Source organism: Natronorubrum halalkaliphilum, assembly GCF_009834785.1.
GTDB classification, from domain to species: domain Archaea; phylum Halobacteriota; class Halobacteria; order Halobacteriales; family Natrialbaceae; genus Natronorubrum; species Natronorubrum halalkaliphilum.
In genome coordinates, this window is the sequence record NZ_WUYX01000070.1 from 79,293 (window position 1) to 135,172 (window position 55,880).

56 protein-coding genes (2 of these 56 cut by a window edge) are annotated in these 55,880 nt (G+C 63.2%); 27 read left to right on the forward strand and 29 right to left on the reverse strand.

What is annotated here, in order from left to right; all coding sequences use genetic code 11:
- From GS429_RS19805 to GS429_RS19835, 7 genes are all read left to right on the forward strand, one after another.
- Positions 1-1,524, forward strand: the 3' portion of a protein-coding gene (locus GS429_RS19805) for a hypothetical protein (RefSeq protein ID WP_160067426.1). It extends 582 nt beyond the left edge of the window; 1,524 of the gene's 2,106 nt are visible here — the last part of the coding sequence; its start codon lies beyond the left edge, outside the window; it ends in the stop codon at positions 1,522-1,524.
- Between the two features lie 493 nt (positions 1,525-2,017).
- The gene (gene tbsP, locus GS429_RS19810) at positions 2,018-2,836 is read left to right on the forward strand and encodes a transcriptional regulator TbsP (protein ID WP_160067428.1); all 819 of its coding nucleotides are present in this window, start codon (positions 2,018-2,020) and stop codon (positions 2,834-2,836) included.
- Between the two features lie 230 nt (positions 2,837-3,066).
- Entirely contained in the window at positions 3,067-3,771 is a 705-nt protein-coding gene (locus GS429_RS19815; protein ID WP_160067430.1) for an RNase P subunit p30 family protein, read from the forward strand.
- Positions 3,755-4,456 (forward strand): class I SAM-dependent methyltransferase, encoded by a 702-nt coding sequence (locus GS429_RS19820; RefSeq protein ID WP_160067432.1) that lies wholly within the window; start codon positions 3,755-3,757, stop codon positions 4,454-4,456. Before GS429_RS19815 ends, GS429_RS19820 begins: the two co-directional genes overlap by 17 nt.
- On the forward strand, positions 4,453-4,938 hold the full coding sequence (locus GS429_RS19825; RefSeq protein ID WP_160067434.1) for an Rpp14/Pop5 family protein: 486 nt from the start codon (positions 4,453-4,455) through the stop codon (positions 4,936-4,938). The genes GS429_RS19820 and GS429_RS19825 overlap by 4 nt, the downstream gene beginning before the upstream one ends.
- Before the next feature lie 4 nt (positions 4,939-4,942).
- Positions 4,943-5,701, forward strand: coding sequence for an archaeal proteasome endopeptidase complex subunit alpha (psmA, locus tag GS429_RS19830; protein WP_160067436.1), 759 nt, complete (start codon positions 4,943-4,945; stop codon positions 5,699-5,701).
- Positions 5,702-5,899: 198 nt separating this feature from the next.
- Positions 5,900-6,625 (forward strand): ribosome assembly factor SBDS, encoded by a 726-nt coding sequence (locus tag GS429_RS19835; RefSeq protein WP_160067438.1) that lies wholly within the window; start codon positions 5,900-5,902, stop codon positions 6,623-6,625.
- Positions 6,626-6,687: 62 nt separating this feature from the next.
- On the opposite strand, the gene GS429_RS19840 is transcribed toward GS429_RS19835, so the two are convergent.
- Positions 6,688-6,996, reverse strand: a complete 309-nt coding sequence (locus tag GS429_RS19840; protein ID WP_160067440.1) for an FUN14 domain-containing protein — start codon at positions 6,994-6,996, stop codon at positions 6,688-6,690.
- Positions 6,997-7,381: 385 nt separating this feature from the next.
- Here GS429_RS19840 and hflX point away from each other — a divergent pair, with 385 nt between their 5' ends.
- The 3 genes from hflX to GS429_RS19855 all read left to right on the forward strand — a co-directional run bounded on the left by hflX (position 7,382) and on the right by GS429_RS19855 (position 10,300).
- The gene (hflX, locus tag GS429_RS19845) at positions 7,382-8,683 is read left to right on the forward strand and encodes a GTPase HflX (RefSeq protein ID WP_160067442.1); all 1,302 of its coding nucleotides are present in this window, start codon (positions 7,382-7,384) and stop codon (positions 8,681-8,683) included.
- A 103-nt stretch (positions 8,684-8,786) separates the two neighbouring features.
- Entirely contained in the window at positions 8,787-9,944 is a 1,158-nt protein-coding gene (locus GS429_RS19850) for a thiolase family protein (protein ID WP_160067444.1), read from the forward strand.
- Complete coding sequence (locus tag GS429_RS19855; RefSeq protein WP_160067446.1) at positions 9,941-10,300, forward strand: nucleic acid-binding protein; 360 nt, start codon at positions 9,941-9,943, stop codon at positions 10,298-10,300. Before GS429_RS19850 ends, GS429_RS19855 begins: the two co-directional genes overlap by 4 nt.
- 8 nt (positions 10,301-10,308) lie before the next feature.
- Here GS429_RS19855 and GS429_RS19860 read toward each other — a convergent pair whose 3' ends face one another.
- Positions 10,309-11,199, reverse strand: a complete 891-nt coding sequence (locus tag GS429_RS19860) for a DUF7547 family protein (RefSeq protein ID WP_160067448.1) — start codon at positions 11,197-11,199, stop codon at positions 10,309-10,311.
- A gap of 162 nt (positions 11,200-11,361) precedes the next feature.
- On the opposite strand from GS429_RS19860, the gene GS429_RS19865 reads away from it, so the two are divergent.
- Positions 11,362-12,114 (forward strand): ribonuclease H-like domain-containing protein, encoded by a 753-nt coding sequence (locus GS429_RS19865; protein ID WP_328821507.1) that lies wholly within the window; start codon positions 11,362-11,364, stop codon positions 12,112-12,114.
- 94 nt (positions 12,115-12,208) lie between these two features.
- Positions 12,209-12,613: an acyl-CoA thioesterase gene (locus GS429_RS19870; RefSeq protein ID WP_160067450.1), complete on the forward strand. Its 405-nt coding sequence runs from the start codon at positions 12,209-12,211 to the stop codon at positions 12,611-12,613.
- 147 nt (positions 12,614-12,760) lie between these two features.
- On the opposite strand, the gene ddfA is transcribed toward GS429_RS19870, so the two are convergent.
- Entirely contained in the window at positions 12,761-13,051 is a 291-nt protein-coding gene (ddfA, locus tag GS429_RS19875) for a DdfA family disk-determining factor (RefSeq protein WP_160067452.1), read from the reverse strand.
- Positions 13,052-13,513: 462 nt separating this feature from the next.
- Between ddfA and GS429_RS19880 the strand changes: the two genes are divergently transcribed.
- The gene (locus GS429_RS19880; protein WP_160067454.1) at positions 13,514-14,098 is read left to right on the forward strand and encodes a DUF7998 family protein; all 585 of its coding nucleotides are present in this window, start codon (positions 13,514-13,516) and stop codon (positions 14,096-14,098) included.
- 6 nt (positions 14,099-14,104) lie between these two features.
- A complete protein-coding gene (locus GS429_RS19885; RefSeq protein WP_160067456.1) occupies positions 14,105-15,316 on the forward strand; it encodes a hypothetical protein in 1,212 nt (403 codons plus the stop codon).
- 74 nt (positions 15,317-15,390) lie between these two features.
- On the opposite strand, the gene GS429_RS19890 is transcribed toward GS429_RS19885, so the two are convergent.
- Positions 15,391-16,773 carry a hypothetical protein gene (locus GS429_RS19890; protein WP_235920869.1) on the reverse strand — a complete coding sequence of 461 codons (1,383 nt, stop codon included), beginning with the start codon at positions 16,771-16,773 and terminating at the stop codon, positions 15,391-15,393.
- 87 nt (positions 16,774-16,860) lie between these two features.
- On the opposite strand from GS429_RS19890, the gene GS429_RS19895 reads away from it, so the two are divergent.
- The 4 genes from GS429_RS19895 to GS429_RS19910 all read left to right on the forward strand — a co-directional run bounded on the left by GS429_RS19895 (position 16,861) and on the right by GS429_RS19910 (position 19,472).
- Positions 16,861-17,262, forward strand: a complete 402-nt coding sequence (locus GS429_RS19895; protein ID WP_160067458.1) for a MoaD/ThiS family protein — start codon at positions 16,861-16,863, stop codon at positions 17,260-17,262.
- A gap of 90 nt (positions 17,263-17,352) precedes the next feature.
- On the forward strand, positions 17,353-17,754 hold the full coding sequence (locus GS429_RS19900; protein ID WP_160067460.1) for a ubiquitin family protein: 402 nt from the start codon (positions 17,353-17,355) through the stop codon (positions 17,752-17,754).
- Positions 17,755-17,837: 83 nt separating this feature from the next.
- Complete coding sequence (locus GS429_RS19905; protein ID WP_160067462.1) at positions 17,838-18,149, forward strand: CGCGG family putative rSAM-modified RiPP protein; 312 nt, start codon at positions 17,838-17,840, stop codon at positions 18,147-18,149.
- A gap of 195 nt (positions 18,150-18,344) precedes the next feature.
- Entirely contained in the window at positions 18,345-19,472 is a 1,128-nt protein-coding gene (locus GS429_RS19910) for a TIGR04053 family radical SAM/SPASM domain-containing protein (RefSeq protein ID WP_160067464.1), read from the forward strand.
- A 520-nt stretch (positions 19,473-19,992) separates the two neighbouring features.
- Here the strand turns inward: GS429_RS19910 and GS429_RS19915 are convergent.
- The 7 genes from GS429_RS19915 to GS429_RS19945 form a co-directional block, all read right to left on the reverse strand.
- Positions 19,993-21,828, reverse strand: a complete 1,836-nt coding sequence (locus tag GS429_RS19915) for an acetyl-CoA carboxylase biotin carboxylase subunit (protein WP_160067466.1) — start codon at positions 21,826-21,828, stop codon at positions 19,993-19,995.
- 538 nt (positions 21,829-22,366) lie between these two features.
- Positions 22,367-23,224: a carbon-nitrogen family hydrolase gene (locus GS429_RS19920; RefSeq protein WP_160067468.1), complete on the reverse strand. Its 858-nt coding sequence runs from the start codon at positions 23,222-23,224 to the stop codon at positions 22,367-22,369.
- Positions 23,225-23,227: 3 nt separating this feature from the next.
- A complete protein-coding gene (locus GS429_RS19925) occupies positions 23,228-23,674 on the reverse strand; it encodes an SRPBCC family protein (RefSeq protein ID WP_160067470.1) in 447 nt (148 codons plus the stop codon).
- Between the two features lie 85 nt (positions 23,675-23,759).
- Positions 23,760-23,984: a DUF7123 family protein gene (locus GS429_RS19930; RefSeq protein ID WP_160067472.1), complete on the reverse strand. Its 225-nt coding sequence runs from the start codon at positions 23,982-23,984 to the stop codon at positions 23,760-23,762.
- 96 nt (positions 23,985-24,080) lie between these two features.
- On the reverse strand, positions 24,081-24,269 hold the full coding sequence (locus GS429_RS19935) for a DUF7525 family protein (RefSeq protein ID WP_160067474.1): 189 nt from the start codon (positions 24,267-24,269) through the stop codon (positions 24,081-24,083).
- Between the two features lie 149 nt (positions 24,270-24,418).
- Complete coding sequence (locus GS429_RS19940; RefSeq protein WP_160067476.1) at positions 24,419-24,796, reverse strand: DUF8022 family protein; 378 nt, start codon at positions 24,794-24,796, stop codon at positions 24,419-24,421.
- Between the two features lie 9 nt (positions 24,797-24,805).
- Positions 24,806-26,350, reverse strand: a complete 1,545-nt coding sequence (locus GS429_RS19945; RefSeq protein WP_160067732.1) for an acyl-CoA carboxylase subunit beta — start codon at positions 26,348-26,350, stop codon at positions 24,806-24,808.
- Positions 26,351-26,662: 312 nt separating this feature from the next.
- On the opposite strand from GS429_RS19945, the gene GS429_RS19950 reads away from it, so the two are divergent.
- Positions 26,663-27,901, forward strand: coding sequence for an ABC transporter substrate-binding protein (locus GS429_RS19950; protein ID WP_160067478.1), 1,239 nt, complete (start codon positions 26,663-26,665; stop codon positions 27,899-27,901).
- A gap of 316 nt (positions 27,902-28,217) precedes the next feature.
- Here the strand turns inward: GS429_RS19950 and GS429_RS19955 are convergent, their stop codons facing one another.
- The 4 genes from GS429_RS19955 to GS429_RS19970 are packed head-to-tail and all read right to left on the reverse strand — an operon-like array spanning position 28,218 to position 32,386.
- A complete protein-coding gene (locus GS429_RS19955; RefSeq protein WP_160067480.1) occupies positions 28,218-28,922 on the reverse strand; it encodes an ABC transporter ATP-binding protein in 705 nt (234 codons plus the stop codon).
- The gene (locus tag GS429_RS19960) at positions 28,922-29,773 is read right to left on the reverse strand and encodes an ABC transporter ATP-binding protein (protein ID WP_160067482.1); all 852 of its coding nucleotides are present in this window, start codon (positions 29,771-29,773) and stop codon (positions 28,922-28,924) included. Before GS429_RS19960 ends, GS429_RS19955 begins: the two co-directional genes overlap by 1 nt.
- Positions 29,766-31,235 carry a branched-chain amino acid ABC transporter permease gene (locus tag GS429_RS19965; RefSeq protein ID WP_160067484.1) on the reverse strand — a complete coding sequence of 490 codons (1,470 nt, stop codon included), beginning with the start codon at positions 31,233-31,235 and terminating at the stop codon, positions 29,766-29,768. Before GS429_RS19965 ends, GS429_RS19960 begins: the two co-directional genes overlap by 8 nt.
- The gene (locus tag GS429_RS19970; protein ID WP_160067486.1) at positions 31,232-32,386 is read right to left on the reverse strand and encodes a branched-chain amino acid ABC transporter permease; all 1,155 of its coding nucleotides are present in this window, start codon (positions 32,384-32,386) and stop codon (positions 31,232-31,234) included. The genes GS429_RS19965 and GS429_RS19970 overlap by 4 nt, the downstream gene beginning before the upstream one ends.
- Before the next feature lie 313 nt (positions 32,387-32,699).
- Between GS429_RS19970 and GS429_RS19975 the strand changes: the two genes are divergently transcribed.
- Entirely contained in the window at positions 32,700-34,097 is a 1,398-nt protein-coding gene (locus GS429_RS19975) for a sodium-dependent transporter (protein ID WP_160067488.1), read from the forward strand.
- A 26-nt stretch (positions 34,098-34,123) separates the two neighbouring features.
- Here GS429_RS19975 and GS429_RS19980 read toward each other — a convergent pair whose 3' ends face one another.
- Together GS429_RS19980 and GS429_RS19985 are read right to left on the reverse strand one after the other, a co-directional pair.
- Positions 34,124-34,846 (reverse strand): SDR family oxidoreductase, encoded by a 723-nt coding sequence (locus GS429_RS19980; RefSeq protein WP_160067490.1) that lies wholly within the window; start codon positions 34,844-34,846, stop codon positions 34,124-34,126.
- Positions 34,847-34,962: 116 nt separating this feature from the next.
- On the reverse strand, positions 34,963-35,415 hold the full coding sequence (locus GS429_RS19985; RefSeq protein WP_160067492.1) for a response regulator: 453 nt from the start codon (positions 35,413-35,415) through the stop codon (positions 34,963-34,965).
- A gap of 294 nt (positions 35,416-35,709) precedes the next feature.
- On the opposite strand from GS429_RS19985, the gene GS429_RS19990 reads away from it, so the two are divergent.
- Positions 35,710-36,369 carry a glycerophosphodiester phosphodiesterase gene (locus GS429_RS19990; RefSeq protein WP_160067494.1) on the forward strand — a complete coding sequence of 220 codons (660 nt, stop codon included), beginning with the start codon at positions 35,710-35,712 and terminating at the stop codon, positions 36,367-36,369.
- Positions 36,370-36,397: 28 nt separating this feature from the next.
- Here the strand turns inward: GS429_RS19990 and GS429_RS19995 are convergent, their stop codons facing one another.
- The 7 genes from GS429_RS19995 to GS429_RS20025 all read right to left on the reverse strand — a co-directional run bounded on the left by GS429_RS19995 (position 36,398) and on the right by GS429_RS20025 (position 46,170).
- Positions 36,398-36,796: a secondary thiamine-phosphate synthase enzyme YjbQ gene (locus GS429_RS19995; RefSeq protein ID WP_160067734.1), complete on the reverse strand. Its 399-nt coding sequence runs from the start codon at positions 36,794-36,796 to the stop codon at positions 36,398-36,400.
- Positions 36,797-37,103: 307 nt separating this feature from the next.
- Positions 37,104-38,126: a HEAT repeat domain-containing protein gene (locus tag GS429_RS20000; RefSeq protein WP_160067496.1), complete on the reverse strand. Its 1,023-nt coding sequence runs from the start codon at positions 38,124-38,126 to the stop codon at positions 37,104-37,106.
- Between the two features lie 76 nt (positions 38,127-38,202).
- Entirely contained in the window at positions 38,203-40,239 is a 2,037-nt protein-coding gene (locus GS429_RS20005; protein WP_160067498.1) for a SpoVR family protein, read from the reverse strand.
- A 23-nt stretch (positions 40,240-40,262) separates the two neighbouring features.
- Positions 40,263-41,594 carry a DUF444 family protein gene (locus tag GS429_RS20010; RefSeq protein WP_160067500.1) on the reverse strand — a complete coding sequence of 444 codons (1,332 nt, stop codon included), beginning with the start codon at positions 41,592-41,594 and terminating at the stop codon, positions 40,263-40,265.
- A complete protein-coding gene (locus GS429_RS20015) occupies positions 41,585-43,870 on the reverse strand; it encodes a PrkA family serine protein kinase (protein ID WP_160067502.1) in 2,286 nt (761 codons plus the stop codon). Before GS429_RS20015 ends, GS429_RS20010 begins: the two co-directional genes overlap by 10 nt.
- Position 43,871: 1 nt before the next feature.
- A complete protein-coding gene (locus tag GS429_RS20020; protein ID WP_160067504.1) occupies positions 43,872-45,944 on the reverse strand; it encodes a PrkA family serine protein kinase in 2,073 nt (690 codons plus the stop codon).
- A gap of 4 nt (positions 45,945-45,948) precedes the next feature.
- The gene (locus GS429_RS20025; RefSeq protein ID WP_160067506.1) at positions 45,949-46,170 is read right to left on the reverse strand and encodes a hypothetical protein; all 222 of its coding nucleotides are present in this window, start codon (positions 46,168-46,170) and stop codon (positions 45,949-45,951) included.
- Between the two features lie 499 nt (positions 46,171-46,669).
- Here GS429_RS20025 and GS429_RS20030 point away from each other — a divergent pair, with 499 nt between their 5' ends.
- The 5 genes from GS429_RS20030 (at position 46,670) to GS429_RS20050 (ending at position 49,971) form a co-directional block, all read left to right on the forward strand.
- Positions 46,670-47,092: a DUF5820 family protein gene (locus GS429_RS20030; protein WP_160067508.1), complete on the forward strand. Its 423-nt coding sequence runs from the start codon at positions 46,670-46,672 to the stop codon at positions 47,090-47,092.
- 112 nt (positions 47,093-47,204) lie between these two features.
- On the forward strand, positions 47,205-47,651 hold the full coding sequence (locus GS429_RS20035) for a UPF0179 family protein (protein WP_160067510.1): 447 nt from the start codon (positions 47,205-47,207) through the stop codon (positions 47,649-47,651).
- An 84-nt stretch (positions 47,652-47,735) separates the two neighbouring features.
- On the forward strand, positions 47,736-48,422 hold the full coding sequence (locus tag GS429_RS20040; RefSeq protein ID WP_328821510.1) for a PHP domain-containing protein: 687 nt from the start codon (positions 47,736-47,738) through the stop codon (positions 48,420-48,422).
- The gene (locus tag GS429_RS20045) at positions 48,419-49,558 is read left to right on the forward strand and encodes an asparagine synthase C-terminal domain-containing protein (protein ID WP_160067512.1); all 1,140 of its coding nucleotides are present in this window, start codon (positions 48,419-48,421) and stop codon (positions 49,556-49,558) included. The genes GS429_RS20040 and GS429_RS20045 overlap by 4 nt, the downstream gene beginning before the upstream one ends.
- A gap of 155 nt (positions 49,559-49,713) precedes the next feature.
- Complete coding sequence (locus GS429_RS20050; RefSeq protein WP_160067514.1) at positions 49,714-49,971, forward strand: amphi-Trp domain-containing protein; 258 nt, start codon at positions 49,714-49,716, stop codon at positions 49,969-49,971.
- Positions 49,972-50,068: 97 nt separating this feature from the next.
- Here GS429_RS20050 and GS429_RS20055 read toward each other — a convergent pair whose 3' ends face one another.
- From GS429_RS20055 to GS429_RS20075, 5 genes are all read right to left on the reverse strand, one after another.
- Positions 50,069-51,163 (reverse strand): Mrp/NBP35 family ATP-binding protein, encoded by a 1,095-nt coding sequence (locus GS429_RS20055; protein ID WP_160067516.1) that lies wholly within the window; start codon positions 51,161-51,163, stop codon positions 50,069-50,071.
- Positions 51,164-51,301: 138 nt separating this feature from the next.
- Entirely contained in the window at positions 51,302-51,586 is a 285-nt protein-coding gene (locus tag GS429_RS20060; RefSeq protein WP_160067518.1) for a hypothetical protein, read from the reverse strand.
- A 183-nt stretch (positions 51,587-51,769) separates the two neighbouring features.
- Positions 51,770-52,120 (reverse strand): hypothetical protein, encoded by a 351-nt coding sequence (locus GS429_RS20065; protein WP_160067520.1) that lies wholly within the window; start codon positions 52,118-52,120, stop codon positions 51,770-51,772.
- Complete coding sequence (gene nrfD / locus GS429_RS20070; protein ID WP_160067522.1) at positions 52,117-53,499, reverse strand: NrfD/PsrC family molybdoenzyme membrane anchor subunit; 1,383 nt, start codon at positions 53,497-53,499, stop codon at positions 52,117-52,119. Before nrfD ends, GS429_RS20065 begins: the two co-directional genes overlap by 4 nt.
- 2 nt (positions 53,500-53,501) lie before the next feature.
- Complete coding sequence (locus tag GS429_RS20075; protein WP_160067524.1) at positions 53,502-55,358, reverse strand: 4Fe-4S ferredoxin N-terminal domain-containing protein; 1,857 nt, start codon at positions 55,356-55,358, stop codon at positions 53,502-53,504.
- A 252-nt stretch (positions 55,359-55,610) separates the two neighbouring features.
- Here GS429_RS20075 and GS429_RS20080 point away from each other — a divergent pair, with 252 nt between their 5' ends.
- Positions 55,611-55,880, forward strand: the 5' portion of a protein-coding gene (locus GS429_RS20080) for a hypothetical protein (protein ID WP_160067526.1). 63 nt of this gene lie beyond the right edge of the window; 270 of the gene's 333 nt are visible here — the first part of the coding sequence; its start codon is at positions 55,611-55,613; the stop codon falls past the right edge of the window.

The window sequence follows — 55,880 nt, forward strand, 5'->3', positions numbered from 1 at the left end:
ACCGCCGATACCGGCATCGAGGTGGTCGTCCCGCCGGACTACGAATCGCTGTTCGTCGCCGCGCCGCTTGCGTACTACCTGCAGGCGACGCTTCGGACCTGCGGACGCCGTCGAACCGGTCCCGATCGGCCGCAGCTTCGGCTCCCTGAACGCGGGGTCGAGGAACAGCTCTCGCCGATGCCCGAACTCGAACACGACGTCGAGCAGTTGTTGCGCAAAACGTACTTCCTCGACTGTCTCGTCCGCAACGTGGGCCCCCACGGGACGAACCTGGCCGAACTGAACGTGCTCGATGCGCTCGAACTCGACGCCGACGCCCTCTACGATGCCAGCCCCGAACGGCGTCTCGCGACCTATCTCGAGGTGCCGTACACGGCGATCGAACACCGACTCCCCGACTGGCATCTCTCGACGTACGTCGCGCCGGAGTACGAGAGCGTCGAGACCCTCCCGTTCCTGCTCGATCGGATGAGCATGATCTACATGCCCCGGACGTCCGAACTCGAGGGCAAGGAGCTGGTCGAGCGCTCTCTGGAGGACTTTTATCGCGGTGTGGGCGACGAAAACGGTGCCGCGAGCAGAGCCAGCGCCGGCCGGGTCGCCTCGGTGGATATCGTCAAACCCGAACTCCGAAACGGCCGAGTCCACGGCTGGCTCGCCGACGGCGTGCCGATCGACGTCTTCAAGTCCACGCCGGAGGCCTACCACAACCGACTCGACTATCTCGAACGCTCGAGCGATTCGACGTCGATCTGCGTCGTCCTGAACGACCCCGAGATGGCGGGCGAACACGACGACGTCGCCGAAATCTATCGTCAACGCTCCGAGGACCTCTCGATGGACGTGACAGTCGGCGAGTCACTCACGACGGCCGATCTGGCACGCGTTTTCGAAGGCGAGTACGACTTCGTCCACTACATCGGCCACTGTGAGACCGACGGACTCCGCTGTCCGGACGGCTACCTCTCGGCCGCAAACCTCGATCAGTGTAACAGCCAGACGTTCTTCCTCAACGCCTGTGGCTCCTACTACGAGGGGATGGGACTGATCGAAAAGGGGAGCGTCGCCGGCGCAGTGACGGTGACCAAGGTACTGAACGACCACGCCGTCAAGGTCGGCTCGACGTTCGCCAAACTCCTCGTCCACGGGTTCAGCCTCGAGCGGGCACTGGGGCTCGCACGGCGGCGTATCATGATGGGGAAAGACTACGCGGTCGTCGGCGACGGGACCCACTCGCTTACGCAGGGCGAACAGCGGTTTCCGATCACCATTACGCTCGAGGAACTCGAGGAGGGGCCGGGCGACTATCTGGTGGAGTTAGACTGTTATTCGACGCGTATGAACGGCTCGTACTATTTCCCCCACACGGAGGACAACGAGTACGCCTATCTCTGTGGCACCGAATCGAGTTTCACGCTTACAGAGTCCGGCCTCGTCACGCTGCTCGAGGAGGTCGAGGGCTCGGTTATCTACGACGGGGACCTCTACTGGTCGACGGGATTATCGCGGCAGTTTAAACGGTGAGACGGGGTCCCGACCTGCTGTCATGTTTCGTGAGGGTGCAGTACTTCATTTTCTGTGACAGTTAGTTGTGTTATTTCGGCTGATACTATACTGCAATACATTTAAATAAGATACCAATAGTGTGTTAGTGTATGTCCCTCATGATTGCGGCTGAGGCTGGCATTGCGCTTCAAGAGACACTCGTGTACACCGGCCAGACAGTGGCGAACATTTCACCTCAGGGAATCGTCGTCACGTACAGCGGTCCGTAGTCGAGAACGGCCGATACTTTTCGCCGACAGTTTCCGAATTAACGGATGGCGATGGCCCACATTTAATCCAACCGACACCGGTCCTACTATTGATTCAACTATGTCATATACTCTCGGATCGGTAGTGAAGAACCGACGAAGGAACCGACAAAAACTACCGCATACCCCGCCAGAGTTCAAGTTGTGGCCTGAAAACGGCCAACAAAATTAAGTGGTTTGCAATCGTTTACTTCTGTACAGAGATGACCTCGAATTTACTCAACCACCAGATTGACGATATCCTCGAATCCATTCTCGAGGATGCGAGCGGGGACGTCTACATGGTCAACCCATCGGCAGACGCCATCGAAGAGTTCGTGTCCGTTGCGACCGCGTTCGATGGCTCGCTCCCGTCGGTACACATGCTCGCCGACGAGCGAACGCTGAAAGACGTCATGGACGATTTCATCGTCGCCTCGAACGCCGCTGACCTCATCAGTCAGGACGCACTCGCGCTGCGAACGCTCGAGGAGGCACCCGAGAACTCGCTGCTGATCACCGAAGACCGCGTCATCGCCGTCGTCCACGCCGGCGACCGCGTCGGCGGCCTGGTCACCGACGACGAAAGCTTCGTCGACGACACCTACGACACCTACGAGGCGCGCTGGGCGGACTCCTCGCAGTTCAACCTTCGAACCCCGCCGATTACGGACGTCCGCGAGACGCTCGCCGACGAGATCAGTCCCGACGCCGAAGCGGACTTCACGGCGATCCTCAACTCGCTCGAGACCGCTCGCGGCGACGGAGACGGACTCGACGAGGTCACGATTTCGCTGCTCGTCGCGGCCAAGAACGAGGCCCTGCTGTACGACATCAGCAAGTGGGGCGAGGACGTCGGCATCGCCTCCAAGGCGACCTTTAGCCGAACCAAGACCAAGCTCGAAGACATGGGCCTGATCGACACCGAGAAGGTTCCGATCGACGTCGGTCGCCCGCGTCTGCGCCTGAAGATCGGCGACGAGCGACTCAGCGAGGCCGACAACGGCCAGCTCGCCACGGTGGCCCAGTCGATCCTCAACTAACGAAACGCACGCCGTCGTCTATCGCGGTCGTGAACGTCACACCGCGCCTGTCCCCGCCTCGATACGGTCCGATTGCGGCACCTCCTTCCGTCTTCTCACTCCGGAGCGACGCACAGCGCCGCTCGGCCGCTCGTTCAAAATGCCGCCGCCCACTCTCGACTGCCCGTCGTCCGGGCTCGGTCGCGTCCCATGGCACAAACCCCAAGTCACCGCCGCGAGACGATCCGAGTATGTACGAGGCCGTCCACGCCCATCCCGACGGAGACAGCACGGTCGCCAGACTCGCGAAAACGGCGGCCGACTGCGGCTACGAGGGCGTGGTCGTCAGGAACCACCACGACTCGCGGGCGGAGTACGACGCCGAACGGATCGGCGAGGAGTACGGCATCGACGTCGTCGAGGGCCTCGAGATTCGCGCCGCCGATCCGCAGGAAGCCGGCGGCTCGGTAGGTAACTACCGAACCTCGCAGACGATCCTCGGGGTTCACGGCGGCACGAACGCGATGAATCGCTTTGCCGTCGAAAACGATAAAGTCGACGTGCTCGCCCATCCGATGGCCGACCACGGCGACGTCAACCACGTCCTCGTCAAAGCCGCCGTCGAGAACGGCGTCCGCATCGAGTTCAACCTCTCGGGCGTCCTCAGAACGAGCGGCGGTCGCCGGGTTAGAGTCATCCAGTCGCTCCGCAAACTCGAGGAGATCGTCGACTACTTCGACGCCCCCTACGTGGTGAGTGCGGATCCGAACTCACATCTCGAGGTGCGCACGCCCCGAGAGTTGCGGGCGCTGGGCGAACAGATCGGGTTCTCGAAGGCCTTTATCGAGGCGGGGTTGACCGAGTGGGGGAGACTCGCCGAACGCAACCGACGCATCAACTCCGAGTCCTTCATTGAGCCGGGTGTCGAACGGGGCAGGTATGAAGAAGAATCTTGAGGACCACGCGTCCCGTTTCGACGAGAAAGCCAGCGAGTACGACGAATCCAAGTCCGACGAGTACCGCGCCTGTGCGAACCTGGTGATCGAGCACGCCGCACCCGATCACGAGGATATCGTGCTGGATCTCGCGACCGGAACGGGAGCGATCGCGCTCGCACTCGCACCCGACGCGGCGCGCGTCGTCGGTCGCGACATCAGCGACGGCATGATGGCGGAAGCCGAGCAGAAAGCCGACGAGGAAGGACTCGAGAATCTCGAGTTCGAATACGGGACCTTCCGCGAACCCGAGTATGAGGGCGAGGTCGATATCGTCACCTCGAACTTCGCGTTGCACCACCTCTCCGACGACGAAAAGCGCGAGGCGATCGACGTTATCGCCGGCCTCGAGCCACAGAAATTCGTCCTCGGAGACGTGATGTTCTTCGGCGAGCCGGATCCCGACGCGCCGTTCTACTCGCCCGAAGTCGACGATCCGGCGACCGTCGGCGTCCTCGCCGACGCCTTTACCGACGCAGGCTTTTCGCTGACCGCCGTCGAACGCGTCCATGACCAGGTCGGTGTTCTCGTGGCGGAGCGAACGCCGACCGAGACCGAAGCCGAAATTCCGGCCGGAGACGCGGCTGAGACGACCGGTGCGGCCGGCGCGGACGGCGCGGCTGGCTCGGACGAAACCGACGAATGAAACACCTCCCGAAACACCTCCAGCCGCGCTGGCGGTATCTCGCCGTCGGCATCGAGAGTTGGCCGGACGCGTCGATCGACCGGCGGGCGTTCCAGCGCGAGTGCTGGTATGCGGCCCAGAATCTGCTGGGCGATCCGGGCAGCGCCCGCGCCGATATGACGGTCGTCAGGTTCGATTTCGACGAGGGAATCGGCGAGGCGATGGTTCAGGTCCGCCACGGCGAAACGGATTCGGCACGGGCGGCACTGGCCTGTATCGACGAGATAGACGGCTCTCCGGTAGGAATTCGAGTCCGCGGTATCAGTGGCACGATCCGTGCCGGTGAAGAAAACTATTTAGGACGCCGCGGGCAAGATTCGGAAGAGAGAAACGTCGTGTTCGGGAACGAAGAGCGAGTCGCCGTCGTGTGCGATGGATCTGCAGACGTGCGACTCGATGAGGCGTTCACGGGTGCGACAGACCTCGATTACGATTTACCGTGATACTATGCAGGGACAACAACAACAGCAGGCATACGACCGAGGCATCACGATCTTCTCGCCCGACGGCCGACTCTATCAGGTCGAGTACGCACGCGAGGCGGTCAAGCGAGGCACAGCAAGCATCGGTATCCGAACGAACGACGGCGTCGTTCTCGCCGTCGACAAACGAGTCCCCTCCCCGCTGCTCGAGGACTCGAGCGTCGAGAAGATTCACAAGGCCGACAATCACGTCGGGATCGCCAGCGCCGGCCACGTCGCCGACGCTCGCCAGCTGATCGACTTCGCCCGCCGCCAGACGCAGGTCAACCAACTGCGCTACGGCGAGCCGATCGGCGTCGAGACCTTGACCAAGGAAGTCACCGACCACATCCAGCAGTACACCCAGGTCGGCGGCGCCCGTCCGTTCGGCGTCGCGCTGATCGTCGGCGGCGTCGAGAACGGCGAGCCGCGCCTGTTCGAAACCGATCCGTCCGGAACGCCCTACGAGTGGAAGGCCCTCGCCGTCGGCTCGGACCGCGGCGAACTCCAGGAGTACCTCGAGGAGAACTACGACGAGGAAGCCGATCTCGACGGCGGCATCGCGCTCGCACTCGACGCGCTCGCGTCGGTCAACGACGGCTCCTTGCTCCCCAACGAGGTCGGCCTCGCGACGGTCGACGTCGAGACCGAGTCCTTCGAACAGTTCGACCACGACACGATCGAGTCTCACCTCGAGGAGAACGACCTCCTCGACGAGGGTGAGGACGACGAAGACGACGAGTAATCGAGTTCCCCGCCGATCCGTTCGGCTGTCAGCCCATTGGTGTGCCAACGTGCCAACCCGGTACGTATCAGCGTGCCAATGTGCCAGCGCCGGCAGCGAATCGATCCGTTCGCAGCCGCCAGTCACCGTCAGCCGCGTCGGATCCGGTCGGATGCCGGCAGGAAAAGCTCTTTTAGGCGGCCGGGGGTACTCCCTGGTATGATATCGCTCGACGAGGCGGTGACGGCGCGACTCGAGTCACACGGGGCGCGCTTCGAAGTGCTCGTAGACCCGGATGCGGCGCTTGCGATCAAACGCGACGAGTTCGACGGCGATCTCGAGGAGGTTATCGCCGCCGAAGACGTTTTCGAGGACGCCTCTCGTGGGGATCGGCCCGCCGAGGACGACCTCGAGAAGGTGTTCGACACGACCGACCCTCTCGAGATCATCCCCGAAGTGATCAAGCAGGGAGAGATCCAGATCACGGCCGATCAGCGCCGCGAAATGCAAGAACAAAAGCGCAAGCAGCTGGTCGACACCATCACGCGAAACGCGGTTAACCCGCAGATGGACAACGCGCCCCACCCGCCCGAGCGTATCGAGAACGCGCTCGAGGAGGCCGGGTTCACGGTCGATCCGATGGAGCCGGTCGAACAGCAAGTCGACGACGCACTCGACGATCTGCGGCCGGTGATTCCGATCCGGTTCGAAGAGGTGACCATCGCGGTCCAGATCCCGGCGGAGTACGCCGGCAGCGCACAGGCGAAGGTGCGTTCGTTCGGCGACCTCGAACGCGAGGAGTGGCAGCCCGACGGCTCCTGGGTCGGCGTGTTGACGTTCCCGGCAGGGATGCAAAACGAGTTCTACGACGTGGTCAACGAACACTCGAGCGGGAAGGCGGAAACGGAGATTATCAAGGACAAAGACGACCTGAACACGCGGTAGCGAGCCGAGGCGACGCGGCCGCCAGCGGTCGATTGGTCCGGCGGTCGATCGACAGCCCGTGACTATCCTCTGTGGAACCCGATCAGGAAGCCGCTGGTAAACCCGGCTCCGACCGACAGCATCGAGAGCATCGACTCGAGCCAGTGGATCTCGTCGGCCCGCTCTTGAGTCTCGACGAGGCCCGCCGAAAGCCGGTTCCAGTCGACGATGAGGATTTCCTGTGACTCGAGGTAGCGAAAGGCCATGAGCTGGGTGCCGATGATGATCGCGACGAGTTTCGCGACCTGTTTGGTCGCGAATCCGAGCACCCCGCCGATGACCGCGCTGCCGCCGAACTCGAGAGCGAGCGTCGTCGGGTCCACGTCTAGCATTACGAGTTCGTATTCGAGTCACCGACAATGACTGTTGTGGTAGCGTGACTATCAGGTAACTCGAGAATTTGGAAGCGAGACCCTCGAGACGGACCCCTCGGCGCGAGACCGAACGTCGGGTTCCCAGCCAGAACCGACTCGACAGATCCCATCGTGCGCGGGATTCAAGGCGATCGGACACGTACGGAGAGGTATGCCTATCGTCCGCCTAACGGGGGTGTTTGACCGGCATCCGTAGCGTGGTCGGGCAACCGCCGCGTCCGTCGCGTCCGTCGCGTCGCCGGCGCGGCCAGTGCACACGAGCCGTCACTCGCGGAATCGACGAGCGCGTCGTCTCGAGTTTCCACGAGCAACCACGCCCGAGTTACACACAACTGTCATCCGCATGAGAGCAATCATCGCAAAGCGCGTCGATTCCGGAACGCCCGATACGAGTGAGATCCGCGACCTCGCCGAAGCGGCGGGATACACCGTCGTCGGAGAAATCACCCAGTCACGGCGAGCGGACCCCGCCCTCCAGCTGGGCGAGGGAAAAGCCGAAGTCCTCGCCGAGGAAGTCGTCGCAGCCGACGCGACGACCGTCATTTTCGACAATCGGCTCGGTCCCTACCAGACGTACAACCTCGGCCAGCTACTGCCCGAGGGCGTCGAGGTCATCGACCGATTCACGCTGATCCTCGAAATTTTCGGCCAGCGCGCCCAGACCCGCAAAGCGCAACTGCAGGTCGAACTGGCGGAACTCCGGTACGAACTCCCCCGTGCCGAGGCCAAGACCAGCCTGGCCAAACGCGACGAACACCCCGGGTTCATGGGGCTCGGCGAGTACGACGAGAGCCGCGAACAGGACATTAAAAATCAGATCAGCCGGATCAGAGACGAACTCGAGCGGATCGAGCAGACGGAGGAACACCGTCGAGAGCGCCGGCGAGACTCCGGATTCGATCTGGTTGCGCTGGCGGGGTATACGAACGCCGGCAAGTCGACGCTGCTGCGCCAACTCGCTGACGATCTCACCGTCGAGGAGAACGAGGACCTTCATCCGGATCTCGACGCCACGGCCGAGTCACAGGATAAGCTGTTTACGACGCTGGGGACGACGACCCGACGTGCGGACATCGAGCCGCGAGACGTGCTGGTAACGGACACCGTCGGCTTCATCAGCGATCTCCCCCACTGGCTGGTCGAATCGTTCAAGTCGACGCTGGATTCGGTCTACCGGGCCGACCTCGTCCTCCTCGTCGTCGACGTCAGCGAACCGATCGAAGAGATCCACGAGAAACTCGTCACCAGTCACGACACCCTCTATGAACGCAACGAGGCGCCGATCGTGACGGTGTTGAACAAGATCGACAAGGTCGACGACGAGGAACTCGCGGAGAAACGCGACGCGCTCTCGGCGCTCGCGCCGAACCCGGTCACCGTCAGCGGCAGGGAGGGGACGAACGTCGAGTCCCTGCTCGATCGGATCGATCGAGAGCTGCCCGAATGGGAAGAAGAACGGCTGCTGCTCCCGATGACTGAAAATACGATGAGCGTGGTCTCGTGGATTCACGACAACGCAAACGTCGACGACGTCACCTACGGCGACGAGGACGTCACCGTCTCCTTCGAGGCCCGGCCGGCGGTCATCGAACAGGCCCGCTCGCGCGCGAGCGAGTTGCGGACGGCGGCGGAATCCGCGTCGTAGCGATCCGGGCAAACACCGATATCACCGGTCGTGGCGGTTGTAAAACATGACGAAGACTGCCACGACCCCACGTTATAAATCATTGACCCGAGTCCAGTAGGTCATGGAACGTGTTGCAATCATCGGCGCATCCATGACCCAGTTCGGGAAACGCGAGGGCTGGATTCAGGACCTCCTGGCGGAGGCCGGGATCGAGTGTCTCGAGGATGCAGGCGTCGACGCATCGGCTGTCGAACACCTGTACGTCTCGAACATGGCCAGCGGCGAGTTCGAGGGACAGACCGGCGTACCGAACGCGCTCGCACACGACCTCGACGCCGTGCCGGCGTACACACAGCGTGTCGATCAGACGAGTTCCAGCGGTGGCGCGGGAATCTACGCCGCCTGGCAGTCGATCGCCAGCGGCACAAGCGACATGACGCTGCTCGTCGGCGGCGAGAAGATGACCCATCGGACGACCGGCGAGGCGACCGACGTCATCGCGTCGCTGACCCACCCCGCCGAGTACAAGACCGGCGTGACGTTGCCCTCCTTTGCGGGGCTGACCGCACGACACTACTTAGACCGGTTCGACGCACCGCGGGAGAGCCTCGGCAAAGTGGCGGTCAAGAACCACAAGAACGGCCTCGACAACCCGAAGGCCCAGTTCCGGAAGGAAGTCGACCTCGAGACCGTCCTCGAGTCGCCGATCGTCGCCGACCCGCTGCGACTGTACGACTTCTGTCCGATCACGGACGGATCGGCGGCGCTGCTGTTCTGTCCCGAGGAGGTCGCAAAGGAGTACACGGACGAGTACGCCGTAATCGCCGGCGTCGACGGCGCGACGGACACCCACGTCGTACACGAACGCGAGGATCCGACCGTGATGGGCGGCGTCGTCGAGAGCGGCAAGGGAGCCTACGAGATGAGCGGCTACGGGCCCGAGGATATCGACGTCGCCGAACTCCACGATATGTTCACCATCCTCGAGTTCCTCCAGATGGAGGGGCTCGGCTTTGCCGAACAGGGCGAGGCCTGGAAGCTCGTCGAGGAGGGGTATACGGAGCGTGACACCGGAGAGCTACCGGTCAACACCTCCGGCGGCCTCAAATCCAAAGGCCATCCGCTCGGCGCCAGCGGCGTCGCTCAGGGCGTCGAAATCTACGAGCAACTCGTCGGCGAGGCCGGTCCGCGACAGGTCGATGCGGACGTCGGTCTCACCTGTAACGTCGGCGGCTTCGGCAACTGCGTCATCACCACCATCATGGAGGCAGCACAATGACCATGGAAGCGTACAAGTACGAGGACGGATCGATCAGCTACCCGGGCCATCCGCGGGGTCCCGGCGGAACGGAACCGGTCGATACGGTCGATCTGAGCGAGTACACCGCCGAGGTAATCACGTGGACGACGAGTATGGCGACGCCGCCCGGCGTCCGCGAGCCGAACTCGCTCGCGATCGTCGAGTTCGACGTTGAGGGCGAAACGGTCCGCGCGATCGGACAGCTCACAACCGACGAGGTCGACATCGGCGACGCGGTGGAACCGGTCTACGTTGAGGAATTGCGCGAACCCGGAGCCGGCATCCGCGAACCCGAGAGTCAGGACTGGGACGGCTACCGGTTCGAACCGGTTTAGCTCCCGGTTCAGCCGGAATCGGATCCGTTTTTCTGATCGGTGGGGTCGTCGGAATCGTCAGCACCGCTTGCACCGTCAGAGCCGTCTGCGTCGTCTGCGTCGGCTGTGTCGACGGACTCGGCCGTCTCCTCACCATCGCCGTCGGCATCGTCCCCCTCAAACTCGCCGCTCCCGGCGTCGGTCTCGAGACCGTCGCGCTCGTTCGAGGATCCGTCGTCCTCCTTGTCGTCGCTGTACTGGTCTTTCAGCGTCTCGAGTTCGGCATCGACGTCGACGGCCGGGTTGGGATCGGTGCGATCGGCACCGCGACCATCGCCGTCGTCGCCGCGCTGTGAGTCGTCGAGACCGCCGTCCTGAATGTCGATTCGTACTGCCCCCGAGTCCGAGTCTCCATCCGGTGACGCGGCCGTCTCGCCCTCGAGATCGCTGTCGACGTCCCGAAGCCGACTGTCCACGTCGTCGCGAAGTTCGCGCGCCTCGGAGAGGAGGTCGGTCGCGCGATCGTCCGCAGGCAGCGTTCCGTCGGCCGTCGCCTGCTGGAGTTGGGACAGGACGGTATCGAGTCGGGAAAGCGTCGACTGACGGAGGTCGGTCGCCCGCTTGCTCACGGCGCTTGCGGTCTCGGTCGTCTGCTCGCGGACCTCTCGCTCGGTTCGAGCGAGTTTGAGCGCCCGCTGGAATCCCTCGAGTGCGCGCACGCTCGTCTCGAGGACGGCGATCGTGGCGGGAACGGCGATTTCGTCGGCGAATCGAAAGAACTCCTCGGGCGTCGGCGGTCGCGGAGCCGGCAGCCGACGGCCGGACCGGCGGTGAGACGACTCGAGTTCCTGCCGGAGGGCGTCGATCGTCCGCGTGAGCTCGTGGACCGCCTCGGCGAGGTCGTCGTCGGAATCGGCCATACGGGGGCTACGGGGTCCGGTATGAAAAGCCGGACGGTCGGGGTCAGGGTCATGGTCGGTGTCGGATCCGGTGCGCCCGTCCCGCTCGGAGCCACAGCAGTCAACGCGCTCGTGTCGGAGCGATCCAATCGCTTTTAGTTCGCTCGGCTCCCTTCGACTGGTGTGCGAATCGAGAACAGCTTCATTCCCGTCCGCGGGGTTGGGGAAACCACCGAACGTCGCCTCTGGGAGAACGGCATCACCCACTGGGACGAGTTCGACGGCAGCGTCGTCGGCGACACCCTGGCCGACCGCATCGAGTCGTTCATTGAGGAGGGACGCTCCCACCTCGAACGCGGCGACATCTCGGTCTTCGCCGAGGCGTTGCCGGCATCGAGCCGCTGGCGGTGCTACGAAAACGTCCGCGAGAACACCTGCTTTTTAGACATCGAGACGACCGGACTCGACGCCAGTTGCAACGACGTGACGACCGTCAGCGTCCACCGCGGCGGCGAGACCGAAACGTTCGTTCGGGGTCGAGATCTCACGAGCCAGCGGCTCGCGACCGAACTCGAGGACTCTTCGCTGCTGGTGACGTTCAACGGGCAGCGCTTCGACGTCCCCTTCCTCGAGACCTGTTACGACATCGACGTCACGGTGCCACACGTCGATCTCATGTACCCCTGTAAGAAAATCGGACTCGACGGCGGTCTGAAGGCGATCGAGCGGGATCTCGGTATCGACCGCGACATGCCGGACCTCAGCGGGCGCGACGCCGTCCGACTCTGGCACGAGTACGAACGGGGCGACGAGGCGGCACTCGAGACGCTCGTCGAGTACAACCGCGCGGACACGCGAAACATGGAGCCGCTCATGGAGATCGTCGCGGATCGGCTCCACGAGACGGTGTTCGAAGCGGCGTGTCCGACCGACTGATCGAAAGCGGAACTGACGACCACGCGGCGGGAACACGATCGGAGACCAGCGCGGACCGTACCTATACGGCGATCGCCTTCGTTGTGCGACGGTAATGACCGACGACAGCTACGACTGTACGGTGGCGACTACCGTCCGGCTGCGGGATATCGACTTTATGGGCCACGTCAACAACGCGGTGTACGCAACCTTCCTCGAGGAGGCTCGAGAGACGTACTTCAGGGACGTACTGGGCGTCTCGCTGGTCGACGTCGGAACCGTGCTCGCGAATCTGGAAATCGACTACGTCCGGCCGATCGACGCCGATGCGGACGTCACCGTCGGCGTTCGCGTCCCGGAACTCGGCACCTCGAGTCTGCCGATGGAGTACGAGATCCGGGCCGACGGGGACCGCGCGGCGACGGCCCGAACCGTGCAGGTGCTCGTCGACCGAGAGACCGGAGAGTCCCGACCGATTCCGGAGGAGTGGCGAAGACGGATCGACGCCGCCGGCAACTGAGACGGACTGCCGTACCGAGTTACTGTCCCGGCTATCGACGGCCCGCGGTTGCACCGCTACCGACCGACGGGAGACCGTATCGGTCCGCGGCCGGTCGGCGTGCGCTGTCTCTCACCGCATACCGAACACTCGGTTCGGTGACCGGGACTATCGAGTATCAGTCTGGTCGAACGCTTCGACCTCACCGTCTCCGGTCACGACGATCTGGTAGCCACTGAAGGTGAATTCGACGCGGCCGTTCGACCGGCTCGATCCGTTCTCTCGCGGGGCAAAGAGCGCGTCGAGCGCTTCCGGGTTGATGGCGTTGTAGAGGGCCTCGTACTCCGGCGGCTCGATATCTATCGGGTCCACGCCTTCCTGTTCGGCGACCGCGGCGATAATGTCAAAGCTTACTGAATTAGCAGCTGGAGTATCCGATTGATCGACTGAGAGTAGCATTGGCCGGACTCTTACAGTGATCCATTATAAATCCTCTGCCCTCAACGCATGATTGCTGTATTCATGTATCCTATATTGTACATACCTGTCGTCTAATGTATACTATCCTCTTAAAATCCCATATAATATTATTTTATTCATTGGATTCTAAACTGTTCAGGGAGTAATATTCACCGCGCAGGGAACCATTGTGAGCGCCTCGAGTACGGTAATCGAACCAAGAACGATGTTCGGACGGAGAGAATACCCCGGTTTGAACGGTTTCGTGTACAGTTCGGATACAACCCGTCCTTGGGACCGCCCGAGTCGCGGGAATCCGTCGGGATAACCGCTCCGCTCACGCGGGGAGCCACGCCCCGCTGTGGATCCGTTATCGAACTCGATCGACACGCGGCGAAGCGAGACCGAGGGAACGTGTTCGGGACATCGTTCTGGTCGGTGGGGAACGTTTCTCCACCCGAAATGAATCCATTCGCTCGCGGTCGATCCGAGACAACCGAGACCGGAGACGGCTCCGACGGGTTCGACGAGTGGGACGCGTTCGTCGCCGAGCACGTGCCCGATGTCGGCCCGTTTCTCGAGGGCCAGAACGTACTCACGGGCGACGATCACGCTGCGTTTCACCGACTGACCCGCGAGGTGTTCGAGGAACGCGGCGTGTACGACGCGACGTTCGGCTACAACCTCGCGCGACTCAACCTCGACCGGCGCCATCCCGAAGCGGGCTTTCGCTACGCCGTCGAGACCGACGACCCGTCCGTCCTGCGAGCCGAGTTCACTCCCACGACCGAGTTCTGTCCGCAGGCGGATGTCCTGATCAAGGGCGCGTTCCGGGCCTGGAACGGACTCGCGGATCGCCACGAGTACGACCACGTCCGGGTTCGCGTCCACCCGTCGCACCATCAGGCGGACGCGCTCGACGCCTCGCTCGAGCGACTCGAGGCGGAGCTCCAGGAGACCGGGTCCGTCCCGGGGGACCCGATTGACCAGCGGTCGACCGATCGGGACGACGAGCGGACGGGGACGACCGAACGGTCGCCGTTCTGACGAGCGATGGGTTCGCGGACCAGGAACGCGACCGCAACCGTTACGCGGTGGTCGCGCGCGTTCGTCGGGGTTGGTATCGGCTTCTTCGTCGCGTGGCAACTCGCCGTGGCGACGGGCCTACCGCGAGCGGCGACGGTTCCGCTCGGCGTGTTCGGATTCGTCCTCCACGTCGTCTTCGGGAAGGCCTACACGCTGATTCCGTCCTACTTCGCCCGCGAACTGGCCGTTCCGCGCGCACCGGCGATACATCTCCCCTTCGCGCTTGTCGGAACGATCGGCGCGTTCGCGGCCGGTATCGGAATCGGTCCACCGACCGTCGCGGTCGTCGGAGCGGCGAGTTGGTTCGTCGGCTGTCTCGTTTTCGTGATCGCGCTCGGCGTGACCGTACGGGACAATCCGACGGGCCGCGAAACCGGGACCGGGGCAACCGAAACTCACCGTAAGCGCGTCGATCGGCTCGCGAACGCCGCCGTTCCCGTCGTGTTCGCGTACCTGCTCGTCGGCTCCGCGCTCCCGCTAGCGGCCGAGTTCGGGATCGAGACACCGGTCTCCGCGATCGGCCCTGCCACGACGCACCTGGTAGCTGCTGGAACCGCGGCACTGCTCGTGTTTGCGATCGGATTTCGGCTGTTGCCGCGGCTGCTCGTCGCCTCGACGAGTCCGACGCTCGCCGGCATCGTCTTAGGAACCGGAATCGTCGGCCCCGCGCTGCTCGCAGTCGGTTTCCGCGAGGGACCGGTCTTTCACATTGGTGCCGGACTCCAGTCAGTTGCACTCGTCGGCTTCGCCGTTGGGTACGCCGATCTCTACCGGCGAAGCGAGCGCCGACGGGTCGGTGGACGGGCCGTCCTCGCCGGGGCTTGCTACGGTATCCTGGTCGCGGTGCTGGGGCTCGCGTTCGCGATCCTCTCCGCTACGAGCGTGCCGGCGACCGCGTTCGATGCCCACTATCGCCTCGCGATCGGCGGCTTCGTCGGACTGACGATCGTCGGTGTTACCTTCCACTTCTATCCGCCGGCCGTCGCCTCCACCCCCGGAATCGGAACCCGAACTGCGAGCGCGTCGGTCGCGGCACTGGTTGGAGGTCTCGGTCTCGAGGTTGTCGGGCTGCTCGCCCCCGCTTCGACGCTCGTCGGGTTCGGTCGCTGGCTCGCGGTGGTCGGTGCGGTCCTTTACGCCGCCGTGCTCTACTCAATTTTTGTCGAGCGATCGCGGTGAGACGGCCGGTAACGAACGATCCGTTCGAAGAGACCGCCCTCCCAAATTCGAACCGGAATCGGCCGGGCCGACGACTACGGATTCGAGCCGCCGACGCTGATCTCTTCGGCTCCGCTGACGTCGTCTCTCGAACGTTCCGTGTTGAACACGCCCGTAATCACCCCGCGGATACCGTCGGGGCCGTGTCGGTGGATCGTCAGGAGCATGTTCAGCACGAAGAGACAGAACCCGAGCGTCGCGAGCGCGGCGCTCGTGACCGTCACCGCGGTCGGCAGATCGAACAGCGGCCCGGCGCTCATGCCGACGAACCCGACGACGGTCAGCCCGAAATCGACCCGCTCGAGCCGATCGTCGTACAGATCGTCGATCATCGGCACCTGCTCGAAGCCGAGTCGGTCGCTGTAGCGCTCCATCCAGATGATGAACGGAACGATGTGATAGAGCGAACCGACGACGACGAAACCGAAGACGCCGAAGACGAGCACGTTGCTGGCATCCGGATGACCGAACAGCGTCTCGTACCCGACCGGCTCGAGCCACCAGGCGGAGGCGGTGAGGGCGATCCAGGCCCACAGCGACGCGGCGACGACCCAGTACCGCCGAGTCATCGGCGACCGATCGACCGTCGACCGCGCGAGGAGGCGCGCGACGACGACGGTGAACGCGGCGAGCCCGACGAGGACGGCGACCGCACCGACCCGAGCGATCGGCTCCGATCCCAGTCCGCGGCCCGCAGCGAAGACGAGCAGTCCGGCCGGGAAACACAGTTGCTCGAGCCCCAGTAGCCGGTCGTCGAACGGCGTTCGATCGGCCTGTGCGAACATCGTCGTGAGCTGGACGAGCGCGCCGACGATCGTCGCGAGGATAGCCCCGAAAAGCGCGAGGGTCGCGTGGACGTACAGGATATCACCTCTCGTCAGCGTCGTGGCCTCGAACACCGAGGTCGTGAAGTCGAGCGCGAGGAGGAAGCCGAGCGGTGCGACGAGCGCGAAACAGCCGAGCGCGAACGCGAAGTGGCGCTCCGTGAAATCGAGCGGTCGCGCTCGAAGGAGCGTTCGACCGACGTTGTAGACGAACACCACCATTCCAAGCAGTATCGCCGCGCCCGCGAGGGGGAGCCACGCCAGTGCAGTCGCGAGCAGTCCGGCCACGAAACCGATCAGTCCGACGGTGACGAGCACCAACTGGACGACCGCGAGCCGTCGCGAGTGAATCGTCACGCCCGACCAGACGGGGACGAACTGCGTCATCGCCCCCATGATCGTGATCGCAATCCACCCGATCAACAGCAGGTGGATGTGTGCGATACTCGAGAGACCCGGGACCGTCGTGACCGCCATGACGGTCCCGCCGACGACGCCCGCGACGAGAAACGCGAGTCCGAGAACGAAGTGTCCCAGCGGAATCGCCATCGGGGGTTGCTGGTCGGTTCGGAGACCGCCCGGAATGTGGTTCATACTCGCAGTTGGGGTTCGATCGCCGTCCCGTTGTGTCCGAACACGTTCGGAACCGCGCTTTCACTCGTCGCGAGCGTACACTCGAGTATGACAGCCGAACAAACCCAGCAGGGTCGACAAGCCCGACGACGGACGACGGTCACCGTTCGCTGTACCGGCCACGTCCGCGACGCCGTCGGGACTCACGAACTCGAGTTTACCTTCGACGGCCGTCGGCTCCGGGAGTTTCTCGAGGCGTTCTTCGACGAGTATCCGATCGAGGACATGCTCATCGCCGAAACCGAAGCCGATGCGACCGCTCGCGGCTGGGCGCCGGTCCCCGACGAACTACCGGGAACCTGGCGCAAGAATCCCGAGGGCGACCAGACCCGACCCTACGCTCGCGTCTGTATCAACGGCCGGTTCAACGAGCACTACGACGGGTTTGAGACGACGCTCGAGGACGGCGACCGGGTGGCCCTTATCCACCCCTTCATGTTCTGTTGTTGAGCGCGTTCTCGTGTGAGTGCGCTCCGCTCCGTCGATCCGAACGGGTTCGGGTAATCCTATTGGTCACTCCGGGTTCGAGTTCGGGATGCGATGTCAGCCAGAGGGGTATCCGAACGGACGGCGGTCACGACGACGGTCGAGGTTCGCTGTACCGGTCGGGTTCGCGACGTCGTCGGCACCCACGAACTCGAGTTTTTCTTCGAGGGACGACAACTCCGCGACTTCCTCGAGGCGTTCGTCGCCGAGTACACGATGGAAGACATGCTCAGTATCGATACCGAACGGGAACTCGCCACGACGGCCCGGGTCTGGGCTCGGCCGCCCGGTGAGCTTCCGGGGTGGCGTCCGGACGGCGAGGGCCAGTCCAGACCGTACGGCCGCATCTGTATCAACGGCCGGTTCAGCGATAATCTGGACGGACTCGAGACGAGACTCGAGGACGGCGATCGAATCGCCCTGCTGTACCCGTTCCTGTTTGCACCCCGGTCGTGACCGACCCCGAGCGACGACACGTTCTACGGGCACCCGAACGGATTCGTCTCAGCTCTTACGGCCGTTGGCGCTCGAGTGAGACCATGAGCAACAGCACGGATCCCGCCGTCGAACCCGTTACCCGGCGCGAGCACGACGTCTCGTGGTCGGCGAACCTCGAGCAACCCCGACACGCGGCCGACCGCGATCTCGTTGTCGAGGAGGCCATCGACGCGATCGAAGCGACGGCGAGCGGGACCCACGTCAACCTCGTGACCCACGGCGATCACGGTCGTCCTGAACCGTATCTCTGGGACGTCCTCGAGTCGACGGTCGAGGGGATCGAACTCGAGTACGTCGACCGGTGTGGCTGTGGCGGCCACGTGACGCGCGTGTACGTCGACGGCGGGTCGTGAGCGCGAGCGCGAACGTCAGCGGTTCGGTGGGCGCAAAATCGAGGACGAACCGAAGACGACACTGAAAGCGCAAACGTAATCACACCTCAGTCCGCACGCGGACCCTCCATCCTTTCGCCGAACCGGTTCGCCGGCCTTCCCAGCCGGTAGGAACAACGACCGGCTTTTCGTCCGGTCGTCGCCGACAAACGACCCATGCACCCCGGCACTCTCGATACGGCAGACAGACCGCTCGTGCTGATCTGGGAACTCACCCAGGCCTGCGGGCTCGCGTGCGATCACTGCCGGGCCGACGCCCAACTCGATCGCCACCCCGATGAGCTCTCGACCACCGATGGGAAACGGCTTCTCGAGGATGCTGCGGCGTTCGGCGAGGGGCAACTGGTCGTCCTCTCGGGCGGCGACCCGCTCGTCCGCGACGACGTCGAGGAGTTGATCGCCTACGGCGACGAACTGGGCTTGCGAATGACGATCACGCCGAGTGGCACCCAGTCGTTGACCGCGGATCGGATCCGCGGGCTGGCCGACGCCGGACTCAAGCGGATGGCCGTCAGCCTCGACGGCGCGTCGCCCGAGACACACGACGCGTTCCGCGGCGAAGACGGCAGTTTCGCGGAGACGATTCGCGCCGTCGAGGACGCCAAAGCGGCGGGGCTTCCGGTACAGGTCAACACCACCGTCTGCCGGCAGACCGTCGGCGAACTCCCCGACATACGGTCTCTCCTGCGGGAGATCGGCGCGGTCATGTGGAGCGTCTTCTTCCTCGTTCCCGTCGGTCGCGGCGCGATCTTAGAGCCGATCGATCCCGACGAGGCCGACGCGGTGATGGCCTGGCTCGACGAGGTCAGCGACGAGGAGCCGTTCGGTCTCAAGACGACGGAGGCCCCCCAGTATCGGCGCGTCTCGATGCAGCGCCAGCGGCGAGAACGGGACCGGCAGCGGGATGGCGACGACTCGAGACCGAACGACGGCGTTCGGCGACGCACGGGGATCATCGCGGGCGACGGCTTCGCGTTCGTCAGTCACACGGGTGAAGTCTTCCCATCAGGGTTTCTACCGAAATCGGCCGGAAACGTGCTCGAGACGCCGGTGACCGAGATCTACCGGGAGTCGTCGCTGTTCGAGTCGTTGCGCGACCGCGACCAGCTAACGGGCAAGTGCGGAGCCTGTCAGTACCGCACCGTCTGTGGCGGGAGCCGATCGCGTGCGTTCGCCCACGCCGGCGATCCGCGCGCGAGCGATCCGCTCTGTCCGTTCGTTCCCGACGGGTACGACGGGCCGCTTCCGTGGAATACCTCGGAGACCGTCTCGACCGGTGACTGATACGGATTGCTGTAACTATGTACCGCCGATCACCAGGGACGGGGTCAGTGATCGACGGTCATTGACTACAGTAAACCGTATGACTACCGATAGCTCTCCCCTGTAAACGCTAGCCCAAGAAACGAGACGGGCGGGAACCGGAGCGCGAATGGCTGACCAGGCACCACCAGTGCGGGCTCTCCCGACCGATGTGGCTCCGTCCCGGCCCGATCGCTCGAGACGAGATCGTCCCGGCGAACTGATCGTCCGACGGTCGATCTCCCACGAGGCCCGTCACGGTATCGAACCGCACTCGTTCGGGCCGCGTGCACTCGGCGTTTCGCGCGGCTCGGCTTCAGGATTGACCCGCACATATTCACTGCTGTTATTCGGCGAGTTCCGGCGCTGGCCTCGAGAGCCACCACCGGTTGCCCGTGATCTCGAGGGTCGAAACGGCGCCTGAAGCGAGAATAAAAACTCGATCGAAAACCCCGAATCCGCTGGTGGATCTGGGTCCTTCCCACTCGCTACTCCTTGCTCCCTACTCGAGGATGACCAGCACGTCGCCCATATCGACGCTCTGGTCTTCTTCGACGGCGATTTCGGTCACCGTGCCGCCCTTGGAGGCGACGATGTCGTTCTCCATCTTCATCGCCTCGAGGACGACGAGCACGTCGCCCGCGGCGACCTCGTCACCCTCTTCGACCTCGATGTCGAGGATCGTTCCCTGCATCTCGGCGTCGACGGTCTCGCCCTCGCCTTCGAGTTCGGTCTCGGCGCTCGAGCCGCCCGCAGGCTCCGGTGGGCTGGCCTGACCGCCCGCTTCGACGTCCCCGGTCGGGATCGCGGGCGCGCCGTGTTCCTCGAGTTCGACCTCGAAGCGCTTGCCGTTGACCTCGACGGTGAACTCGCGCTCGACGGACTCCTCGTCGTCGCCGCTCGCACCGTCGCCGGTGTCGCCGCCCCACTGCTCCTGGGCGTCCTCGATGCGGCTCTCGTTGATCTCCTCGTCTAAGTACTTCGTCGTGTGCGTGCTGGCGACGAACTCCTCGTCGGTCAGCATCAGCCGGTGGAACGGGATGATCGTCGGAATGCCCGCGATCTCGTACTCCCGCAGGGCCCGCAGCGAGCGTTCGAGACACTCCTCGCGATCCTCGCCCCAGACGATCAGCTTCGCGATCATCGAGTCGTAGTCGGTGACGAGGTCGTCGCCCTGACGGAGTGCGTCGTCCATGCGGACGCCGATCCCGCCCGGCGGATCGTACGTCTCGAGCGTACCGCCGGTCGCGGGTGCGAAGTCGTTGGCCGCGTTCTCGGCGTTGATCCGGAACTCGATCGCGTGGCCATCGATCTCGACGTCGTCCTGTTCGAAGTCGATCTCCTCGCCCGCGGCGATCCGAATCTGGCGCTTGACGATGTCGATACCCGTGATCTCCTCGGTGACGGTGTGTTCGACCTGAATTCGCGTGTTGACCTCGAGGAAGTAGAAGTTCGCGTCCGGACCGAGCGGTTCGTCGGGGCCGCGTCCGGGCTCTTCCTCGACGAGGAACTCGACGGTCCCGGCGTTGGTGTAGTCCGCCGCGGAGACGCCCCGGCGGGCGGCTTCGCCGATCTTCTCGCGCAGTTCGTCGGTCAGCGCTGCCGATGGACCCTCTTCGATGACCTTCTGGTGACGCCGCTGGAGCGAACAGTCGCGCTCGCCCAGGTGGCGGACGTTGCCGTGCTGGTCGGCGACGATCTGGACCTCGATGTGACGGGGCTGTTCCAAGTAGCGCTCGAGGTAGACCGAGTCGTTGTCGAAGTAGGCCTCGCCCTCCCGCTTTGCGCTCTCGAGTTGGTCCTCGACCTCGCTTTCGTCCCAGACGACCTTCATGCCGCGGCCGCCGCCGCCGCCTTCGGCCTTGATGGCGATCGGGTAGCCGTGTTCCTCGCCGAACTGTTTGACCGCCTCGGGTTCGGTGACGGGATCGGTCGTCCCCGGAACGATCGGGACGTCGGCCTCGGTCATGATCTTGCGGGCCTTGGTCTTTTCGCCCAGCGATTCCATCGCGTCGCTCGAGGGGCCGATCCAGGTGATTCCGTCGGCGTCCTGGACCTTGCCCGCGAACTCGGCGTTCTCCGCGAGGAAGCCGTAGCCGGGGTGGATGGCGTCGGCGTTCGCCTGGCGGGCCGCGTCGATGACGGCCTCGTGATCGAGGTACGAATCGGCCGCGCGGGCCGGGCCGACGTTGTACGCCTCGTCGGCGAAACGGACGTGTCCCGAGTCCTTGTCGGCCTCGGAGTAGATCGCGACGGTTCCGATGTTCAACTCCTCACACGCTCGCATCACGCGGACGGCGATCTCTCCGCGGTTCGCCACGAGAACCTTCCTGAACATTCCTGGCAAAACACACGTGAACCCACTACCTTACTTTTTCGCAACGGGTCGCTTGCAGACGGATAGTCGGCGGATATCGATCGGGTGTGAGCGGTTTTGCGGGCGCTTCGCTGCGCGGTGCTGGTTGAACTGTGAGATACTGATTGAGCTACGCGGTGCTGGGTAGGAGTTGGTACACTGTCAGATGCTGTATTTCGGCACGCAGCGGGCCGACGGACACGAAAGGGCGTGGGCGGAGTGGAGATGAAGACGAGGTGGCGGGTGCGAGCAGCTCGTTCCCGGGAAACGAGCAGGCGACGGGCCGGAGCGACGCGCAGTGCCGGTCGTGACGTGAAAAGCGCCGTAAACCGGCACTCGTATTATTGCACCACGGAATAAAAAGTCAGCGGTCGGCCGCTTCCGTTTTCATACTGTCGAACGGAACGACGTGACGATCGGTCGCTCTACTGCGGCCGTCTCCGACGGCAACGGCCGCGAATTCGCGATCGACTTCGTATTGACTGCTGTCCGACAGTATCAGCACAGCCGTCAGTTGTCGCTACAGTCGCCGATCCCGAAGCGCCGGAAACTCCGTTCGTACCCGATCGACCGCACCGATATCGAGCTCGGACATCACCAGCGTCGGCTCGTCGCCGCTCGAGGCCAGCGTGGTCCCCCACGGATCGTAGACGGTCGATCGACCGAGCAGCGTCGCGTCCGCGTCCGGGAACTGGCCGGAGCCGTTGATCGTCGCGACGAAGCACTGATTCTCGATCGCACGGGCTCGAGAGAGCGTCTGCCAGTGTTCGATTCGGGGGTAGGGCCACGCGCTGGGGACGAGCACCAGCTCCGCGCCGGCGTCGATCAGTTGTCGGTACAGTTCCGGAAACCGCAGATCGTAGCAGGTCGTCGCGGCCACGGTTACGCCGCCGATTTCCGCCGTCTCGATGCGCTCGCCCGGGACGAGCAGCTCCGACTCGGCCGACTGGTAGCCGAAGAGGTGGTGCTTGCGGTAGACCAGTCGGCGGTCGCCGGCTGCGTCGAACAGGACGGCAGTGTTGGCGAGTCCCTCGTCGGCCGGCGTCGCGACCGACTCGGTGGCTGCCAGATCCTCGACGATACTCCCCGCGAGGACGGCGATACCGTGCTCGGCCGCCGCGTCCCGCAGCCGACCAAGCGTCTCCCCTTCGAGGGGTTCGGCGTAGCGCCGGTAGCTGTCGAACGCGAAATAGCCGACGGTGAACAGTTCGGGGAGAGCGACCAGATCGGCCCCGCGCTCGGCGGCTCGGGACACCGCCTCGAGCGCCCGGTCGACGTTCGCCTCGACCGCCGTCGCCTCGATTCGAAGCTGTGCGAGCGCGAGCTGTACCGCGTCGCCGGTCTCGTCAGTCGCGGTTGCGTCTTCTTGGACGGGCATGCGTCACGTCTCCTCGGACTGGGTCCGCTGTAAATCCCGTTCGAGCGCGCGCCGGAGGTTCTCGAGTTCGCCGTCGAGGTTCCGCTTGAAGAACTTCTCGACGCCCGGCAGCTTGCCGTCGACCACGAAGTGGTTCTCGAGGCGCGCGCCGTCGTCGGTCTCGACGATCTCGTGTTCGCCGGTGACCTGCATCACCTTCGATTTCCCGACGAATTCGACGTATCTCGGCGGGTCGAGCGTGATGTCTTCGGTTTTGACGGACACCGTTCGGCGCACGAGCGGGATCGGAAGTTCGACGTGCCAGGTGACTCGTCGCCCGTCGGGATCGTCGACGGTGTACTCCTGGACGACGCTGATCGCTTCGGCTCGGTTCCCGGGATCCGAAATGAACTCCCAGACGCGTTCGGGTGACGCCGACAGCTCGAACGAGCGGTCGACCTGTACAGTCATGTCTCTAACTGCGGGCGTCTGCAGTAAAAAGACCGCGGCCCGCGCTCGGAGTAACGTCCCAATCGGCGCGTCGCGTGGCTGTCAGTTAGCTAACTGTAACTCTCCACGTGGTCGAGCGAGCACGGCCCCATTTTTCGATATCGACGTCGTCCGATTTCTCTGCAAGGTGGGGGAGCCGGGCGCCGACCTGTTTCGACGAGAGTCCGATTGCGTCCGCGATGTTCTTCGCCCGGAAGTACTGTTCACCTCGGGTGGCACTCTCTCGGAGGTACGAGAGAATTCGCTGCTCTTCGTCGGAGTAGTCGGTCATCGTCCGTAGGTATCGATAGGGCGCCGTTGCTCTTAACTGTTAACGGAGAAATCAGCTCGAATCACGTGACGAAGTGGCGAGGACGAGTCGAATCCGTCACTCCCAGTAGAGGTGAATGCCGACGACCGCCAGTGCGCTGAAGATCATCGCCGCGGCGAATCCCCAGGCAGCCGTGATATCCGGTGCGCCGGTAAACATCAACAACGCACCGATGGTCGCAACCGCGCTGAGCGCGAGCGCCAGTCCAACACCCATGTCCGTCGTCGTCTCGGATTCCGTGGCCATGCTCGAGGGTTGTGGGTGTGGTCTCTTAATAGCATTCATTGTCCGTCATAACAGGGAACACACGGGTGAGAGCGACGAAGGGAGCGAGAGCGGCCACCGGCAGTCGCTCCAGAAGAGAGAAATCCGTACGGGCCGTCGGGTCGCTGCCGTCAGAACCGGTCCGTTCGCCCCGCAGCGGACCAGGCGTTCGTCGGGGCGTCTCGAGGGACGCGAACCCGCCGTTGTTGTTGTTGTGCCCGGACCCGACCGCCGAACGACCAGCGCTTGCCGTCCCACGTCTCCTCCTCGATCGCGGCCGCTGCAGCCGCTGCGAGCGCGTGATCGTGGAGATGAGCGCCGATCGCGGCCACGATCGCGGCGGCCTCCTCGTCGTCCGCGGTGTCGGGAACGTCGAGTTCGACCCCCGACAGGAGAGCGGCCGCCGACTCGGTCCGCGTACCGTTTCCGTCTCCTGCCGCCGGCCGAGTCGCTGTGTCTTCGGCCCGAGCGTCATCGGTTCCGGGATCCGACTGGTGTTGAGAGGTCATCTGGGGAGCTTAGAGCGGGATGTTTCCGTGTTTCTTGTCCGGGTTCTGCTCGCGTTTCGTCTCGAGCATCTCGAGGTCGTCGATCAGCCGCGGACGGGTTTCGGTGGGAACGATGACGTCGTCGAGGAAGCCCTTGTCCGTCGCGGTGTAGGGGTTGGCGAACTCCTCGCGGTACTCCTCGATGAGTTCGTCCCGGAGTTCGTCGGGGTTGTCGGACTCCGCGAGTTCCTGCCGGTAGAGGATGTTGACCGCTCCCTGTGGGCCCATGACGGCGATTTCGGCCGTCGGCCAGGCGTAGTTGACGTCTGCGCCGAGGTTCTTCGAGGCCATGACGCAGTAGGCGCCGCCGTAGGCCTTCCGCGTGATGACCGTCAGGAGGGGAACGGTCGCTTCGGCGTACGCGTAGAGCAGTTTCGCACCGTGGCGGATGATCCCCCGGTGTTCCTGATCGGTCCCGGGCATGTAGCCGGGGACATCCACAAAGGTGACGATGGGGATGTTAAAGGAGTCACAGAAGCGGACGAATCGCGACCCCTTCATCGAGGCGTCGACGGTGAGCGTTCCGGCGTTGACTCGCGGCTGGTTCGCAACGAGACCGACCGACCGGCCGTCCAGACGGCCGAAGCCGACGACGATGTTCTGTGCGAAGTTGTCCGCGACCTCGAAGAACGAGCCCTCGTCGACGACGCTATCGATGACGTCGGTCATGTCGTAGGGTTTCTGCGGACTCGGCGGGACGATGCTCTTGAGTTCCTCGTCGCGGCGGTCCCGATCGTCCCATGGCTCGACTCGGGGCGGGTCCTCGACGTTGTTCTGGGGGAGATAGGAGAGGAGCCGCTTGATGTCGTCGAGGGCCTGTTCTTCGCTCTCGCAGGCAAACTGAGCGACCCCCGTTTTGTTGGCGTGGGTCATCGCGCCGCCCAGTTCCTCGTGGGTGACCTCCTCGCCGGTGACGGTCTTGGTGACGCCGGGACCGGTGATGTACATGTGGCTCGTGTCTTTCACCATGAAGATGAAGTCGGTGATCGACGGCGAGTAGACGGCACCGCCAGCACAGGGGCCCATGATCCCCGAAATCTGCGGGATGACGCCGCTCGCTTCCTGATTTCGACGGAAGATTTCGGTAAAGCCGGCGAGGCTCTTGACCCCTTCCTGAATGCGAGCGCCGGCGGAGTCGTTGAGTCCGACGACGGGGGCTCCGACCTCCATCGCCATATCCATGACTTTACAAATTTTTTCGGCGAAGACCTCGCCGAGCGAACCGCCGAAGACAGTGAAGTCGTGGGCGAAGACGAAGACGGTGCGGCCGTTGACCTCCCCGTAACCCGTCACGACGCCGTCGCCGGGAACCTTCTTCTCTTCCATCCCGAACTGGCTCGTCTGGTGGGTCCGAAGCTGATCGAATTCGGTGAACGTCCCCTCGTCGAGGAAGTAATCGATCCGCTCGCGGGCGGTCATCTTCCCCTTGTCGTGTTGCTTCTCGATTCGCTCCTCGCCCCCGCCGAGGCGAGCCTCCTCGCGTCGCTGCTCGAGTTCGTCTATCCGGTCTTCCATTGTCATGATCGATCGCTCCAGATAGCGTTCATTGGGCGGAGAAACGATGACGCAAATGAAAAACGTTCTGCAATTCGAGCCGGCACGTGGATTTCGACTCTCCCGGTCGTGATCGAGTCGTTAACAGTCATTCGATCGTATATTCGTGCCTGCCGATATATAGTACAGTAACGGCGTAATTTCTACCGTACGGCGATACTCAACGATCGTCTCCCGAGAGAGATGGTCGTCCGCAGAATCACCTTTTCAACAGCCATTATTTATCGGGTTACTCACATAAATCCTTTATACTGATACTCACTACTGAGTAGTATGGTGCGTACTGTTAACAGGAGGCAGGTAGTTGCTGGGATTGGTGCAACGGGAACACTCTCTCTTGCAGGGTGTCTGGACGCGCTTGGTGCAGGAGACAACGGCGAAGACGCCGACGCGAGAATCGGCGTTCTTCAGCCCGAATCCGGAGACCTCGGCGACCTGGGGACGCCGATCGCGGACGGTGCCGAACTCCCGACCATCCAACTCGAGAACGAGGGCGTCGATTTCAGTATCGACCTCCGACGGGAGGATACCGAAACGACTCCGGACGTCGGTGTAAATCGGGCCGAAGCGCTGCTCGATGCCGGTTATCCGGCAGTTACCGGTGCAGCGGCGTCCGACGTGACGATCACCTGCGCGGAGGACGTCTGGATCCCGAACGAGGTCGTCGCGATTTCGCCGGCGAGTACCTCTCCCGATATCACCGACATGGACGGAAACTGGCTGCTGCGGACGGCCCCGAGTGACGCCTGGCAGGGCGACGCGATGGCCGAGATCGCCGTCGAGCAGGAAGGCGCCGAAGAGATCGCCACGTTGTACCTGAACAACGACTACGGACAGGGGCTCAACGACGAATTCGTCGCCGGCTGTGAGGACCGCGGTGCCGAAGTCCTCGAGGAGGTGCCGTTCGAACCCGAGCAACCCTCCTACGACTCCGAACTCGAGAGCACGATCGGCGAGGAGCCGGACCTGCTGATGGTCGTCGGCTACCCGGAAAGCGGTCAGGTTATCTTCCGGGATTTCTACTCCGACTTCGACGACGGAACGACGATCCTCGTGCCCGACGGCCTCATCGACCCGTCCCTGCCCGGGCAGGTCGATAACCCGATGGAGAACGTGATGGGAACCGCCCCATCCGCCCGCGGGCCGGGAAGAGACGCATTCACCGATATGTACGAAGACGAGTTCGGTCGCGAGCCCGGCGTGTTCAACGGCCAGGCGTACGACGCGACCGCCGTGCTCATCCTCGCGACGCTGGCCGGCGGTGAAATCGACGGAGCGACGATTTCCGAGCACGTCCGCGAGGTCGCCAACCCTGGCGGCGAAGAGATCGGGCCGAGCAACCTCGACGAGGGACTCGAGATGGCGGCAAACGGCGACGAAATTCAATACCTCGGTGCCTCCGGATCCGTCGATTTCGACGATAACGGAGACCAGGTTGCCGTTACCTACGACATCGGTCGCTACCACGAGGACGGCTACGACGTCGAAGATACGATCGAGTACGAGTCCTGAAACGGCTCTCGGACGACGGACACGGGCGGCGAACCGCCAACCGCCAACGACAAACACCGACCCATTTTTTGGCGACCCGTCGCACAGCCCCGGCTCCCGAGTACGGAGACCAGTTACCGGGCCACGAAACCGGCGGGCTAGCGACGATTGCTACGGTCAACAGGCAGAGCAGGCCGAGTGCCTCGGGCCTTGACCCCGAGGCGGTTCACTGTACGCATTATTGGACACGACCGCTCGAGGCGCGTCACTCGAGCGGGGAGAGAGGCCGCGAAAAGACCGATATCGTCCACCGCCCCGATTCCCGACCGACGCGATCTCAGCCGCCTAGGAAGTCCTGACGGACCTGCTCGTCCGCGAGCAACGCGTCGCCCTCGTCGACGTATCTGTTCTGCCCCTGGACCAGCACGTAACCCCGGCTGCACCGCCGAAGTGCCTCTTTCGCGTTCTGCTCGACCAGCAGAATACTGGTCCCGGCCTCGTTGATCTGGTCGATCCGATCGAACATGTCATCGACGAGGTCCGGAGCAAGCCCGGCGCTCGGTTCGTCGAGTAACAGGAGATCCGGATCGAGCATCAGCGCTCGCCCCATGGCGAGCATCTGTTGTTGGCCTCCGCTCAGGTCCCCGGCGGTCTGACCGCGCCGCTCGTCGAGGATCGGGAACCGGTTGAAGATCCGGTCGAGACGGTCCTGTGGGACCTCGTCCAGAATGTACGCTCCCATCTCGAGGTTTTCCATGACCGACATCGACGGGAAGATGTTGCCGTTCTGCGGGACGTAGCCGATGCCGGTCGTGATGATGTCTTCCGGGCGGTAGCCGCTGATCTCCTCGTCCGAGAACGTAATCGAGCCGCCCATGTGAGTCGTCAGGCCGAAGATCGATTTCATCACCGTCGACTTGCCCGCCCCGTTGGGACCGACAATCGTCACGTACTCGCCGGCGTCGACCGCCAGGTCGACGTTCTCGACGATCTGGAGGTCGCCGTAGCCGGCGTCGAGCCCGTCGACATCGAGCAGCGCCATCAGATTTCACCTCCAAGGTAGGCCTCGATAACCTGTTCGTTGTCCTTGATCTCCGCCGGTGTCCCCTCGTCGAGGACGGCACCCTGATGCATGACGATGACGCGTTCGCAGTTGTTCATAATAACGTCCATATCGTGCTCGACGATGAGGAAGGTGTACCCCTGTTCGCGCAGTTCGTGGATGTGTTCCAGCAACTTGTGTTCCAGCGTCGGATTGACGCCGGCCATCGGCTCGTCGAGCATGAGCATCTCCGGCTCCGTCTGGAGCGCCCGAGCGAGTTCGAGCAGCTTCCGCTGGCCCCCGGAGAGGTTCTCGGCGTACTCTTCGGCCAGGTGGTCGATCTCGAAGAACTCGAGCATCTCCCAGGCTTGTTCGCGGAGTTGCTCTTCCTGTTCGACCATCTCGCCGCGGAAGTGCGGGAGCACCGATCGCCACAGCGACTCGCCGATCTGGTTTTTCGGCGCGAGCATCATGTTCTCGAGGACGGTCATCTCGGGCAGTTCGCGGGCGATCTGGAACGTCCGGACCAGTCCGCGGTTGGCGATCTGGTGGGGTTGCTGGCCGGTGATCTCGTCGCCGTCGAAAACGACCCGGCCTTCGTTGGGCGTGTGAACGCCCGTTATGCAGTTGAACGTCGTCGACTTACCGGCTCCGTTCGGACCGATCAACCCGGTGATCGATCCCCGTTCGACGCTAAAGCTTGCGCCGTCAACCGCGACGATACCGCCGAAGCGTTTCTCCAGATTCTCGACGGCCAGTATCGGAGAGTCGACGGCGTGACTCGCTGTTTCCGTGTCGTTTTCGGAGTCTTCGGACGCTACCTCGGTGACGTCCGTTTCAACGTCACTCATGGTCCTTGCCTCCGTTCTCCGCGGTCGTTGTATCTGGATCGTTCGTTTCCATCTGACTGTCGTTGTCGTCTCCAGTGTTCGATTGGCGATCGTCTGCAGCGGCTGCGTCGGTGTCTCCGCCGACAGCCGGTCGCCCTCCGTCGGCGACCGCACCTCGCCGAGTCAGGTCGACTCCCGCCGAAATCTCCTTCCGGTGGCCGAGTAGGCCGTCGGGGCGCTTGATCATGATCACGATGAGCACGACGCCGAGGAGGATGTACCTGACCTCGTCGGCTTGCTGGTACAGTACGTACCCGATCATCGCCGTCGGATCGCCGCCGCCGAGTTCCGCGAACGCGCCGTAGGCGGTTCGCGGGAAGTCGGTGCCGAGGTTTTCCCGAACGATCGTTCGGACGAATCGCGGCCCCTCGAAGATGAAGGCGGCGAACGCGAAGCCGCCGATGACGCTGCCAGTGTTCGATCCCGACCCGCCGACGATCAGCGCCACGAAGACGTAGAACGTGATCAGCGGCATGAAGCTGTCCGGGCTGATGTGGGTTCGACTCCCCATCCAGAGCGTGCCGACAAGTCCCATCAGCGCACAGCCGACCGCGAACGCCACGATCTTCGCCCGGTCGGTCCGCTTGCCCAGCGATTTGGCGGCGAGTTCGTCGTCCCGAATGGCCTTCAACACGCGACCAAACGGCGAGTAGGCGATCCGCGTCAGGAGAATGTAGAACGCGATAACGAACAGGATCAGGACGCCGGTGTACATCCCGCGCATGAGCACCGATGATGCGATGCCGATGGCCGCACCGATCTCGAGGAAGACATTACCGACGTCCCCGATAACCGGTTGGTCGAACAGCCACGGGATGACGCTGTCGACGGGCGTCGCCCTGATACCCTGACCGCCGCCGGTGCCGTACTCGGTGTCGCCGATCCGCCGCAAGCTCCTCGACTGGACCGACAGCCTGACGATTTCGGAGAACCCGAGCGTAACGATCGCGAAGTAGTCGGCCCGCACCCGCAACGTCGGGATCACGAGAACGAGGCCGGCGATGCCGGCGGCGATCATCCCGAGGATGATTCCTACCGGAATCGGCAAGCCGAACCCGGCCGGCGAACCGTCCGGCGAGGCGATCGCGATAGACATCGTGTAGGCGCCGATCGCCATGAAGCCGGCAACGCCGATGTTGAACATGCCGGTGTACCCCCAGTGGAGGTTGAGCGCGAGCGCACCGAGCGCAAAGAGCGCGGCCCAGAACGTGATCGACTGGAGCGTCCCGACCGTCGAGTTGATTCCGGCACCGGAAAGGATGCCTACGACGAAGAAGCCGACGTACGTCGCGAGAACGATCTTCGCGATCAGGAGGAGGTCCTCCCGCCACTTCGGTCGGATCATCGCGGACGAATCGTCCGCGCTATCGGGTCCGTCCGTCGTTTCCGTCTCGGGATCGCCGTCAGGATCGGTTTCGCTCATGCTGTTTCAACACCCCCGAGTAACCCGTCGGGCTTGATAATCAAGATCAGGATCATCAGTGTGAACGCCGCGATTTCGTTCATATCGGCCGGAATCCACACGAGCGAGACGTTGATCGTGAGGCCGATCACGAGTGAGCCGACCAGGGCCCCGTAGATGGAGCCGATACCGCCGAGGATCACCGCGGCGAAGATCAACAGCAGCAGGAACCAGCCGATGTTGATCGAGAACTGGCCCCGATCGAGGACGATGAGGTAGCCCGCGACGCCCGCGAGACCCGCACCGATCGTCCAGGTCGCGAAGATAACTCGTTCGGTCGGGATCCCGGTAATCAACGCGAGATCCTTGTTATCGGCCATCGCACGCATCGCCTTCCCCAGTTTCGTGTACTGGAGGAGGAGGTGGAGTCCGATGATCAGACCGACCGCGATTAACACGAGCGTCAGTTCGTGCAGGTTAACCCGGTCGAACGGAACCCACCACATCCAGTCGGGGAAGTCCTCAATGATCGGCGCGCTCGCCGTGGCCGAATGTGACTCGACGGTCCAGAACACGCCGATGATGTATCGCAACGCGAGCGCGACCCCGACGCTCGCGATCAGCAACGGGATACCACCCGTGTCGCGCATGCGTTTATACACGAGCCGATCGATGGCGAGTGCGACCCCGATCGTCAACAGCGCGGCCGCGACGAGTCCGACCAGGATCGCGACGGGCGAAGCCAACACGTCCATGCCGAGTTCGCCGCCCGTCGGCCCCGCTGGCGTCGGACTGAACAGTACGAGTTCGCCGATACCGTACATTCCCCAGCCGCCGATCACCCACGCGACCGCCCACCCGGAGAACGCGCCGGTCGTGACCAGGTCGCCGTGCGAGAAATTAGCGAATCTGAGGATACTGTACGTCATCGAGAGCCCGATTGCGGCCAGCGCGATGTACAGTGAGTCGACCAGCCCGTTCCACGTGTATCGCCAGAGTCGCCCCAGTGCGAGCTCGCCCATCGTCAGCCGACGAACGAGATCGATAAGGAGAATAGCGATTCCAAGGAGGAGGAGCAGTGCGAAGAGTTCCTGTCCCGATAGTGACGAGAGCCGGTCTCTCGTATCGTCGATGAGGTTCGAAACGTTGTCCCCTGTGTTACCAACACCCATGTTACGTGCAAGGTTACGGTCCTAGTTGAAATACTTCACGCTACCAATCACCAATGTGCGTATGAATTCGCCCGCCGGATTTATACCGAACGCCGTACGTCAATTCGTGACAGTTCAGACAATGATGGGGTCGTCACGGGACAACTGGTGAGAGTGGACTGACAGGAGGGACCGGATGCGTGACGTTCCACCGTGCGTTTCGCGATGGCAGATAAACCAGTCCAGCTTCGGCAAATCGAGGGACGTGACAACGATAGTAACTTAATTGCAGCATCTAGTAAGATATTTAGAATAGGGGGAATTTTTCCAAGCCATGGTACAACGTGAAACATGGGCTACGAGGACAGGGTTCATCCTGGCTGCAGTGGGGAGCGCAGTCGGGCTTGGCAATATCTGGCGATTTCCGTTCGTCACGGGCGAAGGCGGGGGAGCGGCATTTCTCCTCGTCTATCTGCTGTTCGTCGCACTGATCGGGTTTCCGGCAATTCTGGTCGAGTTCGTCGTCGGTCGCAGAACTGAACGAAACCCCGTCGGTGCGCTGCTCGAGTTGGGTGGTGACGCATGGAAGTACGTCGGTGCGATCTTCATCGTCACCGGATTCGTCATCCTCTCGTTCTACAGCGTCGTCGCGGGCTGGTTCATTCGCTACTTCCTCGAGGGCTTTCGCGGAAGCTACGCGAGCCACCTCGCGGGTTACGAGGACATCGCAGCCGAGGCCGGGGAGCCGACGGCAGCCATCATGTTCGGTGAATTGTCGACCGGTCTCGATGCGTTCTTCTTCCACACGCTCTTTATGGTGTTGACGATCGGCGTCGTCGCACTCGGCATCCGACGCGGGATCGAACTCGCGGTGAAAGTGATGGTCCCGGCGATCATCGTCCTGCTCGTCGGCATGGCCGTCTGGGCGTTTACGCTCCCCGACGCCGGAGCCGGCTACTCGTACTATCTCTCGCCGGAGTTCGGCGTCATCGTCGACAACTGGGCGGAACTGCTTCCCGCGGCCGCCGGACAGGCGTTCTTCACACTGTCGCTCGGGATGGGTGTGATGATCACCTACGCCTCCTACCTCGGCGAAGACCGTAATCTGACCAAAGACGGCGTCACGATCATCGGCTTCGACACTGGAATCGCGTTCCTGACCGGGCTCGTCGTCTTCCCGGTATTCTTCTCGGCGGGTATCACCGAACCGGGCGACGGTGGTGCCGGTGCAATCTTCATCTCGATGACCGACGCGTTCGCGACCATCGGGGGCGGCCATCTGCTCGGTCTCCTCTTCTTCGGCACCGTCGCCATCGCCGCGCTCTCGAGTGCGATTTCGCTGCTCGAGGTCGTGACGGCCTACGTCATTGACGAGAAGGGAGTCGAACGATGGAAGGCCGCACTCGGCATGGGCGGCATCATCTACCTGCTCGGCGTCCCGGTCACCTACGACCTGATCTTCCTCGACCTGCTCGACGGCTTCGCGGATGGCGTCTTGCTGATTCTCGGTGCACTCCTGCTGGTGATCCTCGTCGGCTGGATCACGCCGAAGCTCGCCGTCCAGGAACTCGAGAAGGGGATCGGCGATCTCGGCGGTCTCGGCGCGGCCTGGATCTGGGCGATTCGCGTTCCGGTCCTCCTCGTGCTCGTCGTTTCCCTGTACCTGGGCGTCGTCGACTACGTCGAGTTCCTGACCGACGACTTCGCGGGCTGGATCGACGAAAACCTGTAACCGCCGACGTTTGCTTTTCGCGGTTCCTACGCCTCGCCGTAGACCGGCACGGCAGCGCCGCTCGTTACCGCCGCGCCGTCGCTACAGAGAAAGGTCATCACGTCCGCGATCTCGGCGGGGTCGACCCACGAGTCGTGATCCGAGTCGGGCATCAGCTCTCGGTTCATCGGCGTGTCGATCACGCTCGGCATCACGCAGTTCGCGCGGACGGTCCCCCGGTTTTCCTCGGCGAGCGTCTCCGTCAGCAGTCGGATCCCCGCCTTCGTGATCCGGTAGGGGCCGTCACCCTCGCCGCCCTCGAGCGACGAGCGAGCGCTCACGCTGACGATCGCGCCCTCGGTTTCCCGTAAGTGCGACAGCGCGTGTTTCGAGGCCAGAAACGCCGTCTTCAAGTTAATATCCATCAGGAGCTCGAACTCCGCGAGGTCGGTCTCCTCGACGGGATCGCCGCCGCGCCAGGTGCCGGCGACGTTACACAAGTGGTCGATCCGACCGTGGTCGTCGACGATCGAAGAGACGAGCCGCTCGACGTCGGCTTCGTCCGTCAGATCTGCCTCGTAGAAGTGGGTGTCCGAATCGGGCTCGAGCAAGCTGTCTTCGTCGTCGGGGGCGACGACGTCGACGGCACAGACGGTCGCACCGGCGGCCCTGAATCGATCGACCGCGGCGCTCCCGAGCGCGCCGCTTGCGCCGGTGATTACGGTGACGGCTCCATCGAAGTCGACGTCGAACTCGGTCGGCGGTGACATACCGTACGCTGGGACGGCCTGACGCATCAAGTTCGGGGTGGCAATGGCCGTCGCCGTCAGTGTCAACGGTACCGTCAGTGCCAGCGTCGCACAGCTCCGTCAACAGAGCCTCTGACTCACGACGGCATCGGCGGCAGTGCGGCCCGCTGGAACCAGAAGTCCGCGACCGCTTCGACCATCGACGCGTACTCGTCGGGGTCGGTCGGCTTGGTAAGGTAGGCGTTCGCCGCGAGCTCGTAGCTCTCGAGAACGTCCTCTATAGCGTTGGAACTCGTCAACACGAGGACCGGCATGCGTGTGAGTTTCGGATCGTCCTGGATCGTGTCGAGAAACTCGAGGCCGCCCATTCGAGGGAGATTCAGATCCAGGAGTACGAGATCAGGAAGGGAAGCGGAAGCGTCGTCGCTGCGCTTCCCTGAAAGGAACTCCAGCGCCTCGTCGCCGTCGGTGGCGACGTGGATCGTCGTCTCCGAGGGGAGTTCCTTGAACGCTTCTTCCGTGAGCCGAACGTCGCCCGGGTTATCTTCCACCAGGAGAATTTCGATCGGCTCCTCGAGTCGGGAAGTCATGAATGGTCACCACGTACGACTGAAAAGTCGTGCTTGGAAGAGAGACATTGGATACTGTAATCATGTTCGTCTATATCCGGTAGCTGTTTAACGGTACTTGCTAAGTGCTTTGGAACTCCCCGTTCGTTTGCTTGCCAAACCGCGTGACTGCGGATCGTTCCGTGAAGATATTCGGTTCGATTCGGCGAGCTTGACAGACGGCTCTTCCTGACTGTCTCGCCGCCACGACGGTCCCGCCTCGCTCGCCGAGTCCCGGCGTATCACTAAAGCCACTCGACGCCCTTGTACGACCGAATGCGTTTGATCGCCCATCGAGGCTTCGCCGCGACGGCTCCGGAAAACACGATCGCGGCCGTTCGATCCGCAGCCGACTACGCAGACGCCGTCGAATTCGACGTTCGTCGCTGCGGGTCGGGAGAACTCGTCGTCATTCACGACGAGACGATCGACCGGGTGACCGACGGTGTCGGCGCAGTCGCCGACACGGATCTCTCCGAACTACGGACGATGACCGTCCTCGACTCCGGCGAGCGAGTGCCGACGCTCGAGGAACTGCTGGAGGCCCTCCCACCAACCGTCGAAGTCAACCTCGAAATGAAGGCAGAAGGAATCGCCGCGGACGTCCTCGAGGCCCTCGAGGGACTCGAGAACCGCGTGGTCACGACCTCCTTTCTACTACCGGAACTGCGGACGATTCGAGAACTCGACCCCGACCAACCGACCGGACTGCTGGTCAGTCGCCACCTCGAGACGCCGGTCACGACCGCGGTCGAACTCGACTGCGACGTCATCGGTGCGAACTACTGGCGCTGCCTGACGACCGGTCTCGTCCCGCGTGCGGGGGCCGTCGATCTCGAGATACACGCGTGGTCCCTCGAGCGGCGACTAACGGCGAAACTCCTCGAACTGCGCGGCGTCGACTGCGTTTCGGCGGACCGACCGATCCGCGTCTGAGACCGCCGCTGTAGGGCACCGTCGCGGGCTACTCCCCGGCAACCGTCACCACGACCGTCCGCGTTCGCGGCCCGTCACACTCGACGAGAAAGACGGATTGCCACGTGCCGAGTGCGAGTTCGCCGTCCGCGATCGGGATCGTTACGTCGGGACCGATCAGCGCCGCGCGAAGGTGTGAGTCCGCATTTCCGTCCAGTTGATCGTGAGCGTGTCCCTCGTCCGGCACGAGATCGCGAAGGAACGACTCGAGGTCGCCGCGCAACCGCGGCTCGTCCTCCTGTACCGCGAGTCCGGCCGTCGTATGTTGAACGAACGCCGTCGCCGTTCCGGACTCGAGGCCGTCCGGGACGGCCGCGGCGATCCGATCGGTCACGTCGACGGTCGTCAACCGCGAGTCGGTTTCAACGGTGAACGTCGACTGCGTCATACCGAGTGCGACGAGCGCCAGCCACCACTGTTTTGCGGTCACCTCTAGTAGCCACTGGAACTCAGTGCACACCCGATCGCACGACGGGGGCGCGGTTCGAGGACGCGAGAACCGCGGAGACGCGAATAGCGCGGGATCACCGATCCCGCGAACCGTGCGAACGGCGCCACGCCGCCGCGAATAGACGGGGAGTGACCGACCCGTGAGCGAGCGCGATCGGCGTGTAAACAGTTCCAGTTGGGACGATATTCCCATCGCGGGAATCGGCGACGATTCGACGGCCACCGATCGCGACGACGGATTCAGGTTACGACAATCGCTCCAGCGCCCACTCCGCCCGTTCGCGCACGTCCGGATCCGGATCCCTGTTCGCGAGTGCCGCGAGTCGATCCGTCGCCGCCTCGAGTTCGCCGTGGGCGACCGCCACGCACGCGTTCGCTCGGACGCGGTCGTGATCGTCCGTCAGTAGCGCGAGCAACGGACCGTCCGCAGCGTCGAATTCGGCACCGGTTCCCGCGGCCACCCGAGCGATCGCGACCGCGGCGTTGGCCCGCGTGTCCGGATCGGCATGCTCGAGTGCGGCCGCGAGCTCGGGTCGGGCCGGTTCAACGGCCGACGGCGCGTGACGCGCCACGTCGGCGAGACAGCCGAGGGCGTTGTTGCGGAGCGAGGCGTCGTCGTGCTCGACGAGATCGACCGCCCGGTCGACGAACTCGAGGGAGGGCAGGGACGTCTCCGCTCGAGCCAGTCGACCCAGCGTCGAGAGGACCGAAACGCCGTTCGTGCCCGGGTTCGCGGCCAGCGCGTCGGTAAGGACCGGGACGGCCGGCTCGATCGCGGCCGGCCGTTCCCGCGACACCCGTTGAAAGATGCGAAGTCCCCACCGATCGTAGTCGGATCGCCGGTCGATCACGCCGGCGATCGTCGCGGTGTGTTCGGCGACGGTGTCCGGTCGCTCCGCCGCGATGGCGGCGAGACAGCGGAGTAACTCAGCGGTGGCCGGCTGTGGGGCGCGGTCGTCGGCAAACGAGACGATCTCGTCGATCGACGGAGCGACGTCTTCGGGCGATTCCATCGCGAGCTCCGCCAGACAGTACGCGATCGATCCGTGGAACTCCACCTCCTGCTCGAGCAGGGCACGGAGTTTCGGCACGGTCGGCAGACACGCGCCGGGGTGGTCGTCGAGGGTGTCGCGAATCGTTTCGACGGCGGCCCGCTGGGCCGTCGGCTCCTGTCGATCGAGTTGTGCGAGGACGGACGGCAGATCGAACGCAGCGCCGTTTCCGCGTCGCCGTTTGATCGCCTGGTCCCCATTCCCGTCCCCGTCCATAACGTCCCGAGTATGTGCAATCCCCGATAAAAGCCTTCCGAGAGTTTTATGCGAAGCGTCTTGGGGAAAAGAAGTATCAGGCGAGCCACTCGTCCGGTTTCGTGTCGTAATCGATGTCGTCGGCCGAGAGGTGTTCGACCTCCTCCCACGGAACGTCGTCGATCGTCACCTCGGTGCCGTCGTACCGGATCAGTTTGCCGCGTTCTTCGGGTTCGGGCTCGCGGTTGCGACGCTTGGCGACCTCGATATCGTGCTCGTCGATCTCTTTGACGATCGTCAGCAGGTTCACCGGTCGTCCCCAGAGCTCGAAGATCCGCTTGAGCGTCTCGCGAGCCTGCCCGATATCGAGCATGACGCCGTTGTACTGGTGGCCGAGCAGCAGTTCGTTGGCGTTGTTGTAGTTCCCGTCGTAGACCGCGATCGTCGGCTTCCCGAAGTTGGTAAACTGCAACAGCAGCTTCTTCTTGACGTCTTCGGCCATGTCGCTCGCGACGTGGAACTGCCCCGTCGCCTGGGAGTGTTCGTAGGTGAAGTAGTTGTTCTCCGTGATGAACTCCGTCGTGAGGAACTCGTCGAGGAAGGTGACGTCGTTGTGGTTCTCCCGGATGTCGTACATGCGATCCCAACCCGCGGCAAAGTCCACGTCCGCGAGGGCCTCCTCGACGCTCTCGTAGCGCGCGTCGTCGAAGAGGTAGCGTCCGATCTGCTCGAGGTCGTTCTGGCTGACCCGAGTCAGGAACCCGCGGTGCTGGCGCTTGACCAGCGAGTAGTGACGCCGCGCGAGCCCCTCGTAGGTCAGGACCTTCCATGGATAGGACTCGACATCGATCTCGCCGTTGCGAGCCCGCTCGAGGGCCTCGTGGTCGACCCACTCGTCGGGGACCGTCTCGAGTTGATCGAGCGTGTCCGGCGCGATGGTATCGATCGCTTCCGGCGGCTCGAGCGTCTCGAGCACGTCGTTGAAGTCGACGACATCCATCAGGTTGCGCCACGAGACGCCCTCGACGCGCAGCAGTTGTTCGAGGACTTCCCGGCGGTTCGTCCGGTTCTCGACGTACTCCCACAGCTCCATGCCGAGGCTGTAGGGATTGAGGCCGCCCGACGCGAGGACTTTCGCCATGTGATCGGCGTAGTTCATGAACTCGTCGTCGCCGGCGAAGGCCTCGTCGGTCATCATCGTGGACTCCCAGTAGGCGGCCCAGCCCTCGTTCATCACCTTCGTCATCTTCTGGGCGGCGAAGTAGTAGGCCTCCGCGCGCATCATATCGAGGATGTCGCGTTGCCACTCCGCCATCTCGGCTGCCCGACCCGCCTCGTCGTCGTACTGCTTGCCGTGTTCGCGGACGAACGCGAGAACGTCCTTCTGGGGTTCTTCGGGGAACGTAAGCGCCTCGTCGCTCTCCTCGAGTTTCTCGAGCCACTCCTCGTCGAAGACCTCGCCCTTGATTTCGTCCGAGAGGCCGAGTTCGTCCAATTTCTCGGCGAGGTCGTCGTCGAGGTCCTCGAGTTCCTCGGCCGGTCCGTCGACGTCCAGTCGCCGCTGGAACACCTGGTGCTGATCGATGTTGTCCTCCAGCGAGAGACAGTGATCGATCCACTTCTCGACCTCGGCCCGGTCGATATCGGGGTCTGACATGTACTCGTCAATCGCCCGCGCGTGGCGCTCGAGCATTGCCGCAGCGTTGACCTGCTCTTCGTCGGCGCGGCCGCTGGTGAAGAGGCCGAACCACTCGTTGTTCGCGAAGAAGTCGGAGTGGGCCTCGACGTGGGTGATGACGGCCTTCTGGTCGGCGATGGTGTTGGACTCCTGGAGGAAGGCGTGGGCCGGATTGTCGTTGTTGACGATCTCGAAGGCCTTCCCGCCGCCGTACTGACCCTGCTTCTGTTGTTTATCGTACTGCATTCCCCACCGCCAGTGCGGGTAGCGGCTTTGGAACCCGCCGTAGGCGATGAGTTCGTTCATCTCGTCGTAGTCGATGATCCAGTACTTGACCGCGTAGGGGTCGAGGCCTAGCTTCAGGGCGAGGTTCCGGGCTTCGTCGACCGGTTCCTCGAGATCACTGGCGATCGCCTGTTTGCGGAATCGGTCCGCGTTGGAGTTTCGTTTACTCATGAAAATCACCCGCCTTCGCTTCGTTACTCATCGGTCTCACTCTCCGTGGAGAGAATCTCGTAGATCGCGTCGGTCACGTCGTTTTTGTTGTTGACGTACGCCACCGCGACGTCGTCCGCGTCGGTCCCGAAGTGACGCTCGAGCTCCTCGGCGTGGGTCGCGTTGATGGCGTTGCCGCTCGGTTGCGTCTCGACGTAGGCGTGGAGGTTCGCGGGGATCTGCTCCATCTTCGGGATGACTCGCTCTTCGGTGTCGTTGCTCGAGTTCTCGGAGTCGCCCGCGGCGAAGACGTACCGGTTCCAGTCGCTCCAGGGGTACTCCTCTAGCAACTGCTCGGCGAGTTCGTACGCGCTCGAGATTTTGGTGCCGCCGCCGCTGCGGATGCCGAAGAAGTCGTCGCGCTCGACCTCCCAGGCGTCGGCGTCGTGGGCGATGTAGATGAACTCGGCGTTGTCGTACTTGCCCTGGAGATACCAGTCCAGCGGCGTGAAGGTCCGCTCGACGAGTTCGCGTTTCTTCTCGCGCATCGAGCCCGAAACGTCGCGGATGTTGACGACGACGACGTTCTTCTCTTTCTCCTCGATGATCTCGGGATGCCGGTAGCGCTCGTCTTCGCGGCGGAAGGGAACGTGCTGGATCCCCTCGCGGCGAATCTTCTGCTGGACGCTCTCGCGTTCGACGTTTTCCTCGACCGCTTCGATCGAGTCCCACGTGCCATACTCCTCGTCGGGAATGTCGTCGTAGGCCTCTTCGATCCAGGCCATCGACACGGGGAGGCTCTCGCCGCGAGCCCACTCGAAGACGTCGCGGGGCTCGATGTCCTCGACCTTGCACAGTTCCCGCAGGAACTCCTCGTCGAAGTCCATCGCGAGCTTGCGCTTGAGCCCCTCCTTGAACATCCGCTCGAAGTCGAGCGTGCTGTTGGGGCCGGTTCTGGTGAGGTCCGTGAACGGCCCTTCCTTCTCCTCGACGACTTTCTTGCCCTTGGGATCCAGGTCGAGTCCGAGCTCCTCGTCGAGCTCTTCGGCGAACTCCTCGGGATCCATCTCGTAGTACTCGTGTTCGCCGCCCTCCTCGCCGGGTTCGCCGTCTTCGTCACCGTCGCCGTCGCCCGGCTGGGGCTGTGGCTGGCCGACCGGCTGTCCGACGTCGGGCGTGTCGCCGTCGCCCTGTCCGACGCCGCCCTGGTCGCGCTGGTCGTACTCGAACTCCGGCAGCGAGACGATTTTCACCGGGATCTGAATCTGTCCCGGACCGCCGCCGCCGAGGTCGCCGTACTGAATGAAGTCGGCCAGATCCTCGCGGCGCTGTTCGCCCACTTCGCGGAATCGTTCGAGGTCGTCTCTCAGTCCCATCTGTAACTCACCTGTCCCATAACGTGTCTGCTGGTTAGCTCGGCCGACGCCTCCGAGTAGTCGAAGAGGGTGACCATCGTGTCGATCGTGTTTTCTTTGACCGTCGCCGTCTCGGTCTCGCTCGGCGGGTCGTCCCACTGGCGAGGGTCGAAGTCCTCGAACGTCCGCCTGACGTCGTCCCAGTCGTGGCTCTCGAGGACGCTCTTGATGACCGGAATCGCGGTCAGATCGACGTCTTCGACCGAGAAGTCCTCGTCTCGGTGTTCCCAGGCGTGGCGGTTCAGCGACGTGATGACCTTCTCACGGCGGAAGTTCTGAACCCGCTCTCTGGGGAGGTTGCTCTCGTAGTCGCTCTCGGAGAACCGACCGAGGTGTTCGATTTCGAAGAGCTTCATCTTCAGCGGGTCCGGCTCAACGCGCTCGCCGCGGTCGTTGTACAGCGGCTCCTCGGTCTCCCAGGCGTAGACGTGTTCGACGTACTCGGCGACGGTCTCCTCGTCGACGCGTTTGTCGTGCATGATCGCCTCGATGACGTCGGACTCCTGCTGGTCGAAGATGTAATTTTTCACGGGAACGATCCGGTTTTCGAACTCGGAACGCTCACCCGCCGAGAAGACCGGTGCGTCCGCGAGCCCTTCGGCCATCGTGTTCAACACGTCACGCGGCATCACGACGTCTTCGACCGGCAATTCGGCATGGTGGCGGTCCAGTTCCGTCTGGAGGAGTTCGGCGAGCGTATCCCGCGTGTAGGTGACGGGAATGCCGTGTTCGCCGTCGTGGGCCTCGCCGTCGAAGTCGAATTCGTCTTTCTCCTGGCGCGTATCGCCTTCCTGTAAGTAGCCCTGGTCGAAGATCAGCGCTTTGTCGACCAGGTCGAGCCCGTTCGGAAGATTTTCCTCGTCTAACCGGGTGACGACGGCGTACAACGCGGCCGCCTCGATGGCGTGGGGGGCGAACTCCTGCGTTCGCGCCGCTTCGTCCTGGTCTTTGATCGTTACCGTTACCGGTTCGCGGATCCGCTCCTCGAGTTCGTCGTAGCTCTCGGCCTCCCAGACCGACGTCTCGTTGGTCAACTCGCGGCGGATCAGCTCGCTTTCGAGGCTCAGGTTCGTCAGGTAGCCGAACTGGTGTTTGTCGAGTCGGCGTTTGAGCGCCTTCAGCGGATCCATCCCGTTCCGGTCGGAGTGCTGGTTCAGCTGGGCCTCGAGGTCGGGGTTCGAGATGATCAGCATCTGGGAGTCGACGTCCATCCCGATCCCTTTGTCCAGTTTGACGGACTGTTCGTCGGGAACGTTCAGCAGCTTCTGGAGAAGGTCCGCGTGCTGGGCCGCGTCCTCGACGATGGTCAGGGCGCTGTTGCCCTGAGAGAGGACCCCGTCGTAGGAGAACGCCTGCGGGTTCTTTCGCCCGCGTGAGTCCAGTTCCTGAAGCATCCCGTGCATCCACGAGCCGACGAGCCGTTCTTTCGGCGGGCCGTCGTCCTCCGAGTGGAGGACGCCGACGCCCTGGCCGACGTCGACGACGTAGTTTTTCACCCGGAGATGGTCGTCGTCGGTGATCGCCGAGAACAGCGCGTCCTCGCCCTCCCGACGGTATCGCTCCTCGAGGAAGTTATAGGCCTCCCGGGAGAACGGATCGAGTTCCGCGTCGACTCGGACGGGGACGTGATCGTCGAGTTCGTCGTTGAGGTCCGCGAGGATCCGCTCGCGGACGTCTTCGGGAAAGACCGACAGCGGATGGACCTGCACGGGACTTTCGTACCAGTGCTGGTCGTCCGTGGCGCTCGAATCGGTTCCGTAGCTGAGCCCGCGCTCGCCGGATTCGGCGGTCGTCACGTTCCACTCGACCGTGTATCGACGACCCTCGGGCGTCTTGGAGTACTCGCGCAGTCCGTTGACCAGACAGCGTTTGAGCTCCGACTTGCCGGTCGCCGTGGGTCCCTCGAACCAGATGATCTTCTCGTCTTTCGCTCGACCCGACGCGATCGATCGGAGGTCGTCGACGAACCCGTTCAGGACCTCCGTGTTCCCCAGGATGGCATGCTCGCCGTCGTTGTACGGATCGTCGAAGAACCGGTAGCGCTCCTTCTCCTCGCCCTCTTCGACCACGGCCCGCGTGCCGGCGGCCTCGATCGCTTCGAGCAGGTACTTCGAGGCGTGGGAGGCGATCGTCGGATTCTCGAAGATCCGATCGACGTACGCCGCGAGGCTCATCGGCGCTTCGTAGGTCTCCTCGAGTTCGCGGTCGGCCTCGGTGACGTAGTCGTTGCCAGTCATGTTAGTCTTCCATTTCGGTCTTGGCGACCTCCGCACCGGCGAACTCGAGCACTTCCTTCGCGCCGCCTTCGGAGTAGCCCTGTTCCATCAGCGCGTCGATCCACGAGGAACGCTCGTCGTCGTCGAACTCGTTGGCCGACACGAGCGCGGAGAAGTTGATGTTGTGTTTCTTGTCCTCCCAGAGTTTGCGCTCGAGGGCGCGGCGCAGGCGCTCGTTGTCCTGCGGATTGAACGCTTCACCTTCGCGTGCGCGGCGGGAGACCCAGTTCGAGACCTCCTGGCGGAAGTCTTCCTTGCGGTCCTCCGGAATGTCGAGTTTCTCCTCGACCGAACGCAGGAACGTCTCGTCTGGTTCTTGCTCCCGTCCAGTCAGTTCGTCCTCGATGGTGTCGTCGTCGATGTAGGCCATCACGTGGTCCATGTACTTCTCGCCCTGGCGCTGGATCTCGTCGATGTCGTAGGCCAGCGCGTGGCGGACGTCCTCGATGGCGCGTTCCTTGTACTCCTCGCGGACCGTCTCGAGGTAGCGGTAGTACTTCTCGAAGTTGTCCTCCGGAATCGAGCCGTGGTGTTCTAAGTTCTCCTCGAAGAAGTTGAACACCGTCAGCGGCGAGAGGAACCCGCGCTGGCGGTGTTTGGAGTCCATGATGGCTTCGGCGATCTCGTCGCCAATAAAGCGGGGCGAGACACCGACCATCCCTTCGCCGATCTCCGCCTTCTGTTCGGCCTCCTCGCGGAGCTTCTTGACGTCGATGTCGTCGCCCTCGTCGATCTCGCCGTTGTAGGCCTTGGTCTTCGAGAGGAGGTCGACCGTCTCGGTGTCTGGTTCTTCGATCCGGGTCAGCACGCCGAACAGCCCCGCCATCTCGAGGGTGTGTGGCTCGACGTTGATGTCGGGGACGTCAGCGTTGTTCAGCATCTTCTCGTAGATCTGGGCCTCGTCCTCGTAGGAGAGCACGTACGGGAAGTCGATCCGCTTGGTGCGGTCGTTAAAGGCCTCCATCTTCTCGTCGCCCTTCTTGTCCTTGTACTCGGGCATGTTGGTCCGACCCACGATCACCTGATCGATGTCGATCCGCGGATTGTTCTTGGGCTTGATCGTCTGCTCCTGGGTCGCGTGCAGGAAGTCGTAAAGGAACTCCCGCTGGAGTTTGAGCAGTTCCTCGCCGGAGAAGATCCCGCGGTTAGCATTACAGAATGCCCCCGAGTAGTCGAACGCGCGCGGGTCGCTCTCGCCGTAGATAGCGATCTTCGAGTAGTTGACGTCCCCCGTGAGTTCGGTCTCGTCCTGGTTCTTCTTGTCCTTTGGCTCGAAGGTTTCCAGACCTTGGCGTTTGTTCTCGTCGGCGACGAAGCGGACGATCTCGACGTGATTCTCGAGGACCTGCTGGAGGTCGTCGTCGTAGTAGGCCAGCAGCTTGTCCATGTAGAACTCGCTTTCGGGATCGAGCGCCTGTTCGTTCTGGATGGTGTACGGCGCGTCCAGCCGTTCGTTCAGGTCGTCGATCACGCGCTGGCGTTGCTCTAGGGGGAGAAGCACGAGCGGGTCCTGGTTCATCGGGGACCGGACGGTGTCGTCGGCCGGGTCCTGGTCCTGGATGACGTCACAGAGGTTGGTCCAGCGGAAGGTGTACATCCGTCCGTCGTCGCGGAGCGTGTAGTCCTCGAAATATTTGCGGACCTGTTTGTCGAAATGGGACTTTCCGGAGCCGACGGGGCCGAGCAGGAGCTTGATCCGTCGCTCGGGACCGAGGCGTCGAGCACCCGATTTAACCTTGTTCACGAACTCGTGGATCGACTGGTGAATCACCTTTCCGTAAAAGGTGTTCTCGCCGTCGCCCAGCGGATCTTCGCTCGCGATCTGGTACTCGACCACGCCTTCGGTCTCGTCGTAGGTCGTTCCGTAGTGGTCGAACATGTCGGCGACCCGCTGATGTGCGTTACGGGTGATCTTCGGGTCCTCGTAGCACTCCTCTAGGTACCAGTCGAAGGATTTGGTTTCCCGCAGGTCCGCGGGCATCGATTCTTTGTAATCCGTGCTGAGCTTCTCGAGTGTCTCGATGTCACCGGTCATAGTATCATTGCCAGTTTCGGTTTCCCCCGTCTACATCGCCCCGCAGGTGGGACGTCTTCGGAGCGGACGTCGTTCGACCAACGATGGCCTCTCGCGGCCGAACCGTCGGAATCCGTCGAGCCGCATCACCTGACAGACAGCCGGCGCTGTCGCCCTCGGCAGGCTCCTCGGGCAGGTAGCTCACAACGCGTACCGAACGGCGGCGGGCGGCTGTCTGTCGTGCCATGTGTGATCGATTACCACTCGACGTTGCGCGAGACCTCCGTATCGGGCTCGGACAACGGTGCGCCGGGGACGGGCGCTGAGTGGATCGGTCCGGCGAACGGATACCGATAGTATTTAATGAGTGAGTAATCCAAGTACTTAGCTTTGGCCCCAAAAGGTATTTGTCAGGACCTAATTACAGGAAAATACTACCAGTATTGTAGACTGATAATCGGTATCACACCTCACATTGGACCGTCTATGGCATAAATCGGCGGCCTGCAAACACCGGGTGACCTCGCGCGCGTTCGGGACGCAGTTCGGACGGCGACACCACGAGCGTCCAGCCTCGAGCGTCGGACGGCGACGGCCCAAAGGCAATAGCTACTGACCGACCGACGACGACGAGGATTTATACGGATTGCTGTAACCATTCACCGCCGATCACCAGGGACGGGTTCGGTGATCGGCGGTCATTGACTACAGTAAACCGTATTAGGGTCGGCTCGCCAAAGGTGTCCATGACGAATTCGGACGTCGACGGCGGACCCGAGTCGGAGTACTCGTCACTCCCGGACGATTGGACCGTCTGGAGCGACGGCGAGGACGGCCGGCTCGTCCTCGCCTACCGACCGGACGTCTTCAACGCCGACGATTTTCCGGCCGCCTGTCTTCCGACCCTGTATCTGACACACGGCAAGCGAACGCGCCGGCCCGGGACCAATCCGACCAATTCCGACGACAGCTGGTACGTCACCCTCTATCTCGAGCCCGACGTTTCGGCGGACACCGAACGGTTTTCGACGCGGACCGACGCGCTCGAGTTCGCGCTCGAACTCGCTCGGGCGTTCGACGACGGCGAGGTCGACTACCGCGGGCTCTATCAGGTTCCCCGCGAGACGTACTTCGACCGACTGGACGAACTGACCGGATCGGACGACTGATCCCGGATTACCGGGTCCCCGGCGTGGCGACGCTGGGCTGGTGATTGCTGTCACTGCCGGGGACGGCCAGCCGTACGTGAGCCTTAACCGCCGTCGGAAATTACGTAGATCCATGTCGACCGTTACGCTCGTCGGATCCCGGCTCGCCGAACCGGGAACCGAGTTCGTCTACCACGGCGAGGCCGACGCTTGCGCCGGCTGTCCCTACCGGAGCCAGTGTCTCAACCTCTCGACCGACACCAAGTACCGCATCACGTCCGTTCGCGAGAACGCCCAGACGCTCGACTGTGCTATGCACGACGGCGGCGTTCGCGCCGTCGAGGTCGAACCCGTCACCGTTCGCGCGAACATCCCCTCGAAGGGCGCGTTCGCCGGCAGCAAGGCGAGTCTCTCCGGCCCCTGTCCGTACGTCGAGTGTCCGAGCCACGAGTACTGCGAACCCGACGCCGTCGAGTTCGACGAGGAGTACCGCATTCGGGACATCCTCGGCGACCCGCCCCACGAGGTGTGTCACCTGAACCGCTCGCTCGAGATGGTCGAACTCGATACCGAGGGGTGACTCGCACCGACCCGGCGAGATTCAGGGCGTGTGACGCGGACCGGGGCGCTTTTGATCGGTCCACACGAACCATGAGACATACACGTGCTGTCGGTTGAACTCCACGCTCACTCGTCGCTGTCCTACGACGGCCGTGACTCGGTCGAACTGATCCTCGAACAGGCCGAAGCCGTCGGGCTGGACGCGATCGCGGTGACCGACCACGACGAAATCGACGCGAGTCTCGCGGCCGCCGAACGCGCCCCTGAGTACGGGCTGGTCGGCATCCCAGCCATGGAAATCTCGAGCAAGGCCGGCCACATCCTCGGGTTCGGGCTCGAGGAAGCGGTGCCGCCCGGTCTCTCCTACGAGTCGACGCTCGAGGCGATCCACGAACAGGGTGGACTGGCGGTGATTCCGCACCCGTTTCAGGAGTCGCGACACGGCGTCATGGCCCGCATTTCCCGCGAGGAACTCGCCGAGGGCGACGCGATCGAGGTCTACAACTCGCGGCTGCTCACCGGGCGGGCGAACCGGCAAGCCGAACGGTTCGCCAAGTCTCGCGGCCTGCCGATGACCGCCGGTAGCGATGCCCACATCAGCGAGATGGTCGGTCAGGCGGTCACCCGCGTCGACGCCGAACAACGTAGCGCCGACGCGATTCTCGAGGCCATCCGCGAGGGCCGAACCTCAGTCGAAGGCAAACGGACGCCGTGGAGGATCAGTTTCCGACAGGCCGCCGGCGGCGTCTCGCGGCGCGTCAGAAACGGCCTCATGGGGTTGTTCCAATGACGCTGCGCGGTGTCGACCCAGAGACCGTCCGCGAAGCCGTCGAACGCGCCGATCCGCTGCCAGGAACGGCCGGCTTCGGGGGCGAACTCGACGGCACGCTCGTTCGTGACGTCCTCGGCCGGGTGCCGCTTTACGTCGACACCGATCGCGATTCGATGGCCGATACCGCTTCGACGTGGACGTGGGCCTTCGAGCCCGCCGCTCTCGAGCAGCCGTCCCTGCTTCCGGCCGGGACCGCGCTCGATCTCGCCGATCCCGACGCCGATCCTGAACGCCGCTGGTCGCTTCCCGAACCGGAGCCCGAAACGGACCACGACGCCGCTCTCGAGAGTCTCTCGAGTGCGATACGGACGGCGACGGACGCGGCTCGAGCCGACGACCGCGACATCGCCGTCGCCTTCTCGGGCGGCGTCGACTCCGCACTGGTCGCCGAACTCCTGGACGCGCCGCTGTACGTCGTCGGCTTCCCCGACAGCCACGACGTCGAGGCCGCTCGGACGGCGGCCGAAGCGATGGGGCGTGACCTGACGGTCGTCGACCTCGAGCCGGCCGATCTCGAGCGCGCCGTGCCCGACGTCGCCCGGGCGACCGGCCGCACGAACGCGATGGACGTCCAGATCGCTCTCCCGCTGTATCTGGTCGGCGAACGCGTCGCGGCCGACGGCTTCGACGCGCTGGCGGTCGGACAGGGTGCCGACGAACTGTTCGGCGGCTACGAGAAGGTCGTCCGCCTCGACCACCGCGTCGACGCCGAGACGACCCGCGGTGCCGTCCGCGGACAGATCGAAACGTTACCGGAGCAGCTTCCGCGGGATATCCACGCGATCGAAGCGACGGGGCTCGAACCGGTCGCGCCGCTGTTACACGACGCCGTCGTCGACGCGGCGCTTCGTCTGCCGGACGCGTTGCTGGCCGACGAGACGGAACGAAAGCGAGCGCTTCGGCTCGTCGCAGCCGATCACCTCCCGGAGGAGATCGCCTACCGAAACAAAAAGGCCGTCCAGTACGGGAGCCTCGTCGCTCGCGAACTCGACCGTCTCGCCAGACAGGCCGACTACAAACGGCGGATCGACGACCACGTCACGAAGTACGTTCGCTCGTTGCTCGCAGACGAACCGAAGCCACCGGTAGACTGACGATCGGCGGTGCTCGACGGCGGGTCGCCTGCCACATCGCTGTTCGTGAAAACGTTCCCGAGAACTGATACACCGACCGCTGCAGTCCCGTGATCGCCGCCCTGCCTGCCGATTCGTAGCCAACCTATTTATGTTCACTCGGTGGCCGTTTCCCCATGGGAGAAACCACCAAAAACGAGGACACGGTCTCGCGAGAAGAGGCAGCGGACCTGGTACAGGAACTCGCACAGGAACTACGAAGCGGCGGGACCGCCGAGATCCGCGTCGGGAACAAGATGCTGACGCTCTCGCCGTCGCCGGAACTCGATTACGGCATCGAAGTACAAGAACGGTCCCCCATGCTCGGCGGACCTCGAGAGGAAATAACGGTGACGCTCGAGTGGGAAGTCGAAGAGGGCCCGGAAACCGGATAACCGCTTGTCGTCTTGTCGACGGTCGTACTGACCTGAACTCGAGCCCCAGTCACGCCGAGCCAGCGCCGATAGCGCCCCGCCAGTGGCGGTACCCGTGTCAGTCCTCGGTTTCCGTCGGCAACGCGTTGTCAGGCTCGCCGCCGCCGACGTTTTCGGCGACCGTCCGACGATTGATCTCGCCGATACGATCCGAGACTTCGGCGACGAGGTCCTCGACGGTACCCTGAACCGGACTCGAGTTGTCCTTGACCAGCGCCCCCTCGCTGCCATCGGCACCGAAGTCCGGGTGGAGCGGGATTTCACCGAGGAGCGGCACGTCGTACTTGTCGACGATCGTCTGTGCGCCTTCGGTGCCGAACAGGCCGTGTTCGTCGTCACAGGTCGGACAGACGAACGAACTCATGTTTTCGACGACGCCCAGCACCGGCGTGTCGTGTTTGTTGAACATCTGAATCCCCTTTCGGGTGTCGTCGAGGGCCATCTCCTGTGGCGTCGTGACGACGACCGAGCCGGTCACGGGCATCGACTGCAGCAGGTTCAGCGTCGCGTCGCCCGTTCCCGGCGGGAGGTCGACGATGAGGTAATCGAGGCGACCCCACTCGACGCCCTCCAAGAACTTCAGCATGAACTTGTTGACCATCGGCCCCCGAAGAATCGCGGGGTCGTCCTCGTCTTCCATCATGAGACCCATGCTGATGACTCGAACGCCGTCCGAACGGGGCGGGACGATATCCTCGCTCGGGGTGACGCCGGGTTCGCTCTCGACCGGCAGGATGCGGGGGATGTTCGGCCCGTGAATGTCCGCGTCGAGCAGTCCGACCATGGCCCCGCGCTTCTCGAGTCCGGCCGCGATGTTCGCGGCGATCGTCGTCTTGCCGACCCCACCCTTCCCGGAGGAGACGGCGATGACGTTACGAACCCGCGGCAGCACTTCCTCGTCGAACCCGTGTTCGGATCCGACGTGTGCTCGCAGGTCGGTCTCGAGGCCAGCCTCGCTACAGACGTCGCGGATTCGATTCCCGAGTTCCATCTCCGAGGGCGCATACGGCGCGTTCAACGCGAGCGAGATCCGGGCCGTTTCGTCCTCGATGGTGACGTCGTTGACGAGTCCGAGCGAGACGATATCCTCGCCGATGTCCGGGTCCTCGATCCCCTCGAGTTCGATCTTGAGTTCGTGTTCTGTAATACTCATAGTGGGTGATGGACGTTAGTGGGCCTAAGGTGTCGGAACGGGATACGTGTGATGGTTCGGCGTTCGAACCCGGCGACTGCGGCGACTCGAGGCGAAGCGGCGGTCGAACTGCGGGGCCGCGTAATCGACGCGGTTCAGTCAGGTTCCCGGAAGTCCACCGTAGAAGATGGCTCCGATCAGCAGCGTCATGATAAGCATCGAGACCCACATGGTCGTCGCGATCCCGACGAGATAGCTGACGCCGAGCAGTCCCGTCTTCGTGTCCCGTGGAGTGCCGGTAAACCACGCGATGATCATGGTATAGATCGGAAACAGGATGACGCCGAAGATGAGGTAGGTCCCGTCGTTCGGGAATCCGGTCCAGCCGTCCGTCCCCTCGTACCCGTGATAGAGGACCATGGCCAGCGTCTCGGTAAGGGTCATACGAAACGTTTGCGATCCGGGTGGGTCGTGGTTTTCCCTGACTGTGCAGGTTTACCAAGTCAAAAGTTACCACCCCACATGCATATAGACAGTCCCCTCAACGACCGGTGACGCCGCTTTCGAATTTTAAAAATAGCGCAACGAAAATCGGTGCGCCGGCGGATCGCCGGATATCCGAGTGACTTACAGGAAGTACGTGTTCAACACCGTGAAGATCGGCGAGTCGTTGGACGGGCCGGCCGAACCGAGCGGTTCCGGCAGTCCGCCGAAGAAGATGAGACCGATAATCACGGTCAGGATGAACATCCCGATCCACATCTGCGCCGTGATACCGACGAGATAGGAGACGCCGAGCATGCTCGTCTTCGTGTCGCCGGGCTTCCCGGTGAACCACGAAATGACCATGATATAGATCGGCACCAGCACGACCCCGAAGATGAGGTAGGTCCCGATGTTAGGGAATCCGGTCACGCCTTCGGTACCGCTGTAGCCGTGATACATGACCGCTTCGGCGGCCGAGAGTGTAAGGCTCATGCGTTCACCTCCTGTTTGGTTGCAGCTTCATCGGGGTCTTCGTGACCCTCGTGTTCGTGGCCGTGTCCGTGGTCGCCTCGCATGTGTTCGACTGCGTGGAGTTCGACCACCGGAACGACCTTGGAGACGATGAGGAAGATCAAGACGACCATCCCGATCGTGCCGACCAGCGAGAGCAACTCGATCGCGCTCGGGAAGTACTCACCGGGCGTCGCCGCATAGATCTCGAACTCGGGGTGCAGGAAGCCTTCGACGACGAAGATCAGCTTCTCGATCAGCGTCGCGAACAGCACTGCCAGCGCGGCGACGATCGCTCGCGTCTTGGTAAACAGCGACGGGCGGATCGTCTGCGCGAAGATGTACGCGAGCGTCCCGAAGACGAGCGCCATCGCGGTGATGTAGATCGGATGCGTGATGGTCGCTTCCTGTGCGACCTCCGTACTCACCGGCGCGGCGAACAGGCCGACGACGTTCTGCTGGAGCTGGAGCCAGAGGAAGAGCAGACAGAAGAATCCGAGCCACAGCAGGAGTCCGCGGAAGACGTCGTCGGTCATGATGTGATCCCAGTCGTAGGCACGCCGGAAGGCGTAGGCGACGATGATCACGCCACTGATCGCAGACGTCAGTGCGATGGTCAGGAACTGTGGCCCCTGCACGGCGCTGAACCAGGCCGGCATGCCGGGGAGCACCGCGAACAGCCACGGAATCACACCGCCGTGAAGCAGAAGCGGTGCCATGATGATGATCGCGAGTGCGAGCCACCAGACCATCCGCTCGACGATCTGGTCTTCTTCCTCGGTGTAACCGAGGGTCAAGACCTTATAGATCGGCTCGAGGTAGTTCGGGAGGTCGTCACGCAGACGCGTGATGTCGTAACGGAGCGTCAGGGCGAGGTAGGTCGCCGTCAGCACGAAGTAGGCCGTGATGACGGTTACGTCCCACACCAGCGGCGAGTTGTTGACCGTGATGTGGTAGTGGCCCAGCACGCTCGTGACCATTCGGTCCGGACGGCCCATGTGGACCAGAATGTAGAAACCGGCGGCGGAGAGGCCGGCGATCGTCAGCAGTTCCGCCAGTCGAGCGACCGGCATATAGCGGTCCATTCCGAGCAGGCGGACGGCTGCCGAGAGGATGATCCCTCCGTGAGCGATCCCGACCCACCAGATGAACGCGCCGATGTACAGTCCCCAGGTCACGCCGCCACCGCTCCCCCAGTCGGAGAGGCCGGTGACCGACATGCCCACGTACAGCTGGTACATCCAGGCGACGAGGAATGCGCCGAACGCCAGTCCGGCGGCACCGAACAGCGCGAGGTACTTCTTGGAGAGGTTGTTGACCGGACGGAGGATGTCGGCTTCGGTTGGTGTTTTGGTACTCATCGTTACCAGCCTCCGAGGTCCATCCCGGTGTCACCGACGGTACTCTCGTCGAGGACCTCCTTGCGGTTGTCCGTCAGGCCGACCTGCTCGTACGCGACGGGGCCGTCGACCTGCTCTGCACTCGGTCCGGGCTCGTTGCCGATGTACGTGACGTTCGGGTTCGTGCCCATATCCTCGAGGAGCTTGAACGTCGACGATTCGTCGCCGGCGTAACTCTCGATGACCTGCTGTGCGGTATCTTCGTCGGTGATACCCGCCTCGGACACCCACGGTTCCTCTTCTTCTTCCCGAAGGATCAGCAGCGACTCTTCGACTTCCGCCGGCGTGATCTCGCGGGATTCGTAACGGTCGACGACGTCCTGAATACTCTCCTCGGAGGACGTAATGACGGCGTCGAGTGCGTCGGTTGCACGCTCGAAGTCGTCGGAGTCGACATCGTCTTCGGACGCGTCGCCGAGGATGGCATCGACGAGCGTCTCGAGGTCGTCTTCCGAGAGTTCGTCGTCGTCATCGTCTCCGACCTCGAACTCGTTCTCGAGGACGGCAATGACGACCTCTCGGAGCGCTTCGGCGGCGGCCTCTTCGGCCTCCTCGGTGCTGTCGTACTCTTCGGCGTCGATCAGGTACTCGAGATCGGCCGTCTCGATCTCGTCGTTGAGATACATGACGCCCTCGATCTCGCTTCGGTCCCAGTCGCCGTCGAGGTACTGCATGTCGAGCAGTTCGATCTCGCCGTCGAGGAACGCGTACGCCTCCTCGACGTCCTCTCGGTTGGGACTCTCGTCGGCGATCATGTGCTCGGCACGGGACTGAACGACGTTCGAAAGGTACTGCCGCGGTCTGCTGTCGGGATCGTTCATGTCGCCGAAGTTGATCGCATCCGGCGGACAGGCCTCCTCACAGGCCGTTGTTCCGACCATCTCATCGCCCATATGTCCGTCCTGCCGGGTCGGACACATGGTACACTTGCTCATCGTCCCTCGCGGGGCGCGACTGTCGACCCAGCGATCCTCGTCGCTGGTCATGTGATCGCCGTCCATGTCGCTGTGCATCTCTTCGATTTCGTCCGTCGAGACGTCCGGTTCGTCCCACTGGAAGTAGTTGACGCCGTACGGACAGGCGACCTGACAGTAGCGACAGCCGATACAGACGTCGTAATCGGTCAGCACGAGGCCGTCCTTGTCACGAGTGTGACGGGCCGTCGTCGGACAGACTTTCTCACAGGGCGCGTCGGTGCAGTGCTGACACGGTCGAATGAGACGGTTTCGGCTCCGACCGCCGTCTTCGCCGGGCTCCTCGTAGTCGAGGATGTACATCCAGTTGACGCCCTGATCGAGCTGGTTCTCCTCGGAACAGGCAGTGACACAGGAGAGACAGCCGTCACAGCGCTCGAGGTCGAGAACCATCCCGAGCTGTGTGCCGTCGTCGCCGTCGCCGTCCTCGTCGCCCTCTTGGGCAGCCCCGAGGTTCATCTCGGGACCGTCGTCGGTGACGCCCCACGCGCCGAATCCGACGGCCGCCGCACCGAGACCCATCTTCTTCATCGTGTCACGGCGGGTCTCTTCGCCCTCGCCGTCGAACGCCTCGAGCATTCGAGTCGCGGTACCCTTCTGTTCTTCCTGGGCCTGTTCGTAGGCTTCCTTGGTCGGGCGGTCGTCGACGTCGAACTCCTCCATCACGTCGTCGTGGTACTTCTCGTGGAACTCGGCCTCGGAGAGCTCGCCCTTGGTGACCCGCATTGCGTCCTGGGCCATCTGCATCCCGAGATCGCTGTCGTACTCGGTCTCGTCGAGCATCCCCTCGAGTTCGGTCTCCCACTCTTGACCGAGTGGGTGGAATGATTCATCGTCCGTGCTCATTCTGAGCGAACACCTCCGGACGAGAATCCTGTCGATGCAAAGTAATTACACGCCGACACGCAGTTAAATACGGTCATATGTGGATCCTCTACCCCGGACTCATAACTAGATGACGTTGAAGTATAGACCCGATTTCCATGGCGTGAGAATCGACGCGAATATGTTCGTGAATATATAAGGAATTATAGTAGCCAATACCTGTATTAGCTGGTGTTGATTCGTCTGCACTAACCCAAGCTTCAAATAGGTTGAATGGGGGAAGATGGTGAACTCGAGTGGAGTTTCTCGTCCGGTTCGTCGATCCGTATCGCGAGCCATCAGCGGCCAGCCGATTCGTCTCACCACTCAGGGCTAGGCAGTGCAAAAAGAACGGAACAGCAACGTCCCGCTCGACAGATCGGTTGCCACGTTCTCGAAGGCCGTCTCGACCTCGCGCCAGAAAACGACGAGTACGAACTCCGGGCGGGCGGTGTCAACGGATTCGACGGCGCGGAGATGATTTTCCCCGAGGCACAGGCAGAT

Coding starts and splice junctions, on each gene's coding strand:
- tbsP (WP_160067428.1), top strand. CDS start 2,018: ATGACCTCGAATTTACTCAACCACCAGATTGACGATATCCTCGAATCC.
- GS429_RS19815 (WP_160067430.1), top strand. CDS start 3,067: ATGTACGAGGCCGTCCACGCCCATCCCGACGGAGACAGCACGGTCGCC.
- GS429_RS19820 (WP_160067432.1), top strand. CDS start 3,755: ATGAAGAAGAATCTTGAGGACCACGCGTCCCGTTTCGACGAGAAAGCC.
- GS429_RS19825 (WP_160067434.1), top strand. CDS start 4,453: ATGAAACACCTCCCGAAACACCTCCAGCCGCGCTGGCGGTATCTCGCC.
- psmA (WP_160067436.1), top strand. CDS start 4,943: ATGCAGGGACAACAACAACAGCAGGCATACGACCGAGGCATCACGATC.
- GS429_RS19835 (WP_160067438.1), top strand. CDS start 5,900: ATGATATCGCTCGACGAGGCGGTGACGGCGCGACTCGAGTCACACGGG.
- GS429_RS19840 (WP_160067440.1), bottom strand. CDS start 6,996: ATGCTAGACGTGGACCCGACGACGCTCGCTCTCGAGTTCGGCGGCAGC.
- hflX (WP_160067442.1), top strand. CDS start 7,382: ATGAGAGCAATCATCGCAAAGCGCGTCGATTCCGGAACGCCCGATACG.
- GS429_RS19850 (WP_160067444.1), top strand. CDS start 8,787: ATGGAACGTGTTGCAATCATCGGCGCATCCATGACCCAGTTCGGGAAA.
- GS429_RS19855 (WP_160067446.1), top strand. CDS start 9,941: ATGACCATGGAAGCGTACAAGTACGAGGACGGATCGATCAGCTACCCG.
- GS429_RS19860 (WP_160067448.1), bottom strand. CDS start 11,199: ATGGCCGATTCCGACGACGACCTCGCCGAGGCGGTCCACGAGCTCACG.
- GS429_RS19870 (WP_160067450.1), top strand. CDS start 12,209: ATGACCGACGACAGCTACGACTGTACGGTGGCGACTACCGTCCGGCTG.
- ddfA (WP_160067452.1), bottom strand. CDS start 13,051: ATGCTACTCTCAGTCGATCAATCGGATACTCCAGCTGCTAATTCAGTA.
- GS429_RS19880 (WP_160067454.1), top strand. CDS start 13,514: ATGAATCCATTCGCTCGCGGTCGATCCGAGACAACCGAGACCGGAGAC.
- GS429_RS19885 (WP_160067456.1), top strand. CDS start 14,105: ATGGGTTCGCGGACCAGGAACGCGACCGCAACCGTTACGCGGTGGTCG.
- GS429_RS19890 (WP_235920869.1), bottom strand. CDS start 16,773: ATGAACCACATTCCGGGCGGTCTCCGAACCGACCAGCAACCCCCGATG.
- GS429_RS19895 (WP_160067458.1), top strand. CDS start 16,861: ATGACAGCCGAACAAACCCAGCAGGGTCGACAAGCCCGACGACGGACG.
- GS429_RS19900 (WP_160067460.1), top strand. CDS start 17,353: ATGTCAGCCAGAGGGGTATCCGAACGGACGGCGGTCACGACGACGGTC.
- GS429_RS19905 (WP_160067462.1), top strand. CDS start 17,838: ATGAGCAACAGCACGGATCCCGCCGTCGAACCCGTTACCCGGCGCGAG.
- GS429_RS19910 (WP_160067464.1), top strand. CDS start 18,345: ATGCACCCCGGCACTCTCGATACGGCAGACAGACCGCTCGTGCTGATC.
- GS429_RS19915 (WP_160067466.1), bottom strand. CDS start 21,828: ATGTTCAGGAAGGTTCTCGTGGCGAACCGCGGAGAGATCGCCGTCCGC.
- GS429_RS19920 (WP_160067468.1), bottom strand. CDS start 23,224: ATGCCCGTCCAAGAAGACGCAACCGCGACTGACGAGACCGGCGACGCG.
- GS429_RS19925 (WP_160067470.1), bottom strand. CDS start 23,674: ATGACTGTACAGGTCGACCGCTCGTTCGAGCTGTCGGCGTCACCCGAA.
- GS429_RS19930 (WP_160067472.1), bottom strand. CDS start 23,984: ATGACCGACTACTCCGACGAAGAGCAGCGAATTCTCTCGTACCTCCGA.
- GS429_RS19935 (WP_160067474.1), bottom strand. CDS start 24,269: ATGGCCACGGAATCCGAGACGACGACGGACATGGGTGTTGGACTGGCG.
- GS429_RS19940 (WP_160067476.1), bottom strand. CDS start 24,796: ATGACCTCTCAACACCAGTCGGATCCCGGAACCGATGACGCTCGGGCC.
- GS429_RS19945 (WP_160067732.1), bottom strand. CDS start 26,350: ATGGAAGACCGGATAGACGAACTCGAGCAGCGACGCGAGGAGGCTCGC.
- GS429_RS19950 (WP_160067478.1), top strand. CDS start 26,663: ATGGTGCGTACTGTTAACAGGAGGCAGGTAGTTGCTGGGATTGGTGCA.
- GS429_RS19955 (WP_160067480.1), bottom strand. CDS start 28,922: ATGGCGCTGCTCGATGTCGACGGGCTCGACGCCGGCTACGGCGACCTC.
- GS429_RS19960 (WP_160067482.1), bottom strand. CDS start 29,773: ATGAGTGACGTTGAAACGGACGTCACCGAGGTAGCGTCCGAAGACTCC.
- GS429_RS19965 (WP_160067484.1), bottom strand. CDS start 31,235: ATGAGCGAAACCGATCCTGACGGCGATCCCGAGACGGAAACGACGGAC.
- GS429_RS19970 (WP_160067486.1), bottom strand. CDS start 32,386: ATGGGTGTTGGTAACACAGGGGACAACGTTTCGAACCTCATCGACGAT.
- GS429_RS19975 (WP_160067488.1), top strand. CDS start 32,700: ATGGTACAACGTGAAACATGGGCTACGAGGACAGGGTTCATCCTGGCT.
- GS429_RS19980 (WP_160067490.1), bottom strand. CDS start 34,846: ATGTCACCGCCGACCGAGTTCGACGTCGACTTCGATGGAGCCGTCACC.
- GS429_RS19985 (WP_160067492.1), bottom strand. CDS start 35,415: ATGACTTCCCGACTCGAGGAGCCGATCGAAATTCTCCTGGTGGAAGAT.
- GS429_RS19990 (WP_160067494.1), top strand. CDS start 35,710: ATGCGTTTGATCGCCCATCGAGGCTTCGCCGCGACGGCTCCGGAAAAC.
- GS429_RS19995 (WP_160067734.1), bottom strand. CDS start 36,796: ATGACGCAGTCGACGTTCACCGTTGAAACCGACTCGCGGTTGACGACC.
- GS429_RS20000 (WP_160067496.1), bottom strand. CDS start 38,126: ATGGACGGGGACGGGAATGGGGACCAGGCGATCAAACGGCGACGCGGA.
- GS429_RS20005 (WP_160067498.1), bottom strand. CDS start 40,239: ATGAGTAAACGAAACTCCAACGCGGACCGATTCCGCAAACAGGCGATC.
- GS429_RS20010 (WP_160067500.1), bottom strand. CDS start 41,594: ATGGGACTGAGAGACGACCTCGAACGATTCCGCGAAGTGGGCGAACAG.
- GS429_RS20015 (WP_160067502.1), bottom strand. CDS start 43,870: ATGACTGGCAACGACTACGTCACCGAGGCCGACCGCGAACTCGAGGAG.
- GS429_RS20020 (WP_160067504.1), bottom strand. CDS start 45,944: ATGACCGGTGACATCGAGACACTCGAGAAGCTCAGCACGGATTACAAA.
- GS429_RS20025 (WP_160067506.1), bottom strand. CDS start 46,170: ATGGCACGACAGACAGCCGCCCGCCGCCGTTCGGTACGCGTTGTGAGC.
- GS429_RS20030 (WP_160067508.1), top strand. CDS start 46,670: ATGACGAATTCGGACGTCGACGGCGGACCCGAGTCGGAGTACTCGTCA.
- GS429_RS20035 (WP_160067510.1), top strand. CDS start 47,205: ATGTCGACCGTTACGCTCGTCGGATCCCGGCTCGCCGAACCGGGAACC.
- GS429_RS20045 (WP_160067512.1), top strand. CDS start 48,419: ATGACGCTGCGCGGTGTCGACCCAGAGACCGTCCGCGAAGCCGTCGAA.
- GS429_RS20050 (WP_160067514.1), top strand. CDS start 49,714: ATGGGAGAAACCACCAAAAACGAGGACACGGTCTCGCGAGAAGAGGCA.
- GS429_RS20055 (WP_160067516.1), bottom strand. CDS start 51,163: ATGAGTATTACAGAACACGAACTCAAGATCGAACTCGAGGGGATCGAG.
- GS429_RS20060 (WP_160067518.1), bottom strand. CDS start 51,586: ATGACCCTTACCGAGACGCTGGCCATGGTCCTCTATCACGGGTACGAG.
- GS429_RS20065 (WP_160067520.1), bottom strand. CDS start 52,120: ATGAGCCTTACACTCTCGGCCGCCGAAGCGGTCATGTATCACGGCTAC.
- nrfD (WP_160067522.1), bottom strand. CDS start 53,499: ATGAGTACCAAAACACCAACCGAAGCCGACATCCTCCGTCCGGTCAAC.
- GS429_RS20075 (WP_160067524.1), bottom strand. CDS start 55,358: ATGAGCACGGACGATGAATCATTCCACCCACTCGGTCAAGAGTGGGAG.